Below are 57671 nucleotides of genomic sequence, written 5' to 3'. Positions count from 1 at the left end.
TGCCTACTAAGTCCGGACATAGAAATCTTTTTGAAAATTAGCTCTCTATCTTTTTGATTTGTTCTGAATGCTATGGTTACATCCTTTTTCCTGCGATTAGCAAATCGCTTACCTTTGTCTCGTTCCTTTTGTTTTCTTTCCTCTTCCAAAGTTTGCCATTCTTCTTTACTCATCAAATTTTGGCACTTTTTCTTTTTACGATTAACCACCTCATCATAACTTGGAAATTTCGGTGCTTTCACTGTATTCACCCTCCTTGTCCAATTTATCAGCCATATCCATCTGTTTATTTGGGAACATATGGCTGTAATCCATCAACACCTTTATGCTCTCATGTCCTGTTCTTGCTGCAATATCAACAGGTGTAAAGCCCATTTCTATGAGCAGCGATATATGGCTGTGTCTCAATGCGTGAAGCTTGATTTTCTTAACTTTCGACTTTTTTATTCCTCGCTCCATTTCCTTATTGAAATAGGTTTTGCATTTAGGAAAAATTTGCTCATCTTCTAAAAAGTATTCAATCTTCAGAAAATGGTCTTTAAGTTCTCTGATTAAAAAATCCGGAAGCATAATTGTTCTTTTACTTTTCGATGTTTTCGGATCTGTAATAACTTCTTCTCCGTTAATTCTCTGTGCTGATTTACTGATTCGCATAGTCTTTTTATCAAAGTCGAAATCAGCTTTTGTTAATGCTCTCAATTCTCCCAATCGAATACCTGTCCAATATAGAATTTCAAAAGCATAAAATGAAATATCCTTATCCTTAACAGCTTCTATAAACTGTAGGTATTCCTCTTTCGTCCAAAACTCCACTTCCTCATCACTTCTTTGCTTTCCTATTCGTCCTGTTACCTTACACGGATTTTGCCTTAATCCGTAATATTTAACTGCATGATTGAACATGCAGCTAAGCTGGGCGTGAATGGATTTAAGATACGTCGGCTTATAGGATTCCCCTTCGGCATTTTCAATGTTTAAGAGTACGTTATGCCACTTTTTTACTACAACCGGCTTAATTTCACTCATTTTCATACCGCTGAAAAACGGCAAAATCTTTGTTCTTATCATGTGTTCTTTAGTCATCCAAGTATTTAACCTTATTGTTCCTATAACATCAGCCTTATAGAGTTCAAAATAATCTTCAAAGAGCATATTGAGTGAACTGGACATCTTTACCGTGAAATTTCTCTCATAAGTAATTGCCTCCTTCTTCGTTTCAAAACCTCTTTTCAACTTTTTTCTGCTCTGTACGTCCCAATCCTTATAATAGAATGAAGCGAACCATTTTCCGCTTTTTTCGTCCTTATATGCAGGCATTATTCTCCCTCCTTCGCTTTGTAGATTTGTTCCATAAAATATTTCCTGTTGATTCTTCCCCTAAGGATAAGAAAGCCGTGTTCAGCAAGCTGCTTATTCATATCTCTGATGATTTTATAAGCTTGTTGCTGCGATATATTTAGTAAATCGGCAACTTCATTTGAAGTAAGAAATAATTTCTCCATCGTACTTTCCTCCTTTCTTTTAAGAAACATATTTGCTTCTAAGGAGGTGTTTAAATTGAGTTTGGGTAAATTGATAAAGAAATTCCGTGAACTAAGGAGAATTACTCAAAAGGCATTAGGAGACAGAACCCATTTAGATGATGTAAGAATAAGACAGTACGAACTTGATATTCGTACTCCTAAAGACGATGTCTTGGAAAATATTTCCACTGCACTGCATGTAAACAAAGAGTATTTGAAAGAACCTGATTATCCCTATACGGAACATGACTTAATGCGATTTTTATTTAAGCTGGATGACAGTATTGAAGTTAAAATACGCCCCGTTATTCTAAATGATGAAGATCCTGAATATACTACCACAGGTATCTATTTTGGCAGTGAAGCTATTCTTAGAATCCGTAATATGCTTGAGCAGTGGCAGGAAATGAAAGAAAAATATGAAAATAGCGAAATTACAAAAGAAGCCTTGCAAGATTGGAAAGCTAACTACCTGACAGTCTGAAAAAAGATTATGTTCCTTTTGAAGAAAGCAATGTAAAATTTTACAGAAAAGGTATAACCGCTAAGGTTCCACCGGATATTATAAAGTAAGCATAGAAAAAGCACATAGCTGAAAGATTTTACAATCTTAAAGTCATGTGCTTTGTTTTTACACTATTCGATGATTTAGGCAAACTGGGAATTTAAAATACGATATGTATATTCATTTTGTTTTTTTTAAAAAGCATTCCATAAAAATATGAAAATAAATACACACCCCCATGCATTACCTGTAAATTCTTTTACCATAAGCATCCCATATATAATAATCAAGACGGTAATCATTTCAATTATTCCTTCAAATGTTACTCCGATGGCTCCATGAATTAAAATGCACATAATAGCACAAAAAATCGCACCCCAATTAAGCCATTTTGAATTTGTGGGGTATCGCCTGTTTATCTTTTCGCTTATTACTATATAATTAAAGCCCTCAAAAAATCCCCAAGCAGTCGCTGTAATGAGCATGCCGATTACATTTATAGGGAAATCACTTGCCAGAACTTCTTTTGTTGTTAAAACGGTCTGAAACGGTAGATAGCTATTGCTCTGACCTAGAGTATAAGAAAATATTATATTGGGGATAAAGCACAGAACACAAAGCAAGATAGACAAAAACATTCCCTCAGTCTTTAAACCATATGACAAAAAATGTTCTTTTCTAAAAATAGAAACAATTGTAATTCCAAATCCCGCAAGTCCATACTGAAATATTGCAACTAACAAAACACGAGATAATATTGGCAATTCTTCATTTTTTACAATTCCATAAATTTATTTTTGAAATATCATAAATATCCCTAAACTTACGAATGAAACAATCGTAATAATCCAAAGGTCTATATCAAGTTCTTTCTGTTTTTCATTTAGCATGATTTTAGCCACTATATAATCTCCTGTTCAATAAATACTCTTATACTACTCACAAACATCAGTTTGTCACCCACTATTTTCCACAAAAGCCTCCCACCACACAAAATGATGGAATGCTTTAAAGAATTCACCTAAATTCAACAACTCCCTTTTGAACCTACTATTTCAGCTTTTTAGTATCAAAATAGTATCATTTAGAGAAATTTGCTACATCAAAATCGCTGAAACTCATTATTTCCAACTGTTTTGTAGCAGTAACATATTTGCTTCTGCTATTCAAACTCGATAGTTCCAGGCGGTTTAGAAGTAATATCATACATAACTCTATTGACACCTCTAACCTCATTAATAATCCTAGACATGACAGTATTCAATACTTCAAAAGGTATATCAGCAGCCTCTGCCGTCATAAAATCAATAGTATTAACGGCTCTCAATGCAATCGCATAATCATAAGTTCTCTCATCACCCATAACACCTACAGACTGCATATTCGTAAGAGCGGCAAAATACTGTCCAATAGACTTATCTAAGCCGGCATTAGCTATTTCTTCTCTATAAATAGCATCAGCATCCTGTACAATCTTTACTTTTTCAGCAGTAACTTCACCAATAATCCTAATCCCCAATCCGGGTCCAGGGAAAGGCTGTCTGAATACCAGATACTCCGGAATACCTAATTCTAATCCTACTTTTCTAACTTCATCTTTAAAAAGATCTCTTAAAGGTTCAATAATCTCTTTAAAATCAACATAATCAGGTAATCCTCCTACATTATGATGTGATTTAATAACTGCTGATTCACCACCCAATCCTGATTCAACAACATCAGGATAAATAGTGCCTTGTACTAAGAAATCTACCTTTCCTATTTTCTTAGCTTCTTCTTCAAAAACCCTAATAAATTCTTCACCAATAATCTTTCTTTTCCGCTCGGGTTCAGTCACACCTTTTAATTTATTATAATAGCGTTCCTGAGCATTAACTCTAATAAAATTAAGATCATAAGATCCTTTATCCCCAAAAACAGCTTCTACTTCATCACCTTCATTTTTTCTTAATAAACCATGATCAACAAAAACACAAGTCAGCTGTTTCCCAATAGCTTTAGATAATAATACCGCCGCTACTGATGAATCAACACCACCGGAAAGAGCACATAAAACCTTGCCATCTCCAACTATTTCTCTAATCTGCTTAATCTGCTCCTGAGCAAAGTTAGACATAATCCAATCTCCGGAACAGCCACATATATCTAACACAAAATTCTTAATCATTTTTGTTCCTTCTTGTGTATGAAGGACCTCCGGATGAAACTGTATACCATATAATGGCTTATTCTCAGATTCAAAAACAGCAACCGGACAATGAGAAGAATGAGCTACTGATTTAAAACCCTCTCCAAGTCTTGAAATATAATCAAAATGACTCATCCATACAGTAGAATGAGCGGAACATCTTTTTAATAAAGGTGAAGATGTATCAAACTCTACTTCTGTTTTTCCATATTCCCTAAAATCAGCACGTTTGACTTCTCCGCCTAAAAGATGTTGCATAAGCTGTGCTCCATAACACAATCCAAGTACAGGTATACCTAATTCAAATAACTTTTTTGAATATGTGGCAGCTCCTTCCTCATAACAGCTATCCGGTCCTCCTGTTAATATGATTCCTTTAGGATTCATCGCTTTGATTTTATCAACACTCATTTTGTATGAATATATTTCACAATAAACCTGACACTCTCTTACTCGTCTCGCTACAAGCTGATTATATTGTCCGCCAAAGTCAATCACAATTATTAATTCTTTGTTCATAGTGCCTCCTTTTCTCTCTATTTGAAATCTTACACTATCAGCACACTGAATTCAACGTTCTAAAAGACTTCTTTTAAAATGATTGTCTGTTTACGATCAGGCCCTACTGAAAAAATAGTAATCGGGCAATGAACCAGTTCTTCAATACGCCTTATGTAATTTTGACAATTTATAGGAAGTTCTTCAAATGAAGAAACATTTGAAATATCTTCCTTCCAGCCCGGCATTTCTTCATAAACCGGCTTGCATCTTTCTAATTCTTCAACAGTTGAAGGCAATGCATAAATTTTCTGATCATCCAACATATAAGCAGTACATAGCTTTAATGTTTCAATCCCGGATAATACATCTAAAAGCATTAAAGAAATCCCTGTAAGTGAAGACATTCTTCTAGACTGATTAACCACAACCGCATCAAACCATCCTACTCTTCTAGGGCGTTTTGTAACTGTGCCATATTCATGTCCGGCCTCTCTAATAAAATCAGCTAAATTACCATTTATCTCAGTTGGAAAAGCACCTGCTCCAACTCTTGTTGTATAAGCTTTAACAATACCAATAACTTCATTAATATACAATGGACCAATAGAAGCTCCTGCACAAACACCATTAGCTCCCGGATTAGATGAAGTAACAAATGGATATGTTCCATAATCAATATCCAGCATAGCTCCCTGAGCTCCTTCAAACAACACTTTCTTATGATTAAGTAATGCTTCATCTAAAAGTGCTCCGGTATCACATACTAAAGGTTTCATTTTCTTTGCATATTCTTTATACTCTTCAAAGATAGAATCAGCATCTACATTTAGCTGAGGATATAATTGTTTTTTAAATTCTATGACTTGATGTATTCTCTTTTTGAAAATTTCTTCATTTACAAATTCACCTATGCGAATACCACAACGATCATACTTATCTACATAAGCCGGACCTATTCCTCTTCCGGTTGTTCCAATAGCACTCTCACCACGAAGCTTTTCTTCTAAAGCATCTATTTTTATATGATAAGGTAAAATAACATGAGCACGATCAGAAATATGAATCTTTTCAGTATTAATACCTGCATCATTTAAATAGCTTACTTCTTCTAAAAAAGCTTTAGGATTAATAACCATACCATTTCCCATAATAACTTCACCGGCTGTAAAAATACCGCTAGGAATCAGTCTTAAAGCAAATTTCTTGCCTTCATATACAATTGTATGACCGGCATTATTCCCTCCGGAATATCTCACTACAAGGTCTGCTTTCTGAGCAAGATAATCAGTAATCTTTCCTTTTCCTTCATCTCCCCATTGACTTCCAACAACAACAACTCCTGCCATATAATCTTCCTCCTATCTTTATTTCACTATTATTATAAAACTGTGATTGATATAAGTAAAATTAATTAATATAATATATAATATAAGAGGTACTAATATGAATATTAAAATTGACCATTATAAAATATTTAATGAAGCAGCCTCATCTCTCTCTTTTTCAAAAGCTGCCAATCATCTCTATATCACTCAGTCCGCTGTTTCTCAGGCTGTTACACAGTTGGAAAAACAGTTGGATACTGTTCTTTTTATCAGACATGCTAAAGGAGTATCACTTACTAAAGAAGGCTTAATGATGCATGAAAAGATAAAAAGTGCCTTAGATCTTATCAGCAGTGCTGAAAATGAACTCACAAATATGAAAGAATTAAAAAGCGGAGAACTGGTGATTGGAACCGGAGATACCTTGTGTCAGAACTATCTGATGAAGTATCTGGTAAAATTTCAGAAACTCTATCCTCATGTTCATATTAAAGTAGTCAATGGAACAAGCTTTGAAACTATTTCTCTATTAAAAAACAGATCTATCGATCTGGCTTTTATAAATATGCCTATTGATGATGAACAAATCATTTCAATTCCCTGTTTTAAAGTACACGATATCTTTGTATCCGGTACAAAAGATAATCATCTCTATAGCTATCAAGAATTGTCTCAAAAAAAACTGATCATGCTGGAATCATTATCTAATTCAAGAAAATATGTTGATGAATGCTTTAAAAAAGAAGGCATTAGCCTTCTTCCTGAAATGGAGCTTGGTGCTCATGAATTATTAAAAGTATTTGCTTCTTATCAAATGGGCATTTCCTGTGTTATAAAAGAATTTAGTGAAGATTGCCTGAATAAAAGTATCTTTGAATTAAAAATCAATCCCCCGATCCCATCCAGACGGATAGGCTATGCCTATTTATCTTCTTTAAGCCTTCCTCTTGCTGCCAATAAATTCATCGAACTGATTCATAATATTTAAGAAGAGACTGTGTGCCTAAATCCTGATCATCTAAAGAAATGCACATTTTCTTAACATGCTCCAGTATTTCTAATCTTAAATCTTGTGATAAAGCAACCTCATCAGCAATACCCATATCTTTGACAAAATGCTTCATCATAAAGCCAGGTTGAAAATCTCCGGATATTGCCTTTACTGCAACATTAGATAACTGAAAACTTCCTGCTGCACCGGCAGATATTGCTTCCATAACTTGATTTTTATCCAAGCCCATCCTATCTGCATAGCTAATAGCCTCAACAGCTCCTGATAATGCTCCGGCAATCGCAATCTGATTACACATCTTACAATGCTGTCCATTACCGCAAGGTCCTAAATAATAAATATTAGACCCTATTGCTTCAAAAAGAGGATATGCTTTATTAAAGGCATCCTGATCTCCGCCACATAATATAGTCAGCATTCCTTTCTGCGCTCCTATATCACCACCTGTTACCGGTGCATCCAGCATCTGACAGTTTTTCTCTTTTGCTTTATCATATAAAGCTTTAGCAAGATCCGGTGATGAAGTTGTCATATCAATAAGAAGTGTATGATCAACATATTTTAAGACTTTATCATAGACTTCTTTAACATCCTGAGGATAGCCTACCATAGTCATTACGACATCTTTATCTTTAACACAGGCTTTAATACTATCAGCAAATATAGCTCCATCTTTTTCTAAAAGATGGGCTTTTTGCTGAGAACGATTATAAACAGTCACATTAAAGCCTTTCTGCAAAAGATTTCTTACTATTGGCGTACCCATAATGCCGGTGCCAATAAAACCGATCTTATTTAACATAATAAATATAATTCTCTTTACGTTTAGCAGGATTTGGATGCTTATCAGTAAAACCGACAATTAAATGTCCAATACCCTCATAATCTCCGGTAATACCTATTTCTTTTAAGAATTCTTTTCCCTCAGCCGTTTCAAATTCTTCTTTAGCTCGATGAATCCAGCATGATCCTAAGCCAAGCTCATGACATGCCAACATCATATTTCCGATTACTAATGAACCATCATAGATATGAGTAGGAATCGTTTTATCAGCAAGAACAATCATCAGTAAAGGAGCCTGATAAAACGGATCAATATTCACCCCCATAATGGACGCATTCATCTTCGAAAACTTTTTAATCACATCTTTATTTTCTACTACTATAATAATTGGTGATTGTCTGCCCTTACCACTGGCAGCATAGCTACCTGCCTCTACAATCTTTTCTATGAATTCATCAGGAACTGCATCTTCTTTAAAGCTTCTAATGCTTCTTCTTGTTTTTATTGATTCTAATGTGTTCATTTTTATCCTCCTATGCTAAAATCATATTTCTTTCATTCCTATCATTTTCAATGTCTCAATAATATCTATTATACTGTTCCCATCTTTAGAACAATATGAACTGATATACTGTGGCTTGTAATTTAACTGATTTACTTTTCTAATATGATATTTTTCTAGTAATTTGCGATATTTCTTCACATAATATCCTGAATAGAAATATAATTCATTATTACTGATCTTAAAATGATCCTGATTTGTACTTAGAGAAAAGCTGACAGTTCCATCATGAATTAAAATATCCCTATTCATAGAAAAGAAAGCATCCAGCATGGCCTTATTTAGACCGGTTAACTGATAAGTTTTTAAGCCATATGATAAATTTAGCGTAAACTCTTTATTATGATTCAATTCAAGAAAATCACAAATAAACTGTTTAATCTTCAAAATATCTACAATTGCATAGAGATGATCTTCTTTAATCATATAGCCTTCACTTAGATCATTCATATTTTTAATTCCTTTATTATAATTAAACATTTCTATCACCATTCTTATTTTATCACAACTTAAAAGGAAATAGTTAAGAATAATTATTTACTGAACACGTAATGTACGCATAGAGTTTAAGATACAGATAAAGGCAACTCCAACATCAGCAAAAACTGCCCACCACATATCAGCAATACCTAAAGCACCAAATAATAATGTCAAAACTTTAACAGCTAAAGCAAAGATAATATTAACTGATGAAATATGAATTGTTTTTTTGGCGATCCGTTTAAGTAAAGGAAGTTTTCTAAGATCATCATCCATAATCACAATATCAGCAGCTTCAATAGCCGCATCACTGCCCATTGATCCCATTGCAATACCTACATCACATCTAGTAAGCACCGGTGCATCGTTAATACCGTCACCAATAAAAGCAGTCTTATGAGTCTGATTATAAAAAAGCTCTTCTATTTTCTCTACTTTATCCTGAGGCATCAGTTCACTATAATACTCATCAATTCCCAGCTTCTTAGCAACAGCTTCAGCTGATGTATACTGATCACCTGTCAGCATAACAAATCTTTTAATACCTTCCTGCTTAAGACTATCAAGAGATTGTTTTGCTTCATCCTTAACTTCATCAGAAATAATAATAGCCCCTAAATAATTATTATCTGAGGACAGATAAACCACAGATGCTCCCGGTTTATTAATTTCACTAAAAGCAATATGATTATCTTTCATAAAGGAAGCATTGCCTATATGTATTACCTGACCATCTATAATCCCTGAAATACCTTTTCCTGAGATATTTTCAATATGACTTACTAAAGATAAGTCAAGATCCTGATGATAAGCTTTCTTAATACTTTGAGCTATAGGGTGAGTAGACATGTTTTCAGCCAGAGCAGCTAATTTAAGCACTTCATTTTTATCTTTATCACTTATAACATCTATTACTTTAAAAACACCTTTAGTAAGAGTTCCAGTCTTATCACTGATAATCATATCTGTATCATTGATAATTTCTAAATAATTACTACCTTTTACTAAAATTCCATTTCTACCGGCAGCTCCTATTCCGCCAAAAAAAGCTAAAGGTATAGAAATAACCAAAGCACATGGACATGAAATAACAAGGAAAGTACAAGCACGATACATCCATGTCATAAAATCTCTTGTGATTAATGATGGAATAATTGCCAGAAGCAATGCCCCTATAACAACTGCCGGAGTATAATATCTGGCAAATTTTGTAATAAAGGCTTCTGTCTTTGACTTTTTATCAGCTGCATTCTCAACCAGTTCTAATATCTTAGCAACCGTTGAATCATTATAGAGTCTCGTTGTTTTAGCCTTTAATAATCCATCACCATTAATACATCCGGAAATAATTTCTTCACCATATGTCATATGCCGAGGAACTGATTCACCGGTTAAAGCACTTGTATTGATCATAGAATCTCCTTCAATAATAATTCCATCAAGCGGCACTTTTTCTCCCGGCTTAATCACAATAACACTGCCTAATGGAACATCTTCCGGATCCTCTACAATTATCTTTCCATCCATTTCAACATTCGCATATTCCGGTGCAATATCCATCAATTCTGTAATAGAATTCCTCGATTTATTAACAGCATAATCCTGAAACCACTCACCAGTCATATAAAATAGCATAACAGCAGCAGCTTCCCCAAACTCTCCCGTAATAAAAGCTCCAATAGTTGCCAGTGTCATAAGAAATGATTCATTAAAAGGCTGTCTGTTTTTTATTGATAATAATGACTTTCTAATAACATGATGACCGGCTATAAAATAAGGAATAAGATATAATATAAATAAAAGCATCTTGTGATCTAAAATAGAAAAGATATTAAAATGTTCAATAATCTCTAAAACAATAAAGAAACATAATGATACGATAATATCTCTTAAATTCTTTATTTGTCTTTTATTTAAGTTTTTCATATTAAATATAGAATTCACAGTCAGGTTCTACTTTTTTACATGCTTTTATAACATTATCTAATACATCATCAAACATATCATCATCAGCTTCAACAGTCATCTTCTGAGTCATAAAAGTAATCTTTGCTTCTTTAACCCCAGCCACTTTTTTAGCAGCATCTTCCATCTTCTGTGCACATGCTGCACAGTCTACATAAATCTTAAACTTCTTTTTCATAGAACTAATCCTCCTCAATATGTTCTTTACCCATCGCGATAATTGTTTTTACATGATCATCCGCTAAAGAATAATAAACAGCTTTCCCTTCTCTTCTCGCACTGACAAGCTTATTAGTTTTTAATATTCTTAAACTATGAGAAACAGCTGACTGAGTCATATTTAAATCGTCAGTAATTTCAGTCACATTCTTTTCTTTTTTCATTAAGACATATAGAATCTTTAGTCTTGTAGAATCACCAAAAATCTTAAATAAATCAGCCAAATCAGTGATTTCCTCTTCATATTTAATCTCTTCCAATGTTCAGCCTCCTTTCATATGTTTATCTATTCATATGAATATATTATCATATGAATAACAGGAAATCAACTCATATTATAAAAAAAGATGAGATTTATCTCATCATAATTTATCAATAATACGATCTAATGCTTTTTCTATTTGTATATTCTTATTTATTGTTATATCTTTATAAACTCTTCCTTTAGAAATAGTCATAACCGGGTCTTTAAGAGCCTCCAAACGATCTAAAGGATTCTCCCTAGTGACAATCATATCAGCATATTTTCCGCTAGAAAGACTGCCGGTTACACTGCCCAGACCCAACAGCTTGGCATTATTATAAGTTGCACAATATAAAGCAAACTTATTGGAAATATGACAAAAATTTTTAAAATGAATAAGTTCTCTCCAGAAATCATAATGAGTGACATAAAAACCTATTCCGCTACCTATTCCTACAGGAATCTCTTCAAGCATACAAGCTTCTAAACAACTGATAGCTCCTTGGAGAATTGTTTTTGCTTTATGCCTATCCTCTTTATTAAGCCTGGTTTTATCAGCATCTAATAAGTAATCATTAATTAATGGAGATAATCCTGAAATAAGAACTGTATTGGATTGCTTAAATAAGTCTATTGTTTCAACATCCGGAGAAATACCCATATAAAGATAATCAGCATGACATTTAAGAGCTGTTTTCATCATTTCCTGATTTGATGCATAAACTGCTGTTTTTAATGATAATCGATGTGCTTCACTAATAATAGATGATAACAAGCTGCCTGGCATCTGATGATGATGAAATATATCATCTGTTGCCATAATAGAAACAACATCATTCTTATTGATATATGCCTGACTGACTGCATCACCGGCTTCTTCATCATTACTGACCATCATACATAGATCAGATAAATAGCTTTCTTTAAAGCCGATAGGCTGATTTGCAGCAATAACTCTCGGTCCATCCATCAGTTCTTTATCTATATAGCTATTCATCACACTATCCATATTCTGATAGCTTCCCATACTTAAAACTGTGGTTACGCCACTATAAAGCTGTTTAAGAAGTTCTTTCTTATATATTTTTTTAATTTTATTAACTTTCATAAACTCCGGTAAAGACAATAATCTGGAAGTTCTTGATTTGCCATCGAAACCAAACGAAGAAGACATATTAATCAATCCCGGCATAATATAATTTCCATGCAGATTGATAACCTCGTAATCCTGAAATGAAGAACTGTTTTCATCAGTAATAGACTCAATACGATCATCATATGTTAAAATAGCCTGATGATAGCGCGGTTTCATATTTCTTGTGCCATCAAGAATTATTCCATTGATAAAAGCATACTTCATTAGTGATTCCTCCATTTCCAACTATATCATATCAAATTTTATTTTACTTGAGAAGCCTAAGCATTTTCCATTCTCATAATACACATAATCATTTCCCCAAATAAAATATATTCCTGCATATTATCAATTTTTTTAATAACCGGTATGTATTCGTCAGGTATATAACGGCTCATTTCCTCTTTTAAATCATCAATACTGGGGACATTGGAACAATAATAAGCAATTAGATCAGGCCCTAGTATTGAAATAATAGAAACCAGAGTCTTAGCAACTATTTCCGTGGATCCTTCAATTGTCTTTGCAAGCTCCTCAGTACTTTTACTATAATTGAGTGGCAGATACTGTACTTCACCGGCAATATTCTGTCGTCCTTTTACTATCTGACCTTTAAAAATATTTCCCACTCCGCCAATTTTATTGCCTTTAGGTAAAAAATAGAAAGACATCGTATCATAACCGGTATTAACAGCATATATTCCTGAAACAATCGCATTCACATCATTATCTAAAGAAAAGGAAATATTTGGATGTTTATTCCTTAAATATCCAACAACATCACAATGATCAAAGCCTTCACCTAACATAGTCAAATGTCCTCCTTGAATAATACCCGGCATCGCAATTCCTACTATCTTTAAATCAGGATGCTCTAACAGACATAAATTAACAATATCATTATAATCATGAATATCAATATTAGGCTTAATCATTTCACCATTTGTAAGAATCTCTTCCTGCTGATAAACACGATAGACAATATGAGCATGAATTCTGGATTTTAAAACACCGATAGAAAGAATTTTCTCCGGATAATTAATATTCACTTTCAGCTGTAAAAGAGGCACTTCAGGAATATCTTTTTTTAAAGCAAGCTCAATTTGTTTAAATATAGCACCACAGTCATATTGAGCAAAAACGTGCGGAGCGATAGCTTCTACAGGGACACGATGTAAAACTGATTGAATATAAGCCTGCTGATAAGCAATCTGAGGAGCAAGCAAGATAACATCATAATCATTTCCCTGATCAGCAAGCTCATTAAAAGAAACAGCTGAAAACTCATAATCCAACATGATAGTCCTTGCAGCATCATTTAATGATTCAGCAAAAAACGATGTTGTCAGCCCGCTTGTACAGCTTAATAGAATTCTTAATTTCTTACGTTCTTGAGCATGAATCATTGTATTAACAAGTTCATGAAATAATCCGGCAGCATGCTTTAAAGTCTGCATTTGAAAATGCAAATAAAAATCTACTGATCCGGTTTGTCTATTTTCTAATACCAATTCAATAACATTATTTTTATGAAAAGCAGCCTTTCCAAAAGAACGTTCTGTTTCTAAATAGATCTCTTCCTCATCACCAGATGTTTTTAAAGACATCTTGCATCCTTTAATAGACTGACACAAAATCCATTGCTTAAAAATCAAAGTATGAATATCTCTTAAAAAATCATCCATCATTCTGTCTCCCATATAAAACTATTTTATCATTTGATAGATATTATTTCTACACATCTTTAAAATATCATGAATTTCTTATATAATATCTTTGGTGATTAATATGACTCTACAACAACTAAAATATGTCGTAACAATTGCAGCCAAAGGAACTCTCAGTGAAGCTGCCAAATATTTATATATGTCTCAACCTTCACTGACCGGAGCAATTAGAGAATTAGAGAAAGAACTGGGCATCAGCATTTTTAGACGTACAAATAGAGGTGTTCTCCTAACACCTCAGGGAGAAGAATTTCTTGGCTATGCCAGAGCAGTCTTAGAACAGGCAGAATTGATTGAAGAAAAATATATTAGTAAGATAAAAGGAAAGAAAACATTTGCGGTTTCAACACAGCATTATTCATTTGCAGTAGAAGCTTTTGTAGAATTATTAAACAGATATGGTGAAAGTGAATATGATTTTCGTATTAGGGAAACACAGACCTATACTTTAATAGAAGATGTGGCTAAGTTAAGAAGTGAGATAGGGATTTTATATCTTAATACTTTTAACCAGACTGTCATCAATCGTACATTAAAAGAGAATAATCTGACATTCCACTCACTCTTTAAAGCTAAACCTCATGTTTTTTTATCTAAAACATCACCTCTTGCCGATAAGTCCTTTATCACACTTAATGATTTAAAAGACTACCCTCGCTTATCTTATGAACAGGGAGAACGTAATAGCTTTTATTTTTCTGAAGAAATACTTTCTACATTAGAGAGTAAAAAGAATATTGTAGTTTCAGACAGGGCAACTCTTTTTAATCTTCTGATAGGACTTAATGGCTATACTTTTTGTAGTGGTGTAATTAATCAGGAACTGAATGGTCCTAATATTATTGCAGTTCCCTTAGATGTTGATGATTATATGGAAATTGGCTATTTAACACATAATCAAACTATTCTTTCAAAGCTTGCTGATGAATATATTGATATGCTTAAATTAAAATCTCATGAACAATGAGATTTTTTATTATAGTCTATCATTATTACAAGAGATAAGATATTGTCGGAAGATTTTTAAAACCTAAAATTTTAAAAGAAGCAAGATTAAAATATAAGAATCATAAACTAACAAAAGAGGAATGCACTGATATTGAAAACAAATGTATTAATGATTTAATAAAAAAAGAAAATGTAAGTAAATATTACTTGGAATTTGATGATGAAAGATCAGGAGGATTTGAACCTTTAAAATATGTTTCAGAAAATAAGGAAGTTGTTTTAGATCATATAATCATTAAACATGCTTTTCTAGAAAAAAAGAAACGATCATTAAACGGATTAAAGAAGCAGTCAGTGTATTCATCATTATCTCCTCAATGCGGCTTTGCTAGCTGTAAAATAGGCAACAAACTAACAAAGCCGCAGCAATAGAAAAAAATTCAGCTGCTTAAAGAAATCGCAGAAGAAATCTGAAACTAACTATTTTTTAAATATTTATAAAGTTCTAACATCAAACGATTAGTAACCGATATCATAGAGAGTTTATAGTCTCCTAAAGTGTGGACTGTAAACTCTTTTTCTCTATTAATCATAAAAGATATACAATCACCTAATCTTTGATGCTCTACTTTGCTTTCTACAAAAAGATGAGCTTTCTTATCTAAATATGGCTTAAAAAGATTAGGAACTATTTCTCCAGAAATATATATTTTAGGCATAATCTCAAAAAGTGCTTGCTGTATACTGCAAGAGTCAAGCAGATATCCTTTAAGACGGCAAGATATCTCCTTTTTATAATAAGCCATTTTATGATCAGCTTCTATTCTGCTTTTAGCCTTAACAGCTATTCTAATACGCACCTGCCCTTCACCGGCATACATTGCAAGTGTTACATCTTTCTGACTATTTTGCAAATCAGAAAGCTTATCATCAACAATGCTTTCTCCAAGTCCCATTTCTAAAAAATCATAAGTATAAAGCCGGTATTGACAATATTTCTTTAAAAAATCTTTCAAAGCATGATCAGCAACATATTTAAGTTCTTTTGGAGGTCCGGGAAGGTTAATAATCATTTTATTATCTTTACTCATCACACATCCATTAGCAGTTCCTAGCGGATTCTCTAAAATATAGGCATCTTTTGGAAAATAAGCCTGTTTAAAATTATTATCAGTTAAGACATTCCTCTGAGAAACAAACATTACTTTCTCTCTTATCTTAGTAGCCTCTTCCTTTATATAATCCATTTCTAAACCAAGATACCCGGCACTTAATTCTTTAGTCAAATCATCCTGAGTAGGACCTAATCCTCCTGTTGTGATAACACAATCAGCACCTCTTTCAAAAGCTAATGTCAGACTATTTTTAATCCTTAAAGGATTGTCCCCTACAACAGTTGTATAAAATACATCTAAGCCTAATTCTTTACATAACTTTAATAAATATACAGCATTTGTATTGACTATTTCTCCTAATAGCAACTCTGTTCCTACATTCATTATTTCTACTGTCATCCTATTCTCCCTTCCTGAAATGCATCTAAAAAAGAAAGAATCAAATTATAAATTTGATTCTTCCATGATTTTTTCAATATTTATTTCAATTCTTTTACCTATAGAAATAATAAAATCTAACTCTTTATCTGTAAATCCTTCCAGCATTTCATGTGTCGTAGCATCAACAATATCTAAAGCTTTAAGAAGTTCTTTCTTTCCTTTAGCAGTTACTGATAGTCTAAATTTTCTTCTATCTTTCTTGTCAGTTGTACGTTTAACATAGCCAATTGTTTCTAAACGCTTAATTCTGACTGAAAGTGTTGCTTCAGAAACAAACAATAAATCAGCCAGTCTTTTCTGTGTGCAACTCTTCTCTTCTGTTAAAGTATATAAAAGCTGGCTTTGTTCACGAGAAATTGGAAAATCCTTAAGTTTCTCTTTAATAATCCCAGACATCTGTTTTTTTGCGAATGCAATTGTGTTAATAGCTTCTTGTACCTTATCCATATTATTATCCCCACTTTTCTAAATATACTAAAAATTATATTCATAAATTGAAATAAGTCAATATATTTAACCTTTTTTACAAAATATTTTTATAATGAAAAACCTTTTTTCCACTCACATAATCGCTTACAGTCTCCCCATGACCTCTTAAACAATACTTGTAAGTTACTAGTCCATCCAGACCAACAGGACCTCTGGCATGAAGCTTGCCGGTAGAAATACCTACCTCGGCTCCAAATCCATATCTAAAACCGTCAGCAAACCTTGTCGAAGCATTTAAATAAACACCTGCGGAATCTACATGCTTAATAAAATAATCCGCTGTTTCCTTATTTTCTGTAATAATAGAATCAGTATGATGAGAGCCATAGTTATTTATATGTATAACAGCTTCTCTGACATTTTCAACAATCTTTAAAGAAACCATCAAATCTAAATATTCCTTATGATAATCTTCTACTAATTCTATCGGAATAATTGTATTAACCTCTTTATCACCAAAAAGCTTAATTCCTAATTTATCAAACTCTTTTTTAATCATCGGTAAAACAGTAGTTGCTTTACTGCGATTAATAAGTATTGTCTCTACAGAATTACAAGCTGCAGAATACTGAGTTTTAGCATCAATAAGAATTGGCATAAGAAGGTCATTATTATAATCTTTATCAATATAGATATGGCATACTCCATCAGCATGTCCCATGACCGGTATCCTTGTATGATTCATAATATATTGGACAAACTGATTAGAACCTCTAGGAATAAGTAAATCCACATCCTTATCACACTCTAATAATTCATCTATCTCACTATGTTCAGTAACTTGCATCATACTTCCTTCCGGAAATCCTCCTTCAATAGCACTTTGATACAATAAATCAAATAAGATTTTATTGGTATGTGCCGTCTCCTTTCCACCCTTTAAGATTGCTGCATTCCCGCTTTTTATACATAATGAAGAAATCTGTATTAAAGCATCCGGTCTTGCTTCAAAAATAACGCCTATTACACCAATAGGAACACTTATTTTTTCTAAAACAAAATCTTTATCCAGTTCTCTTTTTAAAAGAGTTTTATTTAATGGATCTTCTAATTCAATCAGCTGTCTTATACCCGCAACAGTACTCTCTAATTTATCTATATCAAATTTTAATCTTTTTATAATAGCTGACGAAAGACCGGAAGCTTGATCTAAATCTTTCTGATTCTCCTTAAATATTCTATCCTTACTGGTTTCTAATTTCTCAATAATATTAGCTAATATCGTATTTCTAGTCTTTTCACTTGTATCATTAATCATTGATGATACTTCTTTAATTCTTTTTACCTGTTCTTTTATCTTCATTTATTACCTCTATTAATATACATATTATTAGCATGTATCACTTCATCATAATCTTTATAATTTAATACATTTTCTATCTCACTTGTCTTTAATCCCTTAATAAGCTTAATCTCATCACTTGAATAATTAACAAGACCTTTAGCGATTAGATGATTATCACTATCTATAATATTAACTGCCTGACCATTAAAAAACCGACCGGAAACATCAATAATCCCTTTAGGAAGCAGGCTTGTATGTTTTAATAAAGCCTCTTTACATCCTTCATCAACAATAATAGATCCTTTAGCCTTTGTACGATAAGCCAGCCAATGCATTTTAGCATTCAAACGCTGACTGGCATTAAACCATGTTCCTTCATGATCTAATGCATTTAAAATACTATCTTCTTTATGACTGTTAACTATACACATATGACATCCATAATCATTAACCATTTTGGCCGCTTTTATTTTAGTTGCCATGCCTCCTGTACCAATATGACTTGTACCTTCATCGGCATAACTAATAATCTTTTCATCTACAAACTCTACATAATCTAAAAACAAAGCATTCTGATGAGTATGAGGATTTGCGGTATAAAGCCCATCTATATCACTAACAAGAATTAAAAGCTGTGCATCTGCCGCCGGAACAATAAGAGCACTTAAGGTATCATTATCACCAAATTTAATTTCTTCAACAGCTAAAGCATCATTTTCATTGATAATAGGAACAACATCATAATCAAGTAAAGCATGTAAAGTATAAGAAAGATTCTTAAGTCTTTGACGATCATCAAAATCATCATGATTTAATAGAACCTGTGCACATCTCATATTAAAAATCTGAAAGACTTCTTCATAGATCTGCATCAGATGAGCCTGTCCAATCGCAGCTAAAGCCTGCTTTTCAGGTAAAGTTTTTGGCTTTTTATCAAGTCCAAGTTCTCCCATTCCGGCAGCAATAGCCCCTGATGAAACCAATACAACAGTATATCCCTGCCTTTTTAATTTAGAAATCTGCAAAACAAGCTGTAATATCTTTTCTTTATTAATTTGCCCATTATCATCACATAATGATGTAGACCCGGCTTTAACCACTATTCTCTTAATATCTTTGATATTTCTCATAACTTTCACCTGCTTTTTACCATTATAAAGATTTAATTCTTTAATGTCTATTAAAAAAGAAGTCCTTAGACTTCTTAAATGCTTTTATGCTTGATTTCATCTTTTATTAAAGAAACAAATTCATCATAAGAAACAGTCGTCTGTTTTTGTTGTCCATACTGTCTATATGTTACTGTTCCTTCATCTCTTTCACTATTACCTAAGACAAGTTCATAAGGAATCTTTCTCATCTGAGCTTCTCTGATACGATAGCCAAGCTTTTCATCACGATTATCCAATTCCACTCTGAAGCCTTCTTTTCTTAAATCATCTAAAACTTTCCGAGCATATTCCTGATGATATTTATTATTAACCGGCAATACGATAATCTGTTTTGGAGAGAGCCATAAAGGAAGATTCCCTTTTGTTTCCTCTAAAAGAAATGCAATAAAACGATCTAATGATCCTAAGATAGCCCTATGAATAACAACAGGTCTAACCTTTTCACCATTCTCATCTACATAAGTTAATTCAAAGCGCTCAGGAAGCTGATAATCAAGCTGAATAGTAGATAAAGTAACATCATGTCCAATAGCACTCTTAACCTGTACATCAAGCTTAGGTCCATAAAAAGCAGCTTCTCCCTTTGCTTCATAATAATTAACTCCCATTTCTTCTAAAACATGTCTTAATTCAGCCTCACTCTTTTCCCAGAGATCATCATTGCCAAAATATTTTTCTTTATCTTCCGAATCTCTTAAAGATAATCTAAATTCATAATCTTTAAAGCCAAAATCCTTATACACATCTAAAATCAATGCGGCAACAGCCTTAAATTCAGAAGCAATCTGGTCAGGACGACAGAAAATATGGGAATCATTCTGAGTAAAAGCTCGTGTCCTTTCAATACCTGTTAAAGCTCCTGATGCTTCAAATCTAAAGTCATTCGCAACCTCTGCCAGTCTTATCGGCAGATCACGATATGAATGAAGAGAGTTCTTATAAATCACCATATGATGAGGACAATTCATAGGTCTTAATACAAAAGCTTCCTCATCCACTTCCATTGGCGGAAACATATCTTCTTTATAATGATCCCAATGTCCGGATGTTTTATATAATTTAACATTACCAAGTGATGGTGTCATAACATGCCGGTATCCTAATGCTACTTCTTTATCAGTAATATAGTCGGATAATAAACGTCTAACAGTAAACCCATTAGGCAGCCACATAGGAAGTCCTCTTCCTACAAGATCAGCAAACATAAAAATTCCCATCTCTTTTCCCAGCTTACGATGATCTCTTTGCTTAGCTTCTTCCAGAAAATTTAAATGTTCTTCTAATTCTTCTTTTGTTGGGAAACATACTCCATAAATTCTCTGTAAGACTTTATTATTTTTATCGCCTTTCCAGTAAGCACCGGAATGTTTAATTAATTTAAAATTCTTACATAACTTAACTGTTTCAACATGAGGACCTCTGCAAAGATCAGTAAAATCACCCTGAGAATAAACAGAAATCACTGTCCCCTCCTCAAAATGATTAATAAGATCTATCTTATATTCATCATCTTTAAATTTTTCTAAGGCTTCTTCTTTAGTGATTTCTGATCTAATGATACGCTTCCCGTCTTTACATATCTTTTTCATTTCTTTTTCTATCTTAGGAAGATCTTCTTCAGAAATTGTCTTATCACCTAAATCAATATCATAATAAAATCCTTCTTCTACAACCGGTCCTACCCAGAACTTTGCCTGTGGATATAAATGCTTCACTGCCTGTGCCATTACATGTGCACAGGAATGATTCAATGTATTTAATTCTTTCTCATTTAAAAAATCTCTCATATTCCCTCCTATATTAAAAGAGTCCTCCGCCAAAGGACGAAAGGACTCGTGGTACCACCTTTATTTGTTACTATGTAACCTCATATCTCGTAACGTGAGTATCCGGAGATCTCTTTCGAGCTCAGCTAACAGGGAGTATCTTTTGTTTCCTATCAGAAGTTTTCACCAACCACTTCTTCTCTAAAGATATTTCATCAAAGACATATCCTGAATCATCGCTTTTATTTATGTATTCATTTTTACACTTAACCGCTTTTTTGTCAAGCAAATACAAAATAATTAACAGATAGTTATGTTTTCACTAAAATGATTTCATAATAACACTGATTTTATTGATTTTATTGATATTATTTAGTATCATAAAAATATATTTAGTATATGAAAGGAGTGTTTTTATGGGAGAGTACATTAAATTAATTGGTATTCTTATTATTGTTTTAGGGTTTGCCTTAAAGCTGGATGTACTTGCAGTTGTTATTTGTGCGGCAGTTGTTACCGGACTAATATCAGGCATGGATATTGCTACAATTTTGACAACTTTAGGTCAAGCCTTCGTTTCACAGAGACTGATGTCTATTTTTCTGATCATGTTTCCTGTTATTGCGATTTTGGAAAGATATGGACTTAAAGAAAGAGCTGCTTATTTAATCGGCAAGCTGAAAAATGCATCTGCCGGTGTCGTTCTTACACTTTATACAGTGATCCGTTTTATTGCGTCAGCTTTCAATGTCAGATTAGGTGGACATATTCAGTTTATTCGTCCTTTAATTCTGCCTATGTCTTTGGCTGCCAGTGAAAATAAAAAAGGTGATAAATTAAATGAAGAGGAATTAGAACAGCTTAAAGGAATTAACGGTGCGATTGAAAACTATGCTAATTTCTATGGACAAAACTGTTTTCCGGCTGCTTCAGGTGTTGTATTAATTCAAGGAACACTTGTCAGCCTTGGTTACACTAAAGTTACATTGCAAAGCATTGCAGCTTCAAGTTTTGCAATCTTCTTTGTTGCTTTAATTCTCACTATCGGTCAAATTGCTTTGATTGATCGTAAACTTAAGAAAGGAGCTAAAAAATAATGGATAATTTCTTAACAAATATATTACCGGAAATTGCATATGCTCTTTGTGGATTGGTATGTTTTAATACTGCTTATCGTGGTCTTAAAAATGAAGAAGCAAAATATGGAACAACTGTCTTTTGGGGTCTTCTGGGCATAATCTTTATGTTCGGTAAAATCATTCCCCCTTTAATTGTTGGTATTATTATTGTGGTTATGGGTATTCTTACACTCACAAAACAAGTAAAAATGGGTGTATTTGCTGATGTCAGTCAAGAAGAGAAAGTAGCACAAAGTAAACGTGTTGGAAATAAAATCTTTATTCCCGCTGTTGCGATTGGATTATTTGCTTTCTTATTATCACTCATTAAATATAAAGGCTACTCAGCTGCTGCTAAAAAGATTACAAACCTTTCCTTAAATGGTGCTGTTTTAGTTGGCGGTGCTTCATTAATTGCTTTAGGACTTGCGATTATCATCTGTCGTCCAAAAGTAAATGAGACAAGAGAAAATACTTCTCGTTTGTTAATGCAGGTTGGTGCTTCCTGTCTATTACCACAGCTTCTTGCAGCATTAGGTACAGTACTGCAAAAAGCCGGTGTTGGAGAAGTCATTTCAAAAACCATCCTTCACATTATCCCTAATCCAAGTATCACTGTAGGTGTTATCATTTATGTATTAGGTATGGTCATCTTTACTATTATCATGGGAAATGCATTTTCTGCTTTTACTGTTATTACTATTGGTATTGGTGCTCCATTTGTTATTGCAAAAGGAGGTAATCCTGCTATTATCGGTGCATTAGGTATGACAGCCGGATATTGTGGTACATTATTAACACCAATGGCTGCCAACTTCAATATTGTTCCTTGTGCAATCTTAGAAACTAAAGATCAGAAATGGGGAATGATTAAGACGCAGTGGCCTATTTCATTATTGTTAATAGTAGCTCACATTATCTTAATGCTGACTATTGGATTTAATTAGGAGGTATAATAATGAAGATATTAGTTACCGGTTTTGATCCCTTTAATGGCGAATCAATCAATCCGGCTATTGAGTCAGTGAAAAGACTTCCTGATACGATAGCCGGTGCAGAAATCATAAAACTGGAAATTCCAACTGTATGTCATAAATCACTGCGTGTCATTAAAGAAGCAATTACTAAATACAATCCGGATATTATTCTATCTATTGGACAGGCAGGCGGACGTCCTGATATTACTGTTGAAAGAATAGGTATTAATATTGATGATTGCCGGATTCCTGATAATGATGGTCAGCAGATTATTGATGAACCTATTTTCCCTGATGGTCCGGCCGCTTACTTTTCAGCACTGCCAATAAAGGCGATAGTAGCAGAAATACAGAAAAAAAATATTCCTGCATCTGTCTCAAATACAGCCGGAACATTTGTATGTAATCATGTTTTATATGGTGTACGTCACATCTGTGAGACTGAATTTTCTGGTAAAAGAAGCGGATTTATTCATATTCCGTTCCTTCCTGAACAGGTTATTAATAAAAAAAATATGCCTAGCATGTCTTTAGATACAATTGTGAAAGCTCTTACTGTAGCTATCAAAGCAATTGTAGAATATAAGGATGATATTAAAGTAACTGGCGGTGCAACTCATTAATGAGAGTTTTTGTCTATGGTACTCTAAGAAAAAATCAGTATAACTACAACACCTACTATAAAGATAAGTCTCAATTTATTAGCTATGGTTATATTAAAGGCACATTATATAGCTTAAAAGATGCGATATATCCTGCTTTTATTGAAGAAGGTAACACTCTTGTACTAGGTGAAATATATGAACTGGAAGCCACTACTTCCAGCCGGGCAGATACCATGGAAGGATATATTTCAAAAGGAAATATTAATAATGAATATAATAAAACAATTTTACCTATTTATGATATTGGTGGAAAGGTTATTGATAGATTGCCTGTTTATACATTCAATATTTCTAATCCGATACATAAACAGAGATTAAAAGACATCATTCCTTCCGGTGATTATATTGATTATTTAAACAAAAAGAATTGATTTATTTCAATTCTTTTTCACTTGCCTGATTATCAAAAATGACTATAATACAATCATGGAGAAAAATATGTATTGTATAAACTGTGGCACTCAATTAATCACAAAAACAGACGGTATCGATGGTCAAGTTCCTTACTGTCCTCATTGTCATAAATTTCAATATCCCCCATTTAATAGTGCTATTAGCACAGTAATTCTATCACCGGATTTAAAAAAAATATTGTTAATTAAGCAATATGGAAGAAAAGATAATATCCTTGTTGCCGGTTATGTCACTAAAGGAGAAAATCTTGAAACAACCTTAAAAAGAGAAATTAAAGAAGAAGTTAATCTGGAAATAAAGAATTACCTTTATAATGATAACCAATACTATGCCCCTTCCAATACTCTGATTACTAATTTTATTGTAATTAGTAAAAATACAAATATCAGACTTACCAATGAAGTAGATGACGCTCAATGGTATCCTATTGATGAAGCTCTCAAAGTTATTAAGCCTCAATCTCTAGCTTCCTATTTTTTAAATAAAGCAGTTAATAAAATCAAGAATATTCGTTAAATTATAAATAATATGTATATTATTCAATTATATAATACAGTAAAATAAAAAGAGGATTGAATCCTCTTTTTATTTTACTGTAATTAATTCTAAATAATTGGTCTGTCCAACAACACCCGGTGTACCGCCGGTAACCAGAACTTTCTCACCAATAAGAATACCGCTTTCTCTCGCTAATACATTAGCTAAATTAACAAGTCCTTCTTTAGATTTCATTTCCTTAGCAAGAACCGGATGAACACCCCAAGACAAAGCAAGAAGTTTAACTGTCTTTTCAAATGGAGTTGCTGCAATGATCGGACATTCAGGCTTATAACGTGACATACGTTTAGCAGTACCGCCTGTTTCAGTAAATGCAATAATTGCAGCTACTTTAAAATTATTAGCAATTTCAGCAACAGACATACAGATAGCCTCGCTTGTATTGTCATCAGATGTTTTAATAGCAAATCTTAACAAATTACTGTAATCAAGCTGTTCTTCTGTCTTTTTAGCAATCTTAGTCATAGTCATAACAGCTTCTTCAGGATACTTACCCTGTGCCGACTCACCGGAAAGCATAATAGCATCTGTTCCATCAAAAATAGCATTAGCAACGTCTGATACCTCAGCTCGTGTAGGCCTAGGATTTTCCTGCATAGATTCAAGCATTTGTGTTGCTGTAATAACAATCTTACCGGCAGCATTACATTTTTTAATGATTTCTTTTTGAATACCGGGAACATCTTCAGCAGGTACTTCAACACCTAAATCACCGCGAGCAACCATAATACCATCGGATACTTCAATAATTGCATCCATATTGCCTACAGCCTCTACTGATTCGATCTTTGATAATACCTGAATATTCGGCTTACCGCATTCAACAAGCAGTTTTTTAATATCCAGTACATCTTGTGGTCTTCTGACAAAAGATGCGGCAATAAAATCAACATCCATTTCACAGCCAAACTTGATATCATTAATATCCTTTTCAGATAAGAATTCAAAAGCAAGAATAGCTCCCGGAACATTAATACCGCGAGTATTTTTTACTTTACCATCATTAGCTGCAATACAATAGATTTCTTTATTTTCTACATGATCAATCTGTAAAGCCACCTGACCATCATTAACTAAAATAAATCCGCCCGGTTTAACATCACGATATAATTCTTTATAAGAAATTGTAAAGCGATCAGAAGTTCCTATAATATCTTCAGTTGTAATAATACATAGCTGACCTTTTTTAAATTCAGCTACCCCATTCTCAAATTCACCGGTTCTAACCTCCGGTCCTTTTGTATCAAGCATAACCGCAACATTAGTTCTTAATTCTTTATTAATTCTTCTGATTTTCTCCATTTTTGCAGCATGTTCTTCATAATTACCATGAGAAAAATTACATCTCATAACATTCATACCGGCTTTAATGAGTTTTCTCAGCATCTCTTCATTATCGCTGGCAGGTCCAATAGTACAAACAATTTTTGTTTTCTTTTTCTTTTCTTTTAACAATTTAAAATCCCCCTCTGTTTCTTAACGAAGTTTTAACACATCGTTATAAATACCCTGATTAACCGCTCTCTTGTTTTCAAATATTTCCAGCATAGGAACAGCCACGATCTCACCCTTTTGTTCAGCAATAGCTAATGCTCCCTTGCCTTCTTCTAAAAGTTCAACCGCCTTAATACCCATTCGTGAAGCAAGTACACGATCTCTGGCACTTGGACGCCCGCCACGCTGTAAATGTCCGAGAACATTAGCACGTGTTTCAAATCCGGTTGCCGATTCAATTCTCTTAGCTAGTTCATCAACATTTGTAACATGTTCTGTTATAACTACAATTGCATGCTTTTTATCACTGGCTTTAGATAACCTTAATGTTTCAATCACTTTCTGCTCATCAAATCCGGTCTCACTGGTAATCACAATTTCAGCTCCACAAGCAAGACCGGCATTAACAGCTAAATCACCGCAGGTTCTGCCCATAACCTCAAGAATTGTACATCTCTGATGTGATCCCGAAGTATCCCGCAAACGATCCAATGCTTCTACAATAGTATTAAGACATGTATCAAATCCTACCGTATAATCAGTTAATGGAATATCATTATCAATAGTACCCGGAATACCAATACAGTTAACTCCCATTTTTGTCAGTTCCACTGCCCCATGATAGCTTCCATCTCCGCCAATCACAACTAAAGCTTCAATTCCTACCGCTTTCATCTGCTCAATCGCTTCAGCTCTGATAGATGGATCTTTAAATTCAGGGAAACGTGCTGATTTTAAAATTGTTCCACCAACATTAATGATATTACGTGTTGAATGCCTATTGAACTTATAAAACTGCCCATCATGAAGACCTTTATAGCCAAGCATGACACCATAGATATCAATCCCTTTGTTTAAACAAGTTCTTGCAACAGATCGAACGGCAGCATTCATGCCCGGTGCATCTCCCCCGGATGTTAGAACACCTATACTTTTAACCATATTATTCACCTCTTGATCTTAATCTCTGACAATATTTTATCATAAATTCCATGTCATTTCTAGAATTCATAAAAAAGTTATAAATAAAATCAAAAAATTATATTTTTTTAACATAAAGTATTAAATACCGTTATTTTATATTTATCAAGTAAAACTTAATAATGTAATAATTTAATTTTTAATCCAAGATGATTTCATCAGACATACCGATTACCTTACCGGCTATTTTCCTAGCTCTCATTTGATCTGTTTTATCTCTTAAACGGATTGTATAAACATTCTGTAATTCATCAATTGAAAATGATGAAGTAAAAAAAGTAGGTAATTCATTAATTGCACGATAAGTCAATAAAGTTAATAATATTTCATCTCTTGACCATCCGCCAACATTTTCATCTCCTAATCCGTCTATTAATAGATAAGGAATATCTAATATCTGCTTTAAATAAGATTCAGCACTTGTCTGACTAAAACTTGCCTTCATGTCATATAACAAGGTCGGAAAATTACATATTCCTGTTTTATACCCTTTACTTGCAAGAGCATTCATTAATGAAGCTCCTGTTAAAGTAGCACGACTGGAATCCTCATCATAAAAATAAAAGCCATGAGTTACAGGATGATCTAAATAGCCTAATATTTTTTTTAGCTTAATTAAAGAATCTTTATCTTCTTGTAAGCCTTTTTTCCATAAAACTGTTTCTTCAAGTTTTGTAAGAGCAATCTTATCAGATAAATTATTAAAAACAAATTTTGTTAAAATAGTATGATCTTTCTCTCTTATTTTACCATAACGACAAAAAGAAAGCGTTGTTGTCACTGTCCCATCATAATGTAGCGTTTCACATAATCCTTTAGAAATCTTAGGACAATAGTCTAGTCCCTGGCAATGACTACAAAGTTTCTTATCTTCATAATAATTAAGGAACACACTCCAGTATCTGCTCATTGTTTGATAATCAATATGATTAATCTGTAAGAAATTTTTAATATCCGGATCTTTAGAAAGTTCATATAAACTTTCTTTTTTGATTTTCTCCAAATCTACATTTATTTTTATTTTATCTTTAACTTTAATCATATCTATCACCTTTTAAACGATTAAGAATATCAGAAAGATCCTGATCATCAGCAGGCTCCTGTACCCTCTTTTTCTTTTGAACAGTTATCTCACTTGGTTTCTTATGAATCAGCGTTGCTTCATAAGCCTCTTTTACTGTCTTAATATGCTTTCTTGCCCAGGATGCTCCTATTGTTTCACAATAAGAACGACTTAGAATATCATTATTCTTTCCTAAAACATATTCAATTAATAAATTAACAACACCCGGATTAAGCCCTAACTGAGTCATTAATGTCTCAGCAATAGAAAGATCATGAACAGAAGGCTCTCCACCTCCCTGCTTATGTTTTAAAAGCTCATAAGGACTTATTTTTTCTAAATACTGAAGATGTAAAGATAAAGAATCATTACCATAAACTTCTTTATCTTTTTCAGCCTGTTTTAAATAAACTGCAGTCATTTTATCAGTACTATTCATATTATAAAAAGAGAGACACTTTTCTTTAAATACTTTACGATCAAACTTATTATCTTCAATACTCTCTCTTACTAATGAAGCTAAAGTTAGATTATCAACATTATATAAAACAGCAAGCTGTTTTATATAAGTAATATGAGGACTTATAACACGATGAGATATCTGATAATCTTTCATCGCTTCTTCAAATAAGCTTAAATCATATTCTGTTTCAAAAGATGCTTCCTTATAATTTAAGAAATTTGATTTTAATTCTAATGGAACAGATTGCTCCAAATTAAAAGTAAATACATCAGAAAATTTTGCAGTAACCTCCTCATATTCTCTCTTATTTTCACCGGCAAGGCGAAAATAATTCTTTGTTTTTTCAAATTCTTCATTCCCCAGTGTCTGCTTAAGTAAAGTCACTAAAATTTGATTCCTAAAGAAAGTAGGTAATGTAAGAGGTGATATCAAACGATAAAGGTAAGCAGATAAGCCCTCTTGCTGCTTAACATAACTTTTTAGTAATCCAATAGCTTCCAGTTTTTTTAAATTCTCTTCAAGCTCTTCTAAAGACATATGCATAATAGTTAGCAATCTTGATAACAGACAGGCCCGATGAAAACGATCCATTCTTTTAGCTTCTGCTAATAATGTCATATAAAGACCATAAGCATTCTGACCTATTAACGGCTGATATAAGAGAATAAGAACATCTGACTGAACATTATCTAATGGATAAGAATATTCAGTATAATATGTATCACTGCGATATAGCATGTTTAATTTCCCCCAGTATTGTATTTAACTGCTGATAAGTATGCTCTATTGTACCAGAATTATCAATAACATAATCACTACGTCTTTCTTTTTCAGTTATTGGCATTTGTAATGAAATACGATGAACAGCCTCCTGATAACTCATATGATCTCTTTCCATCAATCTTTTAATCTGAATATTCCTATCAGCTTTAACAGTTATTATTTTATCACATAAAAGATAAAAATCTGTTTCAAATAATAAAGGAACATCAATAAAAGTAAGAGGTTCAAGATGAGCAAGTATTTTTTCTTTAACATAAGGATGAATAATACTTTCTAAATACTTACGCTCTTTAGAATTATGAAAAATAACTTTAGATAATTGTTTATGATCTATTTCTTCCTTAAAATGAAAATGAGATAGTATTTCTTTAAAAACAGGACTGCCTTTTTCTAAAGCCTCATGAGATATTTTATCAGCATCTAAAACATAATAACCCTGACTTAAAAGATAGTTCGTAATCAGGCTTTTGCCGCAGGCTATCCCGCCGGTAATTCCAATAATCATAAAGACTCCTTGATTCTTTCCATCAGTTCAATAACACGTCTATTATCCTGATGAGTATAATTTTCATGTTCTATTCTCAAATACGCAATACTCTGAAGCACTGCTTCTATTTCGCTATGAAAATCATCATAGTCATATTCTACTGTACATGTCTGTGATTCACCATCTTTCAAATTAAAAACAGCTTCCATAGGACGATAATAAGGATCCATAATAATATCACCTTTTGTTCCTTTAATAATCATCTTACGATTATCAGCACTATCCATTGCACATTCTATAAAAGCCTTTTGACCATTTCTAAAAGTCAAAGTAATACGATCATGAACATCTACGCCATCACAATAAGTAGCATCATTTTTAATACTGATTACATCATCTTTAATAAAATCACATACACTGGCAAGCCCATAACATCCGGTATCATATAAGCAGCCTCCCTGCTCTTTATCAAATAAATAATGATCTTTTCTATGATTCTCTAAATAAAAACAGAAATGATTAGAAATAGAGATAATATCCCCTATTAAACCTTTATTAATTTCCTTATGAACAATCTTAAGCAAAGGCAGAAATCTGGTCTTCATAGCCTCCATAAAAAACAAATGACGTTCTCTAGATAATGCTGTCAGCTCATCAAATTCATTAACCTTTAAAACAGCAGGTTTTTCTACTAATACACATTTATCATGAAGCAAAGCTTCTTTACACCATTTGTAATGCAAACTATGGGGTACACAAATATAAACAACATCTACTTCCTGATCATTTAATAAATCTTCATAATTATCATAAATAATATATGGTTGATATTTCTTTTTAAATTCTTCTCTCTTGCTTTCCGTATAGCTTGCTCCTGCATAAAAATCAGCTTCTTCAAAATGGCTCAAACTATCAGCAAAGCGATGAGCAATATTACCAAGTCCGATAATTCCAAAATGTAACATATATCTTCTCCTAATATCTCTTCTTTTGACAGAACGGACAAAAATAAGTTCCTCTGCCATTAAGCATAATCTTCTTTATAGAATTCTTACATACTGTACAATTTTTTTGTCCATGAACGGATAATTTCACCTGAAAGAGTCCATGAATACCATTTGCATCAAACGAATGGATAGTCGTACCGCCTTGTTTAATTGCTTCTTTTAAAACAGAAACTGATATTTCTATAAGCTCCCGAGTACGTTTTTTTGATAATCGGGAAGCTTTTGTCCGTGGATCTATTTTCATATGAAAACATATCTCATTAGCATAAATATTACCAATCCCACTCATAATATGCTGATCGAGCAAAACAGTCTTAACAGCTAAAGAAGAATGATGAATCTTCCTATAAAGCTCTTCTTCAGTTATATCAAAAGGCTCTTTACCTAATTGAGATAAAGGAGGCTCATCAACATAATTCATACCGACAAGCTTCATGCGACCAAACTTTCTTGTATCGTTATAACGCATATCTGTACCATCATCAAAATGAAAAATAATATGATCATGTTTTTGATAAAATGTATCTGTACTTTTAATATTAAACTTGCCTTCCATTCTTAAGTGAGCAATAAAAACTGTCTGTTCTTCTAAAAGAAAAATAAGATACTTACCCATTCGATCAATATCAAGAATCTTCTTATTAGAAACAGCCTGTTTGAATATTTCCGGTTCATCCTCTATTATTTTAGGATAACGTAAATCAGCAGAAATAATCTTCTTATTTAAAACAAAATGTTTTAATGTCTGTCTAACAGTTTCAACCTCTGGTAATTCCGGCATATTATTTCAAACTGCACCAGTCTCTGGCACATGCTCCTTCTGCCTTTAATGGCACTAATAGTTCAAAACAGTTTTCCATAGCTTCTTTAACTGCTTTCATAAAATCTTTACATTCATCTTCATAAACATCAAAAATAAGCTCATCATGTACCTGAAGAATAATTTTTGATTTAAAATGATGTTCTTTAATTGTCTTATTGGCAGCAATCATTGCCAGTTTCATAATATCTGCTCCGCTTCCTTGAATAGGAGCATTCATTGCAAATCGTTTAGCCTGCTCCCTCACCATAAAATTCTTATCATTAATAGTAGGAATATATCTTTTTCTATTAAGAACTGTTGATACATAACCTTTTTTTTGACAATCTTTAATAATCTGATCCATATAAATTTTAATCTGAGGATAGGTTTCAAAGTACTTCTTAATAAACTCTTTAGCTTCTATAATACTCATATCAGCCTGTTTTGATAATCTGAATTCACTCATGCCATAAATAATCCCGAAATTAATGGTTTTGGCCTGTCTTCTCATCAATGGTGTAACATCCTGATCATCAACACCAAAAATCAAGGCAGCTGTATGAGCATGAATATCCTTATCCTGCTTAAAAGCATTAATCAGACGATCAACATTAGCAAGATGAGCTAATATTCTTAATTCAATTTGAGAATAATCATATGATACAAGATAACCATGATCCGATACAAAAGCTTTTCTGATCATTTTTCCTTCTTCACTGCGAACAGGAATATTCTGAAGGTTAGGATCTACAGAAGATAATCGTCCTGTCTGAGTCAATGTCTGCTTATAAATCGTATGAATTTTTCCATCAGAAAAAATCTGCTGCTCTAATCCTTTTAGATAAGTGGAAGATAGCTTTGTATACATACGATATTGAAGTATTTTACTTATAATAGGGTGTTGATCTTCTATTTTTTCTAAAACATCCTGACTCGTAGAATATCCTGTCTTTGTTTTCTTACCTGATTTTAAGCCCATTTTTACAAAGAGAATATCCCCAAGTTGTTTTGGTGAAGAGATATTAAATTCTTCACCGGCAAGAGTAAAAATCTCCTGAGAAAGATTTTCTATAAGCAGATCAAAAGAATAATCCATCTCCTTCAATACCTTTGAATCAACCTTAGCCCCTTCATACTCCATATCAGCTAAAATAAAGCTAACCGGCATTTCTATATTTTCATAAAGATCATACTGCTGTTTATCTTTAAGTTTTTCTATAGACACTTTTTTAAGATTATAGATTGCTTTCGCATTTTTCAGACAATATAAAGAAAGCTTATCTTTATCAGGAATATGCTTTTTGACTCCTTTACCAAAGATTTCTTCTTCATAGAAAACATCACTATAGTCATAATAATCAGCAACATTCTTAATATTCTCTTTGACTCCCGGTGATAATACATAAGTAGCTAGTGATAAGTCATATATTATCCCCTTAATTTCAATATGATGCCATCTTGCGGCAAGCAACCCTGCCTTAAGATTAAACATATACTTCTTTTTACTCTCATCTTTTAAATACTCAAGAAAATCCTTATCTTTCAAAGCATCTTCATAGCTAATAAAATAAGCCTGATTCAAATTATATATCGCAAAGCCTAAAATATCACTGTGATGATAATTTTCATCATAAAGACAGACATATAATGCTGAATTATTATTTATGACAGGCATTCTCGATACTGTTTCACCGGTAAAAGAAACTTCTGTTTTATCCTGTTTTAATGTCATTGACTTAATCAATGAATTCATATCATACTTTAAATAAAATTCTTTTAATGTTTCAAAATCAAACCCATCATAATGAGCTATACTTAAATCAATATCCAAAGGAATATCTCTTAAGATAGTCGCTATTTTTTTACTCATGAAAGCAGCACCGATGCCTTCTCTGATCTTTTCACCAAGCTTCCCCTTAATTTCTTCTTTATGTTCATCAATACCTTCAATTGTTCCATACTGATGTAATAATTTAAGTGCTGTTTTCTCGCCAACCCCCTTAATACCGGGAATATTGTCAGCAGTATCTCCCATCAGACCTAAAAAGTCTCTAATCTGGTCAGGGCTTAAATCATATTTTTCTGATAATGTCTCCTTATTATAAACATCTAATTCAGTAACACCTTTAACTGTACGATAAACAGCAGTCTTATCAGAAATAAGCTGAAAAGCATCTTTATCACCTGTATAAACAGAAACACGAAAATCATTCTTCTCACCAAAGGAAACTAATGTTCCGATCAAATCATCGCCTTCATAGCCTTCTAATTCATAATAAGGAATATTATGTGCTTTAAGATACTCTCTCGCTATATCAAACTGTGGTATCAGCTCCTCAGGTACTCCTTTTCTGGTTGCCTTATAATCTTCAAATAGTTCGTTTCTAAATGTATGTTTTCCATAATCAAAAGCAGTCAGAATATATTCAGCCTTTCTATCTTCTAAGATTTTTTCTATCATTCTGGCAAATCCATAGACTCCATTTGTTGGTATTCCATCTCTGCTGATCATAAAGTTACCTGTATAAGCAGTTGCATAGAATGCTTTAAAAAGCAGTGAATTACCATCTATTAATATTAATTCTTTCATTTTTATCTCACTTTCTTTATATCATTAAGAATCACTGATAAGCGATCTTTTACAGATATTCTGACTTTCATTAGTACTGTATGACCTTTTTCTAATGGACGTGCAGGATCTTCTGAAAATCTCATATATGATGATGAGAAACAGACACTTTCTGTTTCTCCAGTATCATCACTGATACTTAAAAAAGCCATTTCATTACCTTTTTTATCTGTAATTACTTTTATTCGGCTAATGATTCCCAGCAATAATATTTCCTGATTTATATATTCTTCAATATCTTTAATGTCTATAATAGTCAGATGATTCTTCTTTTCTAATGTTTTCTTTATATGAGTCAAAGGATGTGCCGATAAGTAAAAGCCTAATACCTCTTTTTCTTTTTCCAATCTCTGACCGACTGATTCTTTAATTGGATGAAGAATAGGTTCTTCACTGACACCTAATGATGCCTTTAAATGAGCAAATTCCATTAAAGTCTCCATATTCTTTTTAAGATAAGCTCTATTGCTTTCAAATTCATCAAATGCTCCGGCATCAATTAATGAATCAATAGTCAACTGAGATATCCGCTTATTTTCAATACGAGAAAGAAAATCAGAAAAGCTTTCAAACAATCCTTTACTTCTTTCCTCTTCAATTAGCTTATAAGCTGCATAGCCAACATTTTTAACTGCTGTTAATGAAAAGCGGATACCCCCATTTTCAACAATAAAGCGACTTGATGAATGATTAATAGAAGGCTTTAATATCTTAACATCATATTTTTTAGCTTCATCAATCACATGAAGCTTTGTATTTAAAGAAGATGCTTCATTAGATAAAATAGAAGCAAAGAAATAAAGCGGATAATTAGCTTTTAGATAAGCTAACTGATAAGCCACATAGCCATAAGCAACCGAATGACTTTTATTGAACCCATAATTCGCAAATCTTTCAATCAAACTAAATATATCAGAAGCTGTCTTTTTACTAAATCCCTTATTTATAGCTCCATCAATGAAATCCTGCTTAAGTGAAAGCATTGTTTCTTTATTCTTATAAGAAACAGCTTTTCTAATACCATCAGCCTTTCCCAATGAAAAACCGGCAATATTTCGGGCAATCTGCATGATCTGCTCCTGGTAAATCATAATTCCATATGTTGATTTTAAGATAGGCTCTAATTCTGATGTCAGATATCTGATATTCTTCTTATTTTCTTTATTTTCTAGATAAGCCGGGATATTTTCCATTGGACCGGGGCGATATAAAGCAATCGCATCAACAATATCAAGAAATGTCCTTGGTCTCATCTGCCTTAACAGATTTCTCATACCTGATGATTCCAGCTGAAAAACTCCATAAGTATCTGCTCTGGATAATAAGTCATAAGTCTTTTGATCATCTAAAGGAAGATGATTCAGGTGCAAAGTTTCTCCTGTTTCTTGATAAATATCTTTTAATATATAATCAATCATCGTCAGATTCTTTAATCCCAGAAAGTCCATTTTTAATAAGCCTGCATCCTCAATATAATCTTTAGAATATTGAGTCATAATCATCTGACTTGGACCTATTACTAATGGAACAACTTCTCTTAATGGACGTGTTGATAAAACGATGCCGGCTGCATGCATAGAAATATTCCTAGGAAGATATTCAATGATACTCATTGGACCTATTAACTCTCTTAAAGCAGGATCCTTATTTATTGCATTCATAAATGATGAAGACTCATGATACATAGAAGCAATTGATTTTTTGTTTTTAGGTCCGGTAGGAATCATTTTGGCAATTCTCTCAAGCTTTGGTAAAGGAACATTCATTACCTTGCCAATATCTTTAATTGCAACACGAGGCCCATAAGTACTGAAAGTCACAATACTGGCCACATGCTCCTGACCATATTTTTCTATTACATAACTGACAACTTCATCTCTTCTATTATCCTGAAAATCTATATCAATATCAGGCATCGATATTCTTTCCGGATTCAAAAATCTTTCAAAGAAAAGATCATAAACTAATGGATCAATATTTGTAATACCTAAAACATAGGCTACTAGACTTCCGGCTGCACTTCCTCTTCCCGGACCGACTAAAATATGATGTGTTTTTGCATAATGAACATAATCATAAACAATTAGAAAATAATCATCATATCCCATAGAATGAATAATTTTTAATTCATATTTAAGTCTTTCACGATACTGATCCGGTATAATTTTTCCTTTAAAACGCTTTTTTAATCCTACAATACATAACTGTTTAAGATACAGATCTTTAGGGGCGTTATGCGGTGCAGGATAATTAGGCAAATTCATTTCACCGGATGGTATAGAGGCTTTAATACTCTCCATCATTTGTGCTGTATTTAAGATAATCTCCTGTGAAAAAAGACTTTGCATTTCCTGCTCCGATTTTAAATAACGCTGATTATTGGAAGGACGATAATGAATATCCAATACTCTTCCCATTTTGCTTGCTTCCAATAAATCTGCACTCATCGCTTCTTCAGGTCTTAAATAGCGTATATCATTAGAACAAACAACTTTTACCTGTGCATACTGACTTAATGCTATTAAACGCTCATTTAAACGCTTCTGATACTGTTCTCCATGATTCTGGATCATCACATAATAACCATCTTTAAACAGCTTTTTAAACAGCTTCATATACATAGCTGCTTCCTGTTCCATATCCTTTAATAATAGCCTCTCAATGATACCTTCATCACTACCGCTGATAATATAAAGATGCTCTTTATAAATAGATAATGATTTTAATAATATACAGCGATCAGGATTTAAATTAATATCAGATACAATCCGGACAAGATCCTTATACCCTACATCATCTCTAGCAATTAAAATAAAAGGATATATTTCTCCTTCTATCTCTACTGATGCTTCAACCCCCATAATAGGTCTGATATTATTCTTTTTGCAGGCTGTATAGAATTCAAAGATTCCATACATATTATTTTCATCACATAATCCCAGGGCATCAATATGTTTAGTCTTAGCTTCTTTAATTAACTCATTAATTAAAATAGTACTTTTGCCAAAAGAATAAGCACTTTTAATTTGCAGCTGTCCAAACATAATAATCCCTCCTTCTCTATTATATCAAAACATAATCTTTTTAAAAATTGATTTGGTTTTTCCATAAATAATCATAATAAAGTTGATTCTGCTTTTCCCAGTCAGCTTCACAATGACGTCCTCCGGACTGAACATAAAGAACAATATCTGTCTGTTTTTCTTTTAACAGATCTTTTATAATCATATGATCCTTAGCCATTTTAGTATGCATAGGATTTTTGACAGGACGTCTTGAAGCTTCCTGAGTTCCCCATGATAAATAAATCTTTGTATCCTCATTTAAATGATGAAATTCAATATCTTCTCTAATATACTTCATACCCGGCCCAATACTTGATGACAGACAAGCGGCTTTAGAAAAGACATCATTATGAGCGATGATACCATATAAACTCATAAGACCACCCATAGAACTTCCTGCAATGCCTGTACACTCACGTTCTTTATAAACCCGAAAACGACTATCAATCATCGGCTTGACTTCTGAAACAATCCATTCCAACGTTTTCTTTCCTGTTCCTTTCAGATTTCCCCAAAACAATCCGGAATAAGGATAAGGACAATATTCATCTAAACGTTCATTTCCCTCATGCCCGCATTCAATACCTACAACAATAAACTTTTTATCATAGCCATCAAGAAAATCCTTTAATCCCCAGCTTTTACCATATGTAGCATCCTGATCAAAAAAAAGATTATGACCATCAAAATAATACATAACCGGATAATAATCCTCTGATGACTCATAATCATCAGGTAAATAAATATGTAGTCCCCGTATCTTATGACAAGGTGAATAATAAATTTCTTCTTTTAGAATCATAAAAACCTCCACTTTTATTTTACCATAAAAATGAAAGAATGGACACATTGCTATCCATTCTTTCATTTATTTGTATTCTGCCTGATGCATCGGGCAATACGATCATGTACTACCGAAGCAAGCTCAGTACTTGTCATATTCTTATATTCATCATAATAAATCGGCTTTAAAATATGAAACTGACATTTCACTTTTCTAATAGAATTCTGATCCAGTACTTTATAACAGTCTATCATAGCCGAAGGTACAATAGGTGCCTTAGCATCCATAGCACTTTTAAAACTTCCGCCCTTAAAATCCAGTAATTCATTCTTTTTGCGGCTTCTTGTTCCTTCTGCAAAAATAGCATAACTCATACCTTTTTTTATCTCTGCTGTCATCTGATGAATAACTTTCATAGACTGTCTTAAATTCCTACGATCAATAGCCGGAAAATTACAGAATGATACAACATCTCTTAAAAAAATAACATTGCTTAATTCTTTTTTAAAAACTATTTTAAATGGTCTATCAATTGCATCAAATAAAACCGGAATATCAAACATTCCCTGATGATTAGGCGTAATCACAAAAGCCTCTTTAGGAAGATTCTCTATACCATTGATAGTTAAATCTACTCTGGCTCTTTTAGTAATATAACGAAGAAAATCTCTTAGCCATAAGATATTTTCTTCCTCGGTATATTTTTCAGGATGCTTTTTCCTTCTTTTTATTTGAAAGATTGTAAATGGTATCCTAAGCAAGATACGAAAAATTAAATAAATGATTCTTAACATACTAGCCCCTCTGATATATCTCTAAATTAAATGTTTCAAAAGGCTTTATTTCCTTTAAAAGATAACCATAGTCTTTAAAATCAGGAAAATAAGTCTCACCTTGATGAATACCCGGAATACGCGATAATAAAATACAATCACTTAAAGGCAATGCCTGCTTATAGATATTAGCACCACCACAAATATAAAGGTCCTCATTTTTCTCTCTGTATTCCTTAATTACATCTTCAAGATTATCTCTTACCTCAATACGATCATCATTAAATGATTTTCTGCTGCAGACAATTACATGTCTTTTCGGCAGCGGTCTGCCAATAGCTTCATAAGTTTTTCTGCCCATGACAATAGTATGATGAATAGTTGTCTCTTTATAATGCTTTAAATCTTCTTTATTATTCCATGGCATACCATTAGATGTTCCTTTTTGTCCAATCAGATTCTCATTATCACATGCTACAATAATAGTTATCATATATCCTCCTATACAGCAATAGGAATATTTTTTATTTGAGCCCCATGCTGATAATCTTCTACAATTAAATCATCTGTCGTGAATGCATAGAAATCTTTAACATCACTTCTTAAAGATACTTTTGGAGCAGGATATTCCTCTCTTTCAATAAGTTCCTTAATCATTGGAATATGACGATCATAGATATGTGCATCATTAATATAATGAATCATTTCACCGGCTATCATACCCATACATTGGGCAACCATCATTAACAAAATTGCATACTGACAGACATTCCAGTTATTAGCTGCTAAAACATCCTGTGATCTCTGAACAACAGACATATTTAACACTAATTGTCCCTCTTTATCTTTTGTTACATTATACATACATAAGAAACAGCAAGGCTCTAAAGCGCCTTTATCCAAGTATTGAGGAATATACATATTTGTGATAATTCTTCTTGAAAATGGATTCCCTTTTAATTCTTTTAAGACAAAATCCATTTGATCTATCATTTCCCCTTTACGTAAATCCTTCTGTCCTATTACATATCCATAACACGTTCCAATAGATCCGGTCTCATCAGCCCACTGATCCCATATATGACTATGAAGATCATAAATATTATTAGACTTCTTACTATAAATCCATATTATTTCATCCATTGCACTTTTTAATGCAGTTCTTCTTAAAGTCAATGCCGGAAACTCTTTTCTTAAATCATATCTGTTCACCACACCAAATCTTTTAATAGTATAAGCTTTTTCTCCTGTATCTTCCCATACCGGACGCACAAGCTCTTCCTTTGTATCTGTGCCATGCTCTAAAATATCATGACACATTTGTTTAAATAATCTATCTGCCTGACTCATGATTCGCTCCTTCACTTTTCCCATAAAGAGAAATAATTTTATCTCTAACATCAATTAATAGCTGATCATTTCTAATTATAAAATCAGCATATTTTTCATATAAAGATCTTCTTTCTTTTTCTAAATCATATAACTTAAAAACTCCATCTTTCAATAATGGTCGATGATCAGTATTAAGTTCATTAATAATCATCTCCACAGGTCTATCGATAAAGAAAACAAGACCATTATTCTTTAAATAGAGCATATTTTCTTCCCTAAGAATAACTCCTCCACCGGTAGAAATAATCTTATTATCGGTATGACCCATATCTTTACAACATTCAGTTTCTTTATCTCTGAAATATAATTCTGAGACAGAAAATAATTCAGGAATGGTGCTATGATATTTATTTTCCAAATAAGTATCCATATCAATATACTGATATGATATTCTTTCTGCAAGCATTCTGCCAATAGTGCTTTTCCCACATCCCATCATGCCTATAAGTATAATATTTTTCATACTATTTCCTCTGATAATTTCCTAACAGTCTAAAACTGGATGTACAGGCTTTAATTTCTTCTATGCATGATAAAGTATCCGGATCATGAAGATTACCGTCAATATCCATATAGAAATAATATTCCCATGGCGTATGAGGGATAGGTCTGGATTCAATACGTGCCATATTCATCTGATGATCCTTAACAATCTTCATCACTTCATATAATGCCCCAACAGCATGTCTTAAAGTAAAAACAGTAGATATTCTTGAAGCCTCCTGATGAGATTCCAAATGCCTGCCAATAATAATAAAACGTGTATGATTTGTATCATCATCTTCTATATGAGTAGCTATTATATCTAATCCATAAAGTTTAGCTGCTTCTAAAGAAGCAATAGCCCCCAGTTGCTTATTTTGCAGACAGGCAATCATTTTAGCAGCCATTGCAGTATTAGGATAAGCTTCAGAACTTATATGATGACTATGCAAAAAACGTGAAGACTGTAAAATTCCCTGTGGATGTGAATATACTTTTTTAATGTCTTTTAAATGGCTTCCTTTGACTCCAAGAAGATGCTGACCAACAGATAATGATTGTTCTCCAACAATATAAAATCCATATTCTGTAATAAGATCATAATTATCATTAATAGCACCCGTTGTAGAATTCTCTAATGGCAATACACCATAATCTATCTCATGATTCCCCAAAGCCTTAAAGACATCTTCAAAACTATCATAGTGTTTCTGCTTTCCTTCTTTAAAATATGTATTCACAGCCTGATGACTAAATGATCCCGGAATCCCCTGATATCCTATAACTAAATGATCTTTTTTTACTGAATCAAAAGGAAGTTCTTCCTGTTTTAAGAATGTTGCCTGATATCTTTTAGAAAGATTCATATTCTGTAAAATAAAGTTTCTGGCATAATTATAAAGATTCTTATCATCCAGTTTATTAAGATTCTTTTCTAATACTTCCTGTTCTCTATCTTTTTGAAAAATCTCCATATGATTCTTAATCTTATAATCAGCAACTTCTTTACTCAGATGCATTCTTTTTTCAAAAAGATTAAGCATAACTGAATCAATCTCATCTATCTCTTTTCTAATTTTATCTAACTTCATATATTCAATAGATCCAAAAGCCCAATGGCAGTCATTGCCTCAACAATAACACTTGCTCGTAAGACAACACATGGATCATGCCTTCCTATAATCTTTAATGAGGTATTGGTATGACTACTAATATCTACTGTATCCTGTAAACGAGAAATAGAAGGTGTAGGCTTAATACCAAGAGTAAATAATAAAGGCATTCCATTTGTAATACCGCCGATTATTCCTCCATTATGATTTGTCTTGCATAGAACCTTATTCTCTTCATAATAATAAGCATCATTAGTAAAGCTGCCCGAATACCGAGTAATATCATCTAAATCACCAAAACTAATAGCTTTAACTGCCGGAATAGAAAAAAGCAGTGATGACAAATGAGATTCTACAGAATCAAAGAAAGGGTTCCCAATGCCGGCCGGTAATCCTGTTACCATACACTCTATTTTTCCTCCTACGCTGTCTTGATTTTTTCTTGCTTCAAAAATTCGTTCTTTCATTTGCTTATAAATATCATCATTAATAACAGGATATTCTTTCTGCATTAAATTATCAATCATTTGTGATGTTAAAAACAAAGGAAAATGATCATCTTTAATATCTTTAATAGAAAGAATATGAGAATAGACTTCTATTCCTTTTGTTTTTAAAATCAACTTACATAAAGCTCCTGCAAAAACAAGAGGTGCAGTTACTCGAGCAGAGAAATGACCTCCTCCTCTGATATCATTAAAACCCTGATATTTCACATAAGCAGGGTAATCAGAATGTCCCGGTCTCATCTTTGTTTTTAATTCTTCATAATCTTTAGAATGAGCAGATGTATTATAAATAATAGCACATAACGGTGCACCTGTAGTTATATCATCAATAACACCACTTATTATTTCAACTTGATCAGTTTCTTTGCGTGAAGTAGATAAATTATTCTTACCGGGGGTCCTTCTAGACATCTCACGATTTATAAAATCCCAGTCTAATTTAATGCCTGCCGGCAGATGACCTATATTAACGCCAACAACTTTGCCATGGCTTTCTCCGAATATAGATAATTCAATATGTACTCCCCAGTTTGCACTCATATTATACATCCTCCCAGTTTTTTATAATCTTCAAAAAAATCCGGATAGCTTTTACTGACACATTCCCAATTTTTAATAGTAACCGGTGTTTCCGTCATCATTGCTAAAACAGCTTCCATCATAACCATACGGTGATCATTATAATCAGAATAAATACCGCCTTTAAGAGCTCCGCCACCGGTAATCATAATTTCATCTTCTTTTTCAGTTACTATTCCTCCCGATTGTCCAATAACTTCACAGATTGCTCTCAAACGATCACACTCTTTATAACGTAATCTTTTCGCATTATAAATATGTGAAGTTCCTTCCGCTTTTAAACAAGTCAAGGAAATAACCGGTATAATATCAGGACAGGAAGAAGCATCAATATCAATAGAATGAAGATGTTCTGCTTTCATTCTATATCCATTTTTATCTTTTATTAATTCTGCACCCATTCTTTCTAATATATCAATGACAGATCTGTCAGCCTGATGACTTTTTAAGTTTAAATTATTAATTGTAATATCAGCTCCCAGTACATCAGCTACCAAGAAAAAAGCAGCCTGTGAAAAATCACCTTCTACTTCATATTCACAAGCTTTTCCTTTCTGATTTCCTAAAACAGAATAAGATGTCTCATTTTTAGTAACAACTATGCCAAACTCTTTTAGTACATCCATTGTCAGCTGAACATAAGCCTCTGATTCTAAAGGTGATGTCACTTCAATTAAACTATCCTGATCAAGCTGCGAACAGGCAATCATTAATCCGGTAATAAACTGTGATGAAATATTGCCGGGAATTTGAAATCTATCTGCTTTTAACTGTCCTTCAATCATTAAATCAAGCTTATCCTTTTTTGTCCGATACTTTATATTCTGCTTTCTGAAAAGATCATAATAAACTTCTAAAGGACGTATTCCTAGTTTTCCGTGACCAATAAAATGAACCTTATTCTTATGAATAAGACTATATGGAATAAGAAATCTTAAGGTTGATCCTGATTCATAAGCATCTATTACAGCTGATCCACTTGACTGATTCCCTTGTTGAATATGAATGCCATTTTCATCAATAAATATATTAGCACCTAAAGACTGCATACCGCTAAGTGTTGCTTCAATATCTTTAGAAAAAGAAACATTTCTGATTAATGATTCTTCCTCACATAATCCTGCAATAATAATAGCTCGATGTGCAAGTGACTTGCTTGTAGGCACCTGAATAACTCCCTTTAATAAAGTACGATTTAAAGTAATAGAAGACATATTAAACCTCCTCTAATGAAAGAATAAGATTATAGTTATGCTTATAGATAAATGATTCACCTATTTCTTTTAACAAAACAAATGAAAAAGTATTATGAATATTCTTTTTATCTAAAGAAATCGCCTTGATTAAATCATTTGGAGATAAATGAGCAGTTACAGGCAAACCATAAAGATTCAAACAAGCTTTTATCTTTTCTAATGTTCCTTTCTTAGTAAGATTCATCTCTTCAGAAATAGCAGTCATTGCACACATACCTATAGATACAGCTTCACCATGTGAATACTTTTCATAATGATAATACTGCTCAATCGCATGACCGATAGTATGTCCAAAATTAAGCATTAAACGATCACCAAAATCAAAAAGATCTTTCTCTACTGCTTCTCTTTTGATATTAATACACTGATAAATAATACTATCAATATCCTGATATAAATCATCAAACGAGCTATAGCTTAAAAGCTGATGAAATAAATGCTTATCTTTAATACATCCGTACTTAATAACTTCTCCCATTCCATCTTTAATAAAATGAGGATCCAATGTTTTTAAGGTTAATGGATCAATCAGAACAAGCATCGGATGCTTAAAAGCGCCAACAAGATTCTTGCCTTGTGCAAGATCAACGCCAGTTTTTCCTCCTACACTGGAATCAACCTGAGCAAGAAGAGAAGTAGGAATTTGTATCAGAGCCACTCCTCTTAAATAAGTAGCCGCTGTAAAGCCGGCTAAATCTCCAATAACTCCTCCTCCTAATGCAATAATAAGATCAGTACGAGTTATATGATAATCGAGAAGCTGTGTATATAAAGATGGCAGAATATCAAATCTTTTAGAGGTTTCTCCATGTGGAATAACTATTTCATTAACCTGATAATCTTTTAATTGTTCTTTAACCTTTTTTCCATATAGCGGAAAAACATGATCATCAGAAATAATCATGATTTTCTGCCCTTTAAAAACATCAGAAACATATGCTTTTAAATTATTTATTAATCCTTGTTCAATAATAATTGAATAACTGTCTTTCTCTAATGCAACTTTTATTTCCATATTACTATCCTTCCTATTTGAAAAAGAGAAGTCACATAGTGACTTCTTATTTTTTTCGATATTTATCATTAGCTTTAGGATCAGCTACCGCTTTTTCATCTTTGATACTTACTTTTACTCTCTCATTACGCATCATCTGGTTGATATATCCTTTAGCAGTTGTAATTGTCTGCTGGGAAGGCATCATTACATAAAGACCATTTGGATTAAATGATTTAACCATAGCGAATACTTTCTGACGCTGATTTGTTCCATCTAAATGATAAGATTGAATATCCCACACCGCTGCTGTATCAATTTCAAAATTAATCAGTGATTTGATTTCATTACCTGACATATTTGTTTCCATACTATCAGCAACAGCATTAAAAACATTATTTAGATTTGTAAGACCGGCAGCACTTGTCATCTTCTTAACAATAGCCTTAATCATCATCTGCTGATTCTGCATTCTGATACGATCACCATTCCCGAATGAATGCCTTTCTCTAACAAATGCTAAAGCATGTTTAGAATCAAAATGATTCCATCCTGCTTTAATCTTATAAAAGTTTACTCTTGTAGTAAATTCTCCATAAGGATTATAAATATCAATTCCGCCTATCGCATCAATAACTTTTAAGAATGATGTGTAATTCATCTTCAAATAATAATTAATATCAAGACCAAGCAGTTTTTCAATAGTTGCCTGTGTTGATGAAATGCCATTTTTGGCAGAATGAGTCAGCTTATCTTTCCCAATCGTCCGACTCTTTGCATTTTCATAAATATCTACATAATAATCTCTAGGTATAGATGTTAAAAGAACCTGTTTTGTCTCCGGATTAACGGTAGCCAGTATATTTACATCTGATAACGAAACTTCATCTATCTTTCCATAAGTATCTATCCCGGAAATCAGTATATGAAAAGGCTTAGTTGTTACTTCAGTTCTTTTTGCTTTGCTGGTTGCAATCTTAATATAATAGTTTTTTATAACCTTGGTTTCTTTATTAAATTTAGGTTTAACTTTTATATAATTATCACGATCTGTCTCATTAATAATAATTGCTCCAACATCTCCCTCATATAGAGCACTTAAAATATTCTTATAAGAATCCTTTGCAGAAGTTTCAACAGTTGTATTCAAATCATTATTAACTTTAGTAACAATCTGATTAAGCCTATTAGTTTCTGTTGTATTAGAACTTGTCAGATAGCCAAATGTATACCCGCTTGTATCATTAATAGAAACTGCTTCATCTTCTTTTAAAGTAATAACACTATATTTAACATTAGCAGATGTCTTATTAGAAATGGAATTAATAAAGCCATTTGTGATAATTACATAGTAATTTGCAAAAACAAGTACAGCACATAAAAGCACATGAAAAAACTTAGCAGTTATAGTTGCCGGCGTATCCTTATGATGACTTTTTCCATCCTCATAACGTCTTTTTCCTCTTTCCAGACGATAAAATAAAAATGGTAGAACTAATAGTATAATAACAACAATAATATAATATTTTAATGGCAAAAACTTATTAATCCCTAAAACAAGTAAGAGAATTAAGCTAATAGCCATTTGAATTCCAAATAAAACTCTTCTAGAAAATAGCATTTTAATAAATGTTTTCATTTGTTACCTCGCATTAATTGGTTATTTCCCCAAAAAAGATATTTCCCACATGGACAGTTTAACACAAAAATAACTAATCGTCTTTATTAAATTACAAATATTTGTTTCTTAATTTATTAAGATTGCATTTATTCATAAATTATAGTATTATGATTAAGCACTAAGCCCCGGTGGCGAAATTGGTAGACGCAGCAGACTCAAAATCTGCCGGCCTTAAAACCATGCCGGTTCGAGTCCGGCCCGGGGCACCATTTATTAAACTAAAAGCAGAAGAAAATCATATGATTCTTCTGCTTTTTATATAGATAGATTATTCTTTCCCTTGAATAAGCTTTAAAACAAAATGTCCCAGCACAAGTATAATAACACCTCCTGCCAAGCGGAAAAATAAAGGCATATCTACTACATAATATAATGAATAAAAATAACTGCAGGTTCCATATAATAAGCCGCCTAATAAAGCTGCCAATCCTAATTCTTTTATTAGCAGCCTTTTACTTGCAATACCGTAAATAAGAAGCAGAGCAGCTAAAGCAAAATCACCGAAACCAAACATAAAGACAATCAAATAAAGAAGCATATAATAAACCGTTAAATCTCTCTGATTTGAATACGATGGTCTGGAAATACCTTCAAAGCATGAGATATAAGGTGGATTATCAGTAAATACAGGCACTTCTTTAAAGTCTTTAACAATCTCTGGAGGAAGAATAGAAAATTCAACATCTTCTATGCCCAAAAAATGCTTCTCAATATCTTTATATCTTTTTTCTTTAATATATCCTGATATAGAAAGAACAGACTGATAATCGGTAACATACTTTTTCATCTCTTCTAAATGATTTAAGAATGATGATGTACTGTAATATTTAGTTAAAGTCTGTTTTTCCTCTTCTTTTAATATATTTAACTTCTGATCCATATGAAAAATATAATCATCCATAGCCTGTACTTCTTCATTTAATTCTCTTAAAGCATCAGTATTAGTACCATGAACAATATGAGGAATAGATACTTCATGAAAATCAAGAGCTTTAAAAAGATTATCTATTTCTCCTCTCATTCCATTTGTAACAGCATAATAGCACCATGTAACCTTAGCCCCCTTTAAAACAGTATCGAAAATAAAAGGCTTTTCCAAATAATACTGAAGATTGTCCATCCGGCTATTATCTAAATATCCAAATCGAACAGTAACATACTGACAATCCATCAATGCTTCTACATTAATATCTTTACTTATAAACTTGTTAAGAAATTCAATGACTTCTTCATTTTCTTTTTTATCATCAATAATATTTTGTCTAATCTTATGAATCTCTTCTATCCTTATATCCAATTTATCAAGATAGGCATTAACTTCTAATGTATTCATACGATGATCGGGAATAAGAGATGTTTCTATCTGATAATCCAGATTATGGATAATATTATGAATATGTGCCATAATATCCTGATACTGATGAGAGATTTTCATCTGATGAACATTTTTTACATCATTAGCAATTTTTTCTGATAAGATAGGATAAAAATCTTTAAGTTCGTCAATTCTTATAAGTATATCAATAAGATTATTTCTAGAAAATCTTATATTCATTATTTTCATTGCTTCAATTGCCATAGTGTTCCCCCATAAAGATATCTATCTTTATAACGCAACAATTAAACATCTAAAGAAGTGTAAAGTCAAGAGAATGATCTTATACTTCTTTACTTATACAATAAAAATATATTATTCATATTCACATCCTATAATATGATCATTATAAACACCAATTGCCTGTAAATAAGAATAAATAATGACCGGACCAACATATTTAAAGCCATATGACTTTAATATCTTGGCAATTTTCTCTGATAACTCATCTTTAGCCGGAAGATCTTTAAAACATTTAACCGCGTGTCTTAGTGGATGATGAGTAAACTGCCAGATAAAAGCATCAAAGCTGCCATATTCTTTTTGTATTTTTATAAAGCACTGAGCATTCGTAATAATAGAATGAATTTTATTCTTATTATGAATAATACCCGGATAATCATACAGACTAACAATCTTTTCTGTATTATATGAAGCAATCTTATGATAATCAAATTGATCAAAGGCATCACTATAAGCCTGTTCCTTCTTTAATATAGTTAGCCATGATAATCCTGCCTGCATACCTTCTAATACCAGCATTTTAAAAAGTTTAATTTCATCATGTGTTTCTTTTCCCCAAACTTGATCATGATATTTTATCATAAGATCATCATTTGCCCATTCACATCTCATTACCATCACCTCCATTTTATTATGCTTATTTTTGCCTTTATTGTCCAGTTCGATTATAATAGTAAAGGTGATAAAAATGGATCAGTTTAATAAAAGAATGAAAGATTATTTAAAAGATGATTATGATAATTTTAAAGAAGCACTAACAAAAAATCCTGTTAAGTCTCTCTATTTCAATAAGAAGAAACAGTTTACTTCACTGCCTTCATTAACACCTCATCCGATTGTTAGAGGAGGATATTATTATAATGAAGATACCTTTAAAGCCGGGAAGTCTCCCTATTTTTTGACCGGACTTTATTATATACAGGAACCTAGTGCAATGATTACAGCAGCTAAACTGCCTCTTGAATCTAATGATTATGTTTTAGATATGTGCGGTGCTCCGGGTGGTAAAAGCTGTGCGATAGGTATGAATTTAAGCAATGAAGGTTTACTTATTACAAATGATATTTCTATTTCACGGGCAAAAATATTAAGTGAAAATATAGAAAGATTTGGGTTATCCAATACAATTGTAACTTCTACAAATCCTAAAAATCTGATAGGAATTTTAGATAATTACTTTGACAAAATTATTCTTGATGCTCCCTGTTCCGGAGAAGGTATGTTTAGAAGCAAAAAACAGGCAATAGAAACATATAGTGAAGAAAAAATCAAAGAATGTGTAACTATTCAAAAAGAACTTATTGATATAGCTTTTCAATTATTAAAACCCGGTGGATTACTAATGTATTCTACCTGTACTTATAATCAATATGAAAATGAAGATATTATTAGATATGCTCTTAATCATTATAACTTTAAACTTGTTCCATTATCTCATGAGAAAGGATTGGCAGAAGGTCTTGATATGCCAGAAGCAATTAGATGTTATCCTCATTTATTTAATGGTGAAGGACAATTTATGGCTCTTTTATTAAAAAATGGCTCTTCTTCTAAACAGAAAGTAAAAACTATTAAACCTCATATAGATGCTAATTATCTAAAAGTAATAAAGGATTTTTACAAAAAATATTTAAATATTCCTTTATCTCCATCATTAACAGAAAACAATGGACATATTTATCAGATTCAAAAACATTTTCCTGATTTAAAAAAAATAAGAATCTTAAGAAGAGGTCTTTATTTAGGAGAAGTACGTAAAAGTTATTTTACTCCCAGCTATTCCCTAGCTCTTTCTCTAAAAGAAGAAGATTTTAAATACTCTTATAATTTTAATCATGATGATCCGGAAATACAAACTTATATTCATGGAGATACGCTTGAAAGTAAAGGAAATAAAGGATATGGAGGTATTCTTATTGATCATTATCCTCTTTCTTTTTATAAAGAAAGCATTCAGATTAAAAATCTTTTCCCAAAAGGATTAAGAAGAAATATGTAAAAACCATAACTTCCCTTTACAATAAATCGAATGATGTGTTATACTGAAAAAGTGTAAAGGGGTGAATCTATGAATAAAAGAAAATTAATTGCTCTAACCCTAGCTTTTGCTTTACAGGTTCCTATTCTTTCCGGAAGCTTGAATACTTCAAAAGCTTCTAAATATGAAGGACAGGAAAACAAGTATTATAAATTATGTTCTTCTAAGAAGCTGAGTGCTTCAGGTCAGAAAGAATGTAAAAAATTTAATGCTTACCTTCAGCAAAAAAGCAAGGATATTAAATCTGATATTTCAAAAACAAAAAGCGATATCTCTGATACGAAATCTTCTATTAGTGATATAGGTAATAAAATTATCAGTCTTGAAAATGATATTGACTCAGCTCAGATAAAAATTAATTATATTAAATCAGCCATTGAAGTGACAAAATCTCAGATTGCCGATAAGCAAAAACAGTTAAAAGAACGTATTTATTCAATGCAAAGTGAATTAAATTCAACAATTGCTTTTGATTATTTATTCTCAGCAAAAAGTTTTACAGATTTCTTCTCAAGAGCAGCTACTCTTGGTGATATTACCGCTTATGAGAATGAATTAATGAATGAGATTAAAGAGAAGCAGAATGATCTTACAAATCAAAAGAAAACTTTAAGCGATACGCAGGCTATCCTTGTAGCAAAAAAAGATGAATCTGTTTCTTTAAGGAAAACACTTAATGCTAAGCTTGCTCAGCAGAATAGTGATTTATCTTCTTCTAATAAAGAATTAGACAGAAACAACGATAACATTGATGATATTACTAAGAATCTTGCTGCTTTAAAGAAAGCCAGTGAAGAGTCTAAAGTAACTGCCAAGGTTACTGTTAAGGTACCTAAAAAGAAAGTAACAAAAACGAAACCTTCATCATCTGCAAATAATTCTAATGTTTCTCAAAATGGTGTTGATAAATCTAAAGTTACTTCTGAGGAAGTTACTGAAGAAGTTCCTGATACTGGAAATATTGGCTATAAAATTGCTCAGACCGCTTTAAAAAAGAAAGGATCCCGTTATATCTGGGGACATCAAGGTCCTACTACATTTGATTGTTCAGGTCTTGTTTATTGGGCTTGTAAGCAAAACGGTGTTTCCGGAAGCAGAACAACTACAAAGGTTCTGGCGAATCGTGGACGTTATGTTTCTAAAGGAGATTTACAGCCGGGAGATATTATTCTTTTCTCAAGTAATGGTAAACACAGTGGTGTTCATCATGTTGGTATCTATATTGGTGATAATATGATGGTTCATGCTGCTGATGAAGATCATGGCGTTATTGTTTCAAGAATTACTACTCCTTATTGGATAAGAGAATATTATAACGCAAGAAGACTATATTAAAAGAGATCATTGAAGTGCACCCCAAAGGTTAGACACAAAACTAACTTTTGGAGGTGTACTTCATATTCCGATCTCTTTTTTTATAACTTATTTTATTTCTTAATATCTCCATCATATGCTTTTGTAACACGATGATCTATTTTTACAACAGAATGATATAATTCCTGAAACTGATTATTAAGTGTTTTTAATGTTTTTTCAGCTTTTTCATAACGCTCATATAAACGATCAGTATCTTTTTTTAATGTTATAATCTCTTTTTCAATCCTTTCAAGACTTTGTGATCTCTGAAAGTCTTTTGTAAGATTGATTAATGTAAATACAACACCTAATAAAGTAGAAGGAGAAGTCATTAGGACATGTTTGTGATGTCCATATTCAACTAATTCCGGTTCATGATTACAAAGATATAAATAAATAGCTTCTGAAGGTATAAACATAACAGCTTCATTCAATGTTTCTTCATTAATATATTTAGAAGCTATATCATCAATATGTTTCTTAATATTTCTTTTAAATTCTGTCTTATAAGAATTATCTTTTAATATTCTTATATAGTTTTCCTGGGGAAATTTTGAATCTATAATCAAGACTCTCTGATCTCCCGGAAGAAATAAGGCTGCATCTGCTATTTTTCCATTCTTTAAATGATACTGAACAGCATAAATATGCCGGCTATTACCAAAATAAACAGATAATAAATGATATAGCTGATATTCGCCAAAATTTCCTCTTTGTTTTGTATTAACCATAATATTATGAATAGCATCCATGTTTTCATTAAGCCTATTGATTTTTGCTTCACTCATACCTAGATATTCTCTTGTTTTATATGTTTCATCTAATATAAGATTAAAACTCTTATTCAAGGCATCCTGATAAGTCTTATTCTCTAATAATGACTGCTCACTTTGAATGACTCCCTGTTCTATACGTTCCAGTTTTCTATCACTGCCTCTAGTAATTAAAATAACTAATAAAACAATAATAACAATACTCAATATAATAATTATTATTTCCATAAGTTCCTCCAAAAAATGATCAGAATTACTTTCTGACCATTTTAACTATTGTTTGAAATCTTGCTGTATAAGGCTCATCAAAACTTTGAAAATAAATCACTTTATAATTATTTTCAAGCTGACTGATGCCTTTTGAAAGTGCACTGATATTCTCACTTGTAAAAATAACTACTTTCATCTTTGACTTAATAATCGAATCAAGAATGTCTTCATCCAACAAATCTTTTCTTAGATGAATAAGCATACAATCAAATTTATGTTTCTTTGTCTGTCTGCTTACTTCCTCATTAATATCAGCCTTAATAAATACCTTACCAATAATTTTATTATCCTTAACATTTCTGCCGGCATCTTCAACATGCCATTTTTCTTCTTCTAAAGCAGTCACAAAAGAAGGAAGTTCAGATTCAATAATACCATTACCGGCATACAACGATAAAACAACATCATCTTCACTAATAAGATTTTTAAGTATTTCCAGTTTCTTCTCTTCCATCTCTTTATGCATCCATAAATCTGATTTAATACTTAATGCATAGACATGATTATTTATATGATATTTTAAATAGCTATCACCATAAATCTTTTTATATCCTGCCATATTAAAATCCTGATATCTAGCAGTATTTACAGTATAAAAGATACCTGATATCTGTTTATCTAAAGATAGCTCGTGACTTACTTTCTTAGATAATCCATCTTCTCCAGTTACAAAAACCACCTGCAGTTTCTCTTCAACACATTTTACAATAAGAAATCTTAATCCTTTTTTAGTTTTATCATTATATGCTTTCATATGATGCTTATTTAATAAATATTCAATATTAACTAAAACTCTATTAATCTCTTTATCGTGAAGCAGACATTCATCCATTAAAGAAAAGAATTTAGTTCCTCTTTGATAAAGTCCTATTCTTAATTCTTTACTAAACTCACTGATTGCAAAAGCTATTGATGAACGATAATGAAGCGGCTGATTTGCTTCTATAACCGGTAATATCTTTATCTGTCTTAAAGAAAGATTTGTATATTTCTTTAAAGTTTCCTCAATAAGGTCTCTTTTAAACAAAAGCTGATCAGGATAATTCATATGCATAAAAGCACATCCTTGACAATTCTTAGACTGTCTGCATGGACTTTCTACCCGGGCAGGAGATATCTTTCTAAGATGTGTAATATGTCCTATCATATATCTTCTCTCATTAACATCTATTTCTACATCTGCTTCTTCTCCCGGTAAAGCTTTAGGAATAAAGCAGATTTTCTTATGAATATATCCTATCCCTTCTCCATTAATACCCAATCTTTTTATCGTCAATGTTTCTTTTTGCATATTTTCTCTCCTTACACAACCTTTTATAGTATAACATATATCATCAGTATTACTACAAATAAATATTAAAGACAGCAAAAGCTGTCTTTAAACTAATCATCGTCAGAAATATCTTCTTTTTCTATTATTTTCATTCTTAATGTTGTAATACGATACTTATTAACTTTCTCAATCGTAAATAAAACATTATCATAAGTAATCTGCTGATGCTTTATAGGCATACCATTTAACTGTCCTAAAACTAATCCGCCAATAGACTCAAAATCTTCTGTTTCAAATTTTGTATGACAAACTTCATTAACTTCATCAATATCTACGCTGCCATCTAATATATATTCATTTTTATCTATCTCATGGATTGTCTTTGTATGGTCTTCATCAAATTCATCATCAATTTCACCAACAATTTCTTCAACAATATCTTCCATTGATACAATTCCGCTCATAACACCATATTCATCCAATACAATTGCAAGTGAAACATGATTCTGTCTCATAGCACTGAAAACATCATTAATCTGATTAAACTCATAAACAAAATAAGGCTGTCTCATATAAGTCTTAATTTTAAAATTTTCCTGATCAACACCATAAGCCATCATTAAATCCTTAATATTCAAGACACCTACAACTTCATCCTTATCATCAGAATAAACAGGTATACGAGAAAACTGAGAATCTCTTAAAACATTCATTAATTCATCATATGTTACATCATCCTCTACCGCAATAACATGAATACGAGGAGTCATGATTTCCTTTATTTCAGTATCACCAAATTCAAAAACATTATGAAGCATTTCCTTTTCCTCATCTTCTAGAACGCCTTCTTCATGTGATACATTAACAATAGTCTTTAGATCATCCTGAGTCACAGTAGGACCATTTTCAAAACTGCCTCCCAACATCTTAATTATAATATGGCTGATTGACGTTAAAACTACTACAAAAGGAGTAAACAGAATCTTATTAAATCTGACAATCTTACATGTTCGTAAACAGATACTTTCTGCTGAATTATTTGCAAGTGTCTTAGGAGTAATCTCACCAAATATTAGTATTAATAAAGTGACTATCCCAGTTGCAACAGCAACACCGATACCTTCATTTCCAAGTATACTGATTACAAACGATGTTGTTAGTGATGAAGCAGCAATATTAACAAGATTATTACCAATAAGAATAGTACTGATTAAATGATCAGTATCAGATAATAAGCTATCAACGATCTTTGCCTTCTTACTGTTTTTATCATCTTCATCATCAGCAATCGTTTTAATACGAATACGTGATACAGAAGTAAAAGCAGTTTCTGACATAGAATAAAATGCTGACAATATAAGTAATGCTATAAAAATAAATATCATGGATATTTGTCTCGAGTCCAATTGTAAAATCTCTCCTTTATTTCTTATTCAGTATTAGTATACCCTTTTTTTCTAATATCACAATACGAAATCCTAAAAAGAATTATCAGTCCATCTATTTAAAAGAGAAAACTGCTCTAATCATTATCTAGATCAGCATCACATTTTTATTCCATTCATAGAGACTTTGATATAACTAGACTAAGAAGAAAAAGTAAATCAAGAAAAGTAAAGGATATCTGACCACATTTGTTGAAATGAAATCAAGATTTTATGTACACTACCCATGAAAGACAGGACAAGAGATTCAATGCTTGAGGCAATAAAAACTCAAAAGGATTATTAAAGGAATACTAACCAAAGAAAACAAATTCGGCTAAAATCTTAGTGAATGATCTAATGGATCTTAATAATAGACCTAGAAAGTGTTGCAACATTATTTGTAACTGCTCATATAAAAAAACACGATTTTTAATCGTGTCCTTCTTATTCGATTTTTGAAGCATCATAAGTACTATTTGTGAATGCTTGCTGTATCTGTGAAGAATCAGTAACAGCTGTTCTTGTTCCTGAAGTGAAATAAAGCCTTCCGGCTGCTGAAGAAGTCTTAACAGCAGTCTTATATCTTGAATTAATATTGCTGAACTGAACTCCATAATAAGCAGAAGCAGTCTGTCCTGATGTATTTTTTGCTGTTATTTTATAAGCAAATATAACTCTATCCGTATATGTAGTAGAATTATTCAACTTACTCTTCTGAAACCATACAGAATCATAATCATATTGATAAGTAATAGAAGATGAATTTATAAACATTGTTCTTATCTTTTGATCAGCATAAGGTTTGTATAAACCAGCTAAATCTTTTGGCACTTCATTTACTGAAGCGAATCTCTGTGGCAAACTCTTAATCACAATAGTCTTAGAGACTCCTGTAACTTTCAACTTAAGTGCTTTAGCTCTAGTCTGATCATAAATAACAGTTACAGTAACCTTGTCGCCATTAGATAAAGCAGCGCTCTTACTATAAGTATAACGTAACGAACTAACAAAAGTTGATATTTCGGTATTTGATTTATCATAATTTACATTGTTAGTTACACCTGTAATATAGCCATTACCATGCTCTCCAGCAACTTTAATCACAATATTATTAGCTAAATCAATTTTATTACCGCCAAAGAAATAGTCATATCCTTTATAAGCACCAAACAATACTGCAATTGCTACAATAACAGTAATAATGAGTTTTCCTCTTTTACTGCCATTATTCATATTACTATTGTATTGCTGATTGTAAGCATTAAAACCACCTTGTTCTCCGGCATTAAAGCCACCTTGTGCATTAAAATCATTAGATGATCCATTAAAGCTTCTTTGACCATTCTGCATTGGATCATTAGTTCCACTAAAACCAGCCTGCGTATTCTGTGTGAAATCATTAGCTGATCCATTAAAGCTTCCCTGACCATTCTGCATTGGATCATTAGTTCCACCAAAACC

General features: G+C 32.3%; 54 protein-coding genes, 1 tRNA gene, 1 pseudogene and 1 other annotated feature (1 of these 57 cut by a window edge). Of the genes and pseudogenes, 12 read left to right on the top strand and 44 right to left on the bottom strand.

Annotation, left to right across the window (positions count from 1 at the left end; translation table 11 throughout):
* The 3 genes in view from HMPREF9943_RS03255 to HMPREF9943_RS03245 are tightly spaced (each overlapping or abutting the next) and all read right to left on the bottom strand, a layout consistent with a single transcriptional unit that may run on beyond the window.
* Positions 1-242, bottom strand: the 5' portion of a protein-coding gene (locus tag HMPREF9943_RS03255) for a plasmid mobilization protein (protein ID WP_004801987.1). 208 nt of this gene lie to the left of the window's left edge; 242 of the gene's 450 nt are visible here — the first part of the coding sequence; the start codon lies at positions 240-242; the stop codon falls past the left edge of the window.
* A complete protein-coding gene (locus tag HMPREF9943_RS03250; RefSeq protein WP_004801984.1) occupies positions 214-1317 on the bottom strand; it encodes a site-specific integrase in 1104 nt (367 codons plus the stop codon). The genes HMPREF9943_RS03255 and HMPREF9943_RS03250 overlap by 29 nt, the downstream gene beginning before the upstream one ends.
* Positions 1317-1502: a hypothetical protein gene (locus HMPREF9943_RS03245; RefSeq protein WP_004801982.1), complete on the bottom strand. Its 186-nt coding sequence runs from the start codon at positions 1500-1502 to the stop codon at positions 1317-1319. Before HMPREF9943_RS03245 ends, HMPREF9943_RS03250 begins: the two co-directional genes overlap by 1 nt.
* A gap of 55 nt (positions 1503-1557) precedes the next feature.
* Between HMPREF9943_RS03245 and HMPREF9943_RS03240 the strand changes: the two genes are divergently transcribed.
* Positions 1558-2007 (top strand): helix-turn-helix domain-containing protein, encoded by a 450-nt coding sequence (locus HMPREF9943_RS03240; RefSeq protein WP_004801980.1) that lies wholly within the window; start codon positions 1558-1560, stop codon positions 2005-2007.
* Positions 2008-2222: 215 nt separating this feature from the next.
* Here HMPREF9943_RS03240 and HMPREF9943_RS03235 read toward each other — a convergent pair whose 3' ends face one another.
* From HMPREF9943_RS03235 to HMPREF9943_RS03225, 3 genes are all read right to left on the bottom strand, one after another.
* The gene (locus HMPREF9943_RS03235; protein WP_004801978.1) at positions 2223-2792 is read right to left on the bottom strand and encodes a hypothetical protein; all 570 of its coding nucleotides are present in this window, start codon (positions 2790-2792) and stop codon (positions 2223-2225) included.
* A 398-nt stretch (positions 2793-3190) separates the two neighbouring features.
* Positions 3191-4735, bottom strand: coding sequence for a glutamine-hydrolyzing GMP synthase (gene guaA, locus HMPREF9943_RS03230; protein WP_004801975.1), 1545 nt, complete (start codon positions 4733-4735; stop codon positions 3191-3193).
* A gap of 59 nt (positions 4736-4794) precedes the next feature.
* Positions 4795-6063 carry an adenylosuccinate synthase gene (locus HMPREF9943_RS03225; RefSeq protein WP_004801973.1) on the bottom strand — a complete coding sequence of 423 codons (1269 nt, stop codon included), beginning with the start codon at positions 6061-6063 and terminating at the stop codon, positions 4795-4797.
* 97 nt (positions 6064-6160) lie between these two features.
* Here HMPREF9943_RS03225 and HMPREF9943_RS03220 point away from each other — a divergent pair, with 97 nt between their 5' ends.
* The gene (locus tag HMPREF9943_RS03220; RefSeq protein WP_004801971.1) at positions 6161-7030 is read left to right on the top strand and encodes a LysR family transcriptional regulator; all 870 of its coding nucleotides are present in this window, start codon (positions 6161-6163) and stop codon (positions 7028-7030) included.
* Here HMPREF9943_RS03220 and HMPREF9943_RS03215 read toward each other — a convergent pair.
* The 8 genes from HMPREF9943_RS03215 to HMPREF9943_RS03180 all read right to left on the bottom strand — a co-directional run bounded on the left by HMPREF9943_RS03215 (position 7005) and on the right by HMPREF9943_RS03180 (position 14128).
* Positions 7005-7856 carry an NAD(P)-dependent oxidoreductase gene (locus HMPREF9943_RS03215; RefSeq protein ID WP_004801970.1) on the bottom strand — a complete coding sequence of 284 codons (852 nt, stop codon included), beginning with the start codon at positions 7854-7856 and terminating at the stop codon, positions 7005-7007. The two genes, HMPREF9943_RS03220 and HMPREF9943_RS03215, sit on opposite strands and share 26 nt — an antisense overlap.
* Positions 7846-8361, bottom strand: a complete 516-nt coding sequence (locus HMPREF9943_RS03210; RefSeq protein ID WP_004801967.1) for a nitroreductase — start codon at positions 8359-8361, stop codon at positions 7846-7848. The genes HMPREF9943_RS03215 and HMPREF9943_RS03210 overlap by 11 nt, the downstream gene beginning before the upstream one ends.
* Positions 8362-8382: 21 nt before the next feature.
* A complete protein-coding gene (locus HMPREF9943_RS03205) occupies positions 8383-8880 on the bottom strand; it encodes a hypothetical protein (protein ID WP_026624736.1) in 498 nt (165 codons plus the stop codon).
* Positions 8881-8937: 57 nt separating this feature from the next.
* Entirely contained in the window at positions 8938-10824 is a 1887-nt protein-coding gene (locus HMPREF9943_RS03200; protein WP_004801963.1) for a heavy metal translocating P-type ATPase, read from the bottom strand.
* A complete protein-coding gene (locus tag HMPREF9943_RS03195) occupies positions 10808-11023 on the bottom strand; it encodes a cation transporter (protein ID WP_004801960.1) in 216 nt (71 codons plus the stop codon). Before HMPREF9943_RS03195 ends, HMPREF9943_RS03200 begins: the two co-directional genes overlap by 17 nt.
* A gap of 4 nt (positions 11024-11027) precedes the next feature.
* The gene (locus HMPREF9943_RS03190; RefSeq protein WP_004801959.1) at positions 11028-11324 is read right to left on the bottom strand and encodes an ArsR/SmtB family transcription factor; all 297 of its coding nucleotides are present in this window, start codon (positions 11322-11324) and stop codon (positions 11028-11030) included.
* Between the two features lie 102 nt (positions 11325-11426).
* Entirely contained in the window at positions 11427-12668 is a 1242-nt protein-coding gene (locus tag HMPREF9943_RS03185; RefSeq protein ID WP_004801957.1) for an amidohydrolase family protein, read from the bottom strand.
* A gap of 56 nt (positions 12669-12724) precedes the next feature.
* The gene (locus HMPREF9943_RS03180; protein WP_004801955.1) at positions 12725-14128 is read right to left on the bottom strand and encodes a hypothetical protein; all 1404 of its coding nucleotides are present in this window, start codon (positions 14126-14128) and stop codon (positions 12725-12727) included.
* A gap of 103 nt (positions 14129-14231) precedes the next feature.
* On the opposite strand from HMPREF9943_RS03180, the gene HMPREF9943_RS03175 reads away from it, so the two are divergent.
* Entirely contained in the window at positions 14232-15137 is a 906-nt protein-coding gene (locus HMPREF9943_RS03175) for a LysR family transcriptional regulator (protein ID WP_004801953.1), read from the top strand.
* 188 nt (positions 15138-15325) lie between these two features.
* On the top strand, positions 15326-15550 hold the full coding sequence (locus HMPREF9943_RS03170) for a uroporphyrinogen decarboxylase/cobalamine-independent methonine synthase family protein (protein WP_026624154.1): 225 nt from the start codon (positions 15326-15328) through the stop codon (positions 15548-15550).
* Between the two features lie 44 nt (positions 15551-15594).
* Here HMPREF9943_RS03170 and HMPREF9943_RS03165 read toward each other — a convergent pair whose 3' ends face one another.
* The 5 genes from HMPREF9943_RS03165 to thrS all read right to left on the bottom strand — a co-directional run bounded on the left by HMPREF9943_RS03165 (position 15595) and on the right by thrS (position 21407).
* Positions 15595-16632, bottom strand: a complete 1038-nt coding sequence (locus HMPREF9943_RS03165) for a competence/damage-inducible protein A (protein WP_004801951.1) — start codon at positions 16630-16632, stop codon at positions 15595-15597.
* A 45-nt stretch (positions 16633-16677) separates the two neighbouring features.
* Positions 16678-17121 carry a MarR family winged helix-turn-helix transcriptional regulator gene (locus tag HMPREF9943_RS03160; RefSeq protein WP_004801949.1) on the bottom strand — a complete coding sequence of 148 codons (444 nt, stop codon included), beginning with the start codon at positions 17119-17121 and terminating at the stop codon, positions 16678-16680.
* Positions 17122-17197: 76 nt separating this feature from the next.
* Positions 17198-18466: a glutamate-5-semialdehyde dehydrogenase gene (locus HMPREF9943_RS03155; protein ID WP_004801948.1), complete on the bottom strand. Its 1269-nt coding sequence runs from the start codon at positions 18464-18466 to the stop codon at positions 17198-17200.
* Positions 18463-19578, bottom strand: a complete 1116-nt coding sequence (gene proB, locus HMPREF9943_RS03150; RefSeq protein ID WP_004801946.1) for a glutamate 5-kinase — start codon at positions 19576-19578, stop codon at positions 18463-18465. The genes HMPREF9943_RS03155 and proB overlap by 4 nt, the downstream gene beginning before the upstream one ends.
* A 74-nt stretch (positions 19579-19652) precedes the next feature.
* The gene (gene thrS / locus HMPREF9943_RS03145) at positions 19653-21407 is read right to left on the bottom strand and encodes a threonine--tRNA ligase (RefSeq protein WP_004801945.1); all 1755 of its coding nucleotides are present in this window, start codon (positions 21405-21407) and stop codon (positions 19653-19655) included.
* Between the two features lie 29 nt (positions 21408-21436).
* Positions 21437-21632: a binding site (T-box leader), on the bottom strand.
* 170 nt (positions 21633-21802) lie between these two features.
* Between thrS and HMPREF9943_RS03140 the strand changes: the two genes are divergently transcribed.
* The 5 genes from HMPREF9943_RS03140 (at position 21803) to HMPREF9943_RS03120 (ending at position 25076) form a co-directional block, all read left to right on the top strand.
* On the top strand, positions 21803-22483 hold the full coding sequence (locus tag HMPREF9943_RS03140; protein WP_004801942.1) for a DUF969 domain-containing protein: 681 nt from the start codon (positions 21803-21805) through the stop codon (positions 22481-22483).
* The gene (locus HMPREF9943_RS03135; protein ID WP_004801941.1) at positions 22483-23451 is read left to right on the top strand and encodes a DUF979 domain-containing protein; all 969 of its coding nucleotides are present in this window, start codon (positions 22483-22485) and stop codon (positions 23449-23451) included. The genes HMPREF9943_RS03140 and HMPREF9943_RS03135 overlap by 1 nt, the downstream gene beginning before the upstream one ends.
* A gap of 11 nt (positions 23452-23462) precedes the next feature.
* Positions 23463-24104, top strand: a complete 642-nt coding sequence (gene pcp / locus HMPREF9943_RS03130) for a pyroglutamyl-peptidase I (protein ID WP_004801939.1) — start codon at positions 23463-23465, stop codon at positions 24102-24104.
* Positions 24104-24517, top strand: a complete 414-nt coding sequence (locus HMPREF9943_RS03125; protein ID WP_004801937.1) for a gamma-glutamylcyclotransferase family protein — start codon at positions 24104-24106, stop codon at positions 24515-24517. The genes pcp and HMPREF9943_RS03125 overlap by 1 nt, the downstream gene beginning before the upstream one ends.
* Positions 24518-24584: 67 nt before the next feature.
* Positions 24585-25076: an NAD(+) diphosphatase gene (locus HMPREF9943_RS03120; RefSeq protein ID WP_004801934.1), complete on the top strand. Its 492-nt coding sequence runs from the start codon at positions 24585-24587 to the stop codon at positions 25074-25076.
* A 69-nt stretch (positions 25077-25145) separates the two neighbouring features.
* On the opposite strand, the gene pyk is transcribed toward HMPREF9943_RS03120, so the two are convergent.
* The 19 genes from pyk to HMPREF9943_RS03025 all read right to left on the bottom strand — a co-directional run bounded on the left by pyk (position 25146) and on the right by HMPREF9943_RS03025 (position 47413).
* Positions 25146-26573, bottom strand: coding sequence for a pyruvate kinase (gene pyk / locus HMPREF9943_RS03115; RefSeq protein WP_004801933.1), 1428 nt, complete (start codon positions 26571-26573; stop codon positions 25146-25148).
* A gap of 21 nt (positions 26574-26594) precedes the next feature.
* Positions 26595-27554, bottom strand: a complete 960-nt coding sequence (gene pfkA, locus HMPREF9943_RS03110) for a 6-phosphofructokinase (protein ID WP_004801931.1) — start codon at positions 27552-27554, stop codon at positions 26595-26597.
* Between the two features lie 178 nt (positions 27555-27732).
* A complete protein-coding gene (locus HMPREF9943_RS03105) occupies positions 27733-28635 on the bottom strand; it encodes a hypothetical protein (protein WP_004801920.1) in 903 nt (300 codons plus the stop codon).
* Positions 28628-29857 (bottom strand): DnaD domain protein, encoded by a 1230-nt coding sequence (locus HMPREF9943_RS03100; RefSeq protein ID WP_004801919.1) that lies wholly within the window; start codon positions 29855-29857, stop codon positions 28628-28630. The genes HMPREF9943_RS03105 and HMPREF9943_RS03100 overlap by 8 nt, the downstream gene beginning before the upstream one ends.
* On the bottom strand, positions 29841-30407 hold the full coding sequence (gene coaE / locus HMPREF9943_RS03095) for a dephospho-CoA kinase (protein WP_004801918.1): 567 nt from the start codon (positions 30405-30407) through the stop codon (positions 29841-29843). The genes HMPREF9943_RS03100 and coaE overlap by 17 nt, the downstream gene beginning before the upstream one ends.
* Positions 30404-31354 (bottom strand): Gfo/Idh/MocA family protein, encoded by a 951-nt coding sequence (locus tag HMPREF9943_RS03090; RefSeq protein WP_004801917.1) that lies wholly within the window; start codon positions 31352-31354, stop codon positions 30404-30406. Before HMPREF9943_RS03090 ends, coaE begins: the two co-directional genes overlap by 4 nt.
* A gap of 10 nt (positions 31355-31364) precedes the next feature.
* Positions 31365-32177: a DNA-formamidopyrimidine glycosylase gene (mutM, locus tag HMPREF9943_RS03085; protein WP_004801915.1), complete on the bottom strand. Its 813-nt coding sequence runs from the start codon at positions 32175-32177 to the stop codon at positions 31365-31367.
* A 1-nt stretch (position 32178) separates the two neighbouring features.
* On the bottom strand, positions 32179-34788 hold the full coding sequence (polA, locus tag HMPREF9943_RS03080) for a DNA polymerase I (protein WP_004801910.1): 2610 nt from the start codon (positions 34786-34788) through the stop codon (positions 32179-32181).
* 2 nt (positions 34789-34790) lie between these two features.
* Positions 34791-37871, bottom strand: a complete 3081-nt coding sequence (gene dnaE, locus HMPREF9943_RS03075) for a DNA polymerase III subunit alpha (RefSeq protein ID WP_004801909.1) — start codon at positions 37869-37871, stop codon at positions 34791-34793.
* A 40-nt stretch (positions 37872-37911) separates the two neighbouring features.
* Complete coding sequence (locus HMPREF9943_RS03070; protein WP_004801906.1) at positions 37912-38694, bottom strand: alpha/beta hydrolase; 783 nt, start codon at positions 38692-38694, stop codon at positions 37912-37914.
* A gap of 62 nt (positions 38695-38756) precedes the next feature.
* Positions 38757-39470: a lysophospholipid acyltransferase family protein gene (locus HMPREF9943_RS03065; RefSeq protein ID WP_004801903.1), complete on the bottom strand. Its 714-nt coding sequence runs from the start codon at positions 39468-39470 to the stop codon at positions 38757-38759.
* Position 39471: 1 nt separating this feature from the next.
* Positions 39472-39942, bottom strand: a complete 471-nt coding sequence (locus HMPREF9943_RS03060; RefSeq protein ID WP_004801901.1) for a dihydrofolate reductase — start codon at positions 39940-39942, stop codon at positions 39472-39474.
* Between the two features lie 8 nt (positions 39943-39950).
* A complete protein-coding gene (gene thyA / locus HMPREF9943_RS03055; RefSeq protein ID WP_004801900.1) occupies positions 39951-40799 on the bottom strand; it encodes a thymidylate synthase in 849 nt (282 codons plus the stop codon).
* Positions 40783-41304, bottom strand: coding sequence for a shikimate kinase (locus HMPREF9943_RS03050; protein ID WP_004801897.1), 522 nt, complete (start codon positions 41302-41304; stop codon positions 40783-40785). Before HMPREF9943_RS03050 ends, thyA begins: the two co-directional genes overlap by 17 nt.
* Position 41305: 1 nt before the next feature.
* Complete coding sequence (locus HMPREF9943_RS03045; RefSeq protein ID WP_004801895.1) at positions 41306-42415, bottom strand: chorismate mutase; 1110 nt, start codon at positions 42413-42415, stop codon at positions 41306-41308.
* On the bottom strand, positions 42412-43485 hold the full coding sequence (gene aroC, locus HMPREF9943_RS03040; RefSeq protein ID WP_004801893.1) for a chorismate synthase: 1074 nt from the start codon (positions 43483-43485) through the stop codon (positions 42412-42414). The genes HMPREF9943_RS03045 and aroC overlap by 4 nt, the downstream gene beginning before the upstream one ends.
* On the bottom strand, positions 43482-44738 hold the full coding sequence (gene aroA / locus HMPREF9943_RS03035) for a 3-phosphoshikimate 1-carboxyvinyltransferase (protein ID WP_004801890.1): 1257 nt from the start codon (positions 44736-44738) through the stop codon (positions 43482-43484). The genes aroC and aroA overlap by 4 nt, the downstream gene beginning before the upstream one ends.
* Position 44739: 1 nt before the next feature.
* Positions 44740-45795 carry a 3-dehydroquinate synthase gene (gene aroB, locus HMPREF9943_RS03030; protein WP_004801887.1) on the bottom strand — a complete coding sequence of 352 codons (1056 nt, stop codon included), beginning with the start codon at positions 45793-45795 and terminating at the stop codon, positions 44740-44742.
* A gap of 46 nt (positions 45796-45841) precedes the next feature.
* On the bottom strand, positions 45842-47413 hold the full coding sequence (locus HMPREF9943_RS03025) for an LCP family protein (protein ID WP_004801884.1): 1572 nt from the start codon (positions 47411-47413) through the stop codon (positions 45842-45844).
* Between the two features lie 164 nt (positions 47414-47577).
* On the opposite strand from HMPREF9943_RS03025, the gene HMPREF9943_RS03020 reads away from it, so the two are divergent.
* Positions 47578-47664 (top strand) — tRNA-Leu (locus HMPREF9943_RS03020).
* Positions 47665-47723: 59 nt separating this feature from the next.
* Here the strand turns inward: HMPREF9943_RS03020 and HMPREF9943_RS03015 are convergent.
* A complete protein-coding gene (locus tag HMPREF9943_RS03015) occupies positions 47724-49034 on the bottom strand; it encodes a V-type ATP synthase subunit I (RefSeq protein WP_004801881.1) in 1311 nt (436 codons plus the stop codon).
* A 111-nt stretch (positions 49035-49145) separates the two neighbouring features.
* Entirely contained in the window at positions 49146-49685 is a 540-nt protein-coding gene (locus HMPREF9943_RS03010) for a DNA-3-methyladenine glycosylase I (RefSeq protein WP_004801880.1), read from the bottom strand.
* Between the two features lie 76 nt (positions 49686-49761).
* Between HMPREF9943_RS03010 and HMPREF9943_RS03005 the strand changes: the two genes are divergently transcribed.
* Positions 49762-51072, top strand: coding sequence for an RsmF rRNA methyltransferase first C-terminal domain-containing protein (locus HMPREF9943_RS03005; RefSeq protein WP_004801879.1), 1311 nt, complete (start codon positions 49762-49764; stop codon positions 51070-51072).
* Between the two features lie 69 nt (positions 51073-51141).
* Positions 51142-52446, top strand: coding sequence for a C40 family peptidase (locus HMPREF9943_RS03000; protein ID WP_004801876.1), 1305 nt, complete (start codon positions 51142-51144; stop codon positions 52444-52446).
* Between the two features lie 92 nt (positions 52447-52538).
* Here HMPREF9943_RS03000 and rmuC read toward each other — a convergent pair whose 3' ends face one another.
* The 4 genes and pseudogenes from rmuC to HMPREF9943_RS09665 all read right to left on the bottom strand — a co-directional run.
* On the bottom strand, positions 52539-53468 hold the full coding sequence (gene rmuC / locus HMPREF9943_RS02995; RefSeq protein ID WP_004801875.1) for a DNA recombination protein RmuC: 930 nt from the start codon (positions 53466-53468) through the stop codon (positions 52539-52541).
* 25 nt (positions 53469-53493) lie between these two features.
* On the bottom strand, positions 53494-54801 hold the full coding sequence (rlmD, locus tag HMPREF9943_RS02990) for a 23S rRNA (uracil(1939)-C(5))-methyltransferase RlmD (RefSeq protein WP_004801873.1): 1308 nt from the start codon (positions 54799-54801) through the stop codon (positions 53494-53496).
* A gap of 92 nt (positions 54802-54893) precedes the next feature.
* Positions 54894-56189: a hemolysin family protein gene (locus tag HMPREF9943_RS02985; RefSeq protein ID WP_026624130.1), complete on the bottom strand. Its 1296-nt coding sequence runs from the start codon at positions 56187-56189 to the stop codon at positions 54894-54896.
* Positions 56190-56654: 465 nt separating this feature from the next.
* A pseudogene (locus HMPREF9943_RS09665) lies at positions 56655-57671 on the bottom strand (hypothetical protein); the annotation flags it as partial.

The organism is Eggerthia catenaformis OT 569 = DSM 20559, assembly GCF_000340375.1.
GTDB classification, from domain to species: Bacteria; Bacillota_I; Bacilli_A; order Erysipelotrichales; family Coprobacillaceae; genus Eggerthia; species Eggerthia catenaformis.
The sequence above is the reverse complement of the archived record's forward strand: the minus strand, read 5'-3'. Positions and strand labels throughout refer to the sequence as shown.

Excerpts from the sequence above, each read along its gene's own strand:
- rmuC (WP_004801875.1), bottom strand. The coding sequence starts at position 53,468 with ATGGAAATAATAATTATTATATTGAGTATTGTTATTATTGTTTTATTA.
- HMPREF9943_RS03070 (WP_004801906.1), bottom strand. The coding sequence starts at position 38,694 with ATGATTCTAAAAGAAGAAATTTATTATTCACCTTGTCATAAGATACGG.
- HMPREF9943_RS03010 (WP_004801880.1), bottom strand. The coding sequence starts at position 49,685 with ATGAGATGTGAATGGGCAAATGATGATCTTATGATAAAATATCATGAT.
- HMPREF9943_RS03195 (WP_004801960.1), bottom strand. The coding sequence starts at position 11,023 with ATGAAAAAGAAGTTTAAGATTTATGTAGACTGTGCAGCATGTGCACAG.
- dnaE (WP_004801909.1), bottom strand. The coding sequence starts at position 37,871 with ATGTTTGGACAGCTGCAAATTAAAAGTGCTTATTCTTTTGGCAAAAGT.
- HMPREF9943_RS03005 (WP_004801879.1), top strand. The coding sequence starts at position 49,762 with ATGGATCAGTTTAATAAAAGAATGAAAGATTATTTAAAAGATGATTAT.
- aroC (WP_004801893.1), bottom strand. The coding sequence starts at position 43,485 with ATGAGTGCAAACTGGGGAGTACATATTGAATTATCTATATTCGGAGAA.
- thrS (WP_004801945.1), bottom strand. The coding sequence starts at position 21,407 with ATGAGAGATTTTTTAAATGAGAAAGAATTAAATACATTGAATCATTCC.
- HMPREF9943_RS03185 (WP_004801957.1), bottom strand. The coding sequence starts at position 12,668 with ATGAAGTATGCTTTTATCAATGGAATAATTCTTGATGGCACAAGAAAT.
- coaE (WP_004801918.1), bottom strand. The coding sequence starts at position 30,407 with ATGATTATTGGAATTACCGGCGGGATAGCCTGCGGCAAAAGCCTGATT.
- HMPREF9943_RS03175 (WP_004801953.1), top strand. The coding sequence starts at position 14,232 with ATGACTCTACAACAACTAAAATATGTCGTAACAATTGCAGCCAAAGGA.
- aroA (WP_004801890.1), bottom strand. The coding sequence starts at position 44,738 with ATGTCTTCTATTACTTTAAATCGTACTTTATTAAAGGGAGTTATTCAG.
- HMPREF9943_RS03120 (WP_004801934.1), top strand. The coding sequence starts at position 24,585 with ATGTATTGTATAAACTGTGGCACTCAATTAATCACAAAAACAGACGGT.
- HMPREF9943_RS03045 (WP_004801895.1), bottom strand. The coding sequence starts at position 42,415 with ATGAAGTTAGATAAAATTAGAAAAGAGATAGATGAGATTGATTCAGTT.
- HMPREF9943_RS03165 (WP_004801951.1), bottom strand. The coding sequence starts at position 16,632 with ATGACAGTAGAAATAATGAATGTAGGAACAGAGTTGCTATTAGGAGAA.
- pcp (WP_004801939.1), top strand. The coding sequence starts at position 23,463 with ATGAAGATATTAGTTACCGGTTTTGATCCCTTTAATGGCGAATCAATC.
- rlmD (WP_004801873.1), bottom strand. The coding sequence starts at position 54,801 with ATGCAAAAAGAAACATTGACGATAAAAAGATTGGGTATTAATGGAGAA.
- HMPREF9943_RS03050 (WP_004801897.1), bottom strand. The coding sequence starts at position 41,304 with ATGAAAAATATTATACTTATAGGCATGATGGGATGTGGGAAAAGCACT.
- HMPREF9943_RS03060 (WP_004801901.1), bottom strand. The coding sequence starts at position 39,942 with ATGATAACTATTATTGTAGCATGTGATAATGAGAATCTGATTGGACAA.
- HMPREF9943_RS03015 (WP_004801881.1), bottom strand. The coding sequence starts at position 49,034 with ATGGCAATTGAAGCAATGAAAATAATGAATATAAGATTTTCTAGAAAT.
- HMPREF9943_RS03000 (WP_004801876.1), top strand. The coding sequence starts at position 51,142 with ATGAATAAAAGAAAATTAATTGCTCTAACCCTAGCTTTTGCTTTACAG.
- HMPREF9943_RS03105 (WP_004801920.1), bottom strand. The coding sequence starts at position 28,635 with ATGATTAAAGTTAAAGATAAAATAAAAATAAATGTAGATTTGGAGAAA.
- HMPREF9943_RS03155 (WP_004801948.1), bottom strand. The coding sequence starts at position 18,466 with ATGAAGATAAAAGAACAGGTAAAAAGAATTAAAGAAGTATCATCAATG.
- HMPREF9943_RS03125 (WP_004801937.1), top strand. The coding sequence starts at position 24,104 with ATGAGAGTTTTTGTCTATGGTACTCTAAGAAAAAATCAGTATAACTAC.
- pfkA (WP_004801931.1), bottom strand. The coding sequence starts at position 27,554 with ATGGTTAAAAGTATAGGTGTTCTAACATCCGGGGGAGATGCACCGGGC.
- HMPREF9943_RS03220 (WP_004801971.1), top strand. The coding sequence starts at position 6,161 with ATGAATATTAAAATTGACCATTATAAAATATTTAATGAAGCAGCCTCA.
- polA (WP_004801910.1), bottom strand. The coding sequence starts at position 34,788 with ATGAAAGAATTAATATTAATAGATGGTAATTCACTGCTTTTTAAAGCA.
- aroB (WP_004801887.1), bottom strand. The coding sequence starts at position 45,795 with ATGGAAATAAAAGTTGCATTAGAGAAAGACAGTTATTCAATTATTATT.
- HMPREF9943_RS03245 (WP_004801982.1), bottom strand. The coding sequence starts at position 1,502 with ATGGAGAAATTATTTCTTACTTCAAATGAAGTTGCCGATTTACTAAAT.
- HMPREF9943_RS03210 (WP_004801967.1), bottom strand. The coding sequence starts at position 8,361 with ATGAACACATTAGAATCAATAAAAACAAGAAGAAGCATTAGAAGCTTT.
- HMPREF9943_RS03160 (WP_004801949.1), bottom strand. The coding sequence starts at position 17,121 with ATGGATAAGGTACAAGAAGCTATTAACACAATTGCATTCGCAAAAAAA.
- HMPREF9943_RS03140 (WP_004801942.1), top strand. The coding sequence starts at position 21,803 with ATGGGAGAGTACATTAAATTAATTGGTATTCTTATTATTGTTTTAGGG.
- HMPREF9943_RS03215 (WP_004801970.1), bottom strand. The coding sequence starts at position 7,856 with ATGTTAAATAAGATCGGTTTTATTGGCACCGGCATTATGGGTACGCCA.
- mutM (WP_004801915.1), bottom strand. The coding sequence starts at position 32,177 with ATGCCGGAATTACCAGAGGTTGAAACTGTTAGACAGACATTAAAACAT.
- HMPREF9943_RS03025 (WP_004801884.1), bottom strand. The coding sequence starts at position 47,413 with ATGAAAACATTTATTAAAATGCTATTTTCTAGAAGAGTTTTATTTGGA.
- HMPREF9943_RS03180 (WP_004801955.1), bottom strand. The coding sequence starts at position 14,128 with ATGGATGATTTTTTAAGAGATATTCATACTTTGATTTTTAAGCAATGG.
- thyA (WP_004801900.1), bottom strand. The coding sequence starts at position 40,799 with ATGAGTCAGGCAGATAGATTATTTAAACAAATGTGTCATGATATTTTA.
- guaA (WP_004801975.1), bottom strand. The coding sequence starts at position 4,735 with ATGAACAAAGAATTAATAATTGTGATTGACTTTGGCGGACAATATAAT.
- HMPREF9943_RS03135 (WP_004801941.1), top strand. The coding sequence starts at position 22,483 with ATGGATAATTTCTTAACAAATATATTACCGGAAATTGCATATGCTCTT.
- HMPREF9943_RS03250 (WP_004801984.1), bottom strand. The coding sequence starts at position 1,317 with ATGCCTGCATATAAGGACGAAAAAAGCGGAAAATGGTTCGCTTCATTC.
- HMPREF9943_RS03205 (WP_026624736.1), bottom strand. The coding sequence starts at position 8,880 with ATGTTTAATTATAATAAAGGAATTAAAAATATGAATGATCTAAGTGAA.
- HMPREF9943_RS03065 (WP_004801903.1), bottom strand. The coding sequence starts at position 39,470 with ATGTTAAGAATCATTTATTTAATTTTTCGTATCTTGCTTAGGATACCA.
- HMPREF9943_RS03225 (WP_004801973.1), bottom strand. The coding sequence starts at position 6,063 with ATGGCAGGAGTTGTTGTTGTTGGAAGTCAATGGGGAGATGAAGGAAAA.
- proB (WP_004801946.1), bottom strand. The coding sequence starts at position 19,578 with ATGAGAAATATCAAAGATATTAAGAGAATAGTGGTTAAAGCCGGGTCT.
- HMPREF9943_RS03100 (WP_004801919.1), bottom strand. The coding sequence starts at position 29,857 with ATGCTATATCGCAGTGATACATATTATACTGAATATTCTTATCCATTA.
- HMPREF9943_RS03090 (WP_004801917.1), bottom strand. The coding sequence starts at position 31,354 with ATGTTACATTTTGGAATTATCGGACTTGGTAATATTGCTCATCGCTTT.